This is a genomic window from Holdemania sp. 1001095H_141210_F2, assembly GCF_015558105.1.
GTDB lineage: Bacteria > Bacillota_I > Bacilli_A > Erysipelotrichales > Erysipelotrichaceae > Holdemania.
Genome location: NZ_JADNPO010000009.1, coordinates 1 through 56,850 on the forward strand (window position 1 = coordinate 1; position 56,850 = coordinate 56,850).

Annotated in this window: 56 protein-coding genes, 2 riboswitches and 1 other annotated feature (1 of these 59 only partly in view); of the genes, 10 read left to right on the forward strand and 46 right to left on the reverse strand. The window is 53.0% G+C overall.

Annotated features, from left to right (window positions below; genetic code table 11):
• Positions 1-137: 137 nt before the first annotated feature.
• The 7 genes from I2G61_RS07430 to I2G61_RS07460 form a co-directional block, all read right to left on the reverse strand.
• Positions 138-1,766, reverse strand: coding sequence for a DAK2 domain-containing protein (locus tag I2G61_RS07430; protein ID WP_072683309.1), 1,629 nt, complete (start codon positions 1,764-1,766; stop codon positions 138-140).
• Positions 1,767-1,778: 12 nt separating this feature from the next.
• Positions 1,779-2,138 carry an Asp23/Gls24 family envelope stress response protein gene (locus I2G61_RS07435; protein WP_072683310.1) on the reverse strand — a complete coding sequence of 120 codons (360 nt, stop codon included), beginning with the start codon at positions 2,136-2,138 and terminating at the stop codon, positions 1,779-1,781.
• A gap of 56 nt (positions 2,139-2,194) precedes the next feature.
• Positions 2,195-3,055 carry a cell division protein FtsQ/DivIB gene (locus I2G61_RS07440; protein WP_072683311.1) on the reverse strand — a complete coding sequence of 287 codons (861 nt, stop codon included), beginning with the start codon at positions 3,053-3,055 and terminating at the stop codon, positions 2,195-2,197.
• Positions 3,052-3,948 (reverse strand): UDP-N-acetylmuramate dehydrogenase, encoded by an 897-nt coding sequence (gene murB, locus I2G61_RS07445; protein ID WP_072683312.1) that lies wholly within the window; start codon positions 3,946-3,948, stop codon positions 3,052-3,054. The genes I2G61_RS07440 and murB overlap by 4 nt, the downstream gene beginning before the upstream one ends.
• A 15-nt stretch (positions 3,949-3,963) precedes the next feature.
• A complete protein-coding gene (gene murG / locus I2G61_RS07450; RefSeq protein ID WP_006060555.1) occupies positions 3,964-5,037 on the reverse strand; it encodes an undecaprenyldiphospho-muramoylpentapeptide beta-N-acetylglucosaminyltransferase in 1,074 nt (357 codons plus the stop codon).
• 83 nt (positions 5,038-5,120) lie between these two features.
• Entirely contained in the window at positions 5,121-6,200 is a 1,080-nt protein-coding gene (gene ftsW, locus I2G61_RS07455) for a putative lipid II flippase FtsW (RefSeq protein ID WP_006060554.1), read from the reverse strand.
• Between the two features lie 58 nt (positions 6,201-6,258).
• Positions 6,259-6,486: a hypothetical protein gene (locus tag I2G61_RS07460; RefSeq protein ID WP_006060553.1), complete on the reverse strand. Its 228-nt coding sequence runs from the start codon at positions 6,484-6,486 to the stop codon at positions 6,259-6,261.
• A 128-nt stretch (positions 6,487-6,614) separates the two neighbouring features.
• Here I2G61_RS07460 and I2G61_RS07465 point away from each other — a divergent pair, with 128 nt between their 5' ends.
• On the forward strand, positions 6,615-7,940 hold the full coding sequence (locus I2G61_RS07465; protein WP_072683313.1) for a patatin-like phospholipase family protein: 1,326 nt from the start codon (positions 6,615-6,617) through the stop codon (positions 7,938-7,940).
• Positions 7,941-8,121: 181 nt separating this feature from the next.
• Here I2G61_RS07465 and I2G61_RS07470 read toward each other — a convergent pair whose 3' ends face one another.
• The 8 genes from I2G61_RS07470 to I2G61_RS07505 all read right to left on the reverse strand — a co-directional run bounded on the left by I2G61_RS07470 (position 8,122) and on the right by I2G61_RS07505 (position 15,611).
• The gene (locus I2G61_RS07470; RefSeq protein ID WP_195548095.1) at positions 8,122-8,640 is read right to left on the reverse strand and encodes a GNAT family N-acetyltransferase; all 519 of its coding nucleotides are present in this window, start codon (positions 8,638-8,640) and stop codon (positions 8,122-8,124) included.
• Positions 8,641-8,767: 127 nt separating this feature from the next.
• Positions 8,768-9,277: an AAA family ATPase gene (locus tag I2G61_RS07475; RefSeq protein WP_072683315.1), complete on the reverse strand. Its 510-nt coding sequence runs from the start codon at positions 9,275-9,277 to the stop codon at positions 8,768-8,770.
• Positions 9,278-9,292: 15 nt separating this feature from the next.
• Positions 9,293-9,832 (reverse strand): histidine phosphatase family protein, encoded by a 540-nt coding sequence (locus I2G61_RS07480; RefSeq protein WP_072683316.1) that lies wholly within the window; start codon positions 9,830-9,832, stop codon positions 9,293-9,295.
• Positions 9,829-10,488, reverse strand: a complete 660-nt coding sequence (locus tag I2G61_RS07485) for an HAD family phosphatase (protein WP_072683317.1) — start codon at positions 10,486-10,488, stop codon at positions 9,829-9,831. Before I2G61_RS07485 ends, I2G61_RS07480 begins: the two co-directional genes overlap by 4 nt.
• A gap of 39 nt (positions 10,489-10,527) precedes the next feature.
• A complete protein-coding gene (locus tag I2G61_RS07490) occupies positions 10,528-11,154 on the reverse strand; it encodes a class I SAM-dependent methyltransferase (protein ID WP_072683318.1) in 627 nt (208 codons plus the stop codon).
• Between the two features lie 45 nt (positions 11,155-11,199).
• On the reverse strand, positions 11,200-12,699 hold the full coding sequence (glpK, locus tag I2G61_RS07495) for a glycerol kinase GlpK (RefSeq protein WP_072683319.1): 1,500 nt from the start codon (positions 12,697-12,699) through the stop codon (positions 11,200-11,202).
• A 142-nt stretch (positions 12,700-12,841) separates the two neighbouring features.
• Complete coding sequence (locus I2G61_RS07500) at positions 12,842-13,456, reverse strand: LexA family transcriptional regulator (RefSeq protein WP_006060538.1); 615 nt, start codon at positions 13,454-13,456, stop codon at positions 12,842-12,844.
• Between the two features lie 256 nt (positions 13,457-13,712).
• Complete coding sequence (locus I2G61_RS07505; RefSeq protein ID WP_195548096.1) at positions 13,713-15,611, reverse strand: FAD-binding protein; 1,899 nt, start codon at positions 15,609-15,611, stop codon at positions 13,713-13,715.
• Positions 15,612-15,866: 255 nt separating this feature from the next.
• On the opposite strand from I2G61_RS07505, the gene I2G61_RS07510 reads away from it, so the two are divergent.
• From I2G61_RS07510 to I2G61_RS07520, 3 genes are all read left to right on the forward strand, one after another.
• Positions 15,867-17,063: a CdaR family transcriptional regulator gene (locus I2G61_RS07510; protein ID WP_083538411.1), complete on the forward strand. Its 1,197-nt coding sequence runs from the start codon at positions 15,867-15,869 to the stop codon at positions 17,061-17,063.
• A gap of 178 nt (positions 17,064-17,241) precedes the next feature.
• Entirely contained in the window at positions 17,242-17,475 is a 234-nt protein-coding gene (locus I2G61_RS07515; protein WP_006060537.1) for a hypothetical protein, read from the forward strand.
• A 10-nt stretch (positions 17,476-17,485) separates the two neighbouring features.
• Positions 17,486-18,064 (forward strand): SOS response-associated peptidase family protein, encoded by a 579-nt coding sequence (locus I2G61_RS07520; protein ID WP_072683321.1) that lies wholly within the window; start codon positions 17,486-17,488, stop codon positions 18,062-18,064.
• Between the two features lie 313 nt (positions 18,065-18,377).
• Here the strand turns inward: I2G61_RS07520 and ruvB are convergent, their stop codons facing one another.
• The 11 genes from ruvB to I2G61_RS07575 all read right to left on the reverse strand — a co-directional run bounded on the left by ruvB (position 18,378) and on the right by I2G61_RS07575 (position 28,090).
• Entirely contained in the window at positions 18,378-19,388 is a 1,011-nt protein-coding gene (gene ruvB, locus I2G61_RS07525) for a Holliday junction branch migration DNA helicase RuvB (protein ID WP_072683322.1), read from the reverse strand.
• Between the two features lie 3 nt (positions 19,389-19,391).
• Positions 19,392-19,973 (reverse strand): Holliday junction branch migration protein RuvA, encoded by a 582-nt coding sequence (ruvA, locus tag I2G61_RS07530; protein ID WP_072683323.1) that lies wholly within the window; start codon positions 19,971-19,973, stop codon positions 19,392-19,394.
• 211 nt (positions 19,974-20,184) lie between these two features.
• A complete protein-coding gene (locus tag I2G61_RS07535; RefSeq protein ID WP_229100707.1) occupies positions 20,185-20,628 on the reverse strand; it encodes a GNAT family N-acetyltransferase in 444 nt (147 codons plus the stop codon).
• Between the two features lie 123 nt (positions 20,629-20,751).
• Positions 20,752-22,032 carry a GTPase ObgE gene (gene obgE / locus I2G61_RS07540; protein ID WP_072683324.1) on the reverse strand — a complete coding sequence of 427 codons (1,281 nt, stop codon included), beginning with the start codon at positions 22,030-22,032 and terminating at the stop codon, positions 20,752-20,754.
• An 80-nt stretch (positions 22,033-22,112) separates the two neighbouring features.
• Positions 22,113-22,397, reverse strand: a complete 285-nt coding sequence (rpmA, locus tag I2G61_RS07545; RefSeq protein ID WP_006060527.1) for a 50S ribosomal protein L27 — start codon at positions 22,395-22,397, stop codon at positions 22,113-22,115.
• A gap of 3 nt (positions 22,398-22,400) precedes the next feature.
• Positions 22,401-22,718: a ribosomal-processing cysteine protease Prp gene (locus tag I2G61_RS07550; RefSeq protein WP_072683325.1), complete on the reverse strand. Its 318-nt coding sequence runs from the start codon at positions 22,716-22,718 to the stop codon at positions 22,401-22,403.
• Positions 22,719-22,723: 5 nt separating this feature from the next.
• A complete protein-coding gene (rplU, locus tag I2G61_RS07555; protein ID WP_006060525.1) occupies positions 22,724-23,035 on the reverse strand; it encodes a 50S ribosomal protein L21 in 312 nt (103 codons plus the stop codon).
• Positions 23,036-23,065: 30 nt separating this feature from the next.
• Positions 23,066-23,140 (reverse strand) — a sequence feature (ribosomal protein L21 leader region).
• 291 nt (positions 23,141-23,431) lie between these two features.
• The gene (locus I2G61_RS07560) at positions 23,432-24,268 is read right to left on the reverse strand and encodes a pyridoxamine kinase (RefSeq protein WP_072683326.1); all 837 of its coding nucleotides are present in this window, start codon (positions 24,266-24,268) and stop codon (positions 23,432-23,434) included.
• 239 nt (positions 24,269-24,507) lie between these two features.
• Positions 24,508-25,692: a M20 family metallopeptidase gene (locus I2G61_RS07565; RefSeq protein ID WP_195548097.1), complete on the reverse strand. Its 1,185-nt coding sequence runs from the start codon at positions 25,690-25,692 to the stop codon at positions 24,508-24,510.
• A 16-nt stretch (positions 25,693-25,708) separates the two neighbouring features.
• Positions 25,709-27,103 (reverse strand): YfcC family protein, encoded by a 1,395-nt coding sequence (locus I2G61_RS07570; RefSeq protein ID WP_072683328.1) that lies wholly within the window; start codon positions 27,101-27,103, stop codon positions 25,709-25,711.
• Positions 27,104-27,184: 81 nt separating this feature from the next.
• Positions 27,185-27,363, reverse strand: a riboswitch (Lysine riboswitch).
• Positions 27,364-27,469: 106 nt separating this feature from the next.
• Complete coding sequence (locus tag I2G61_RS07575) at positions 27,470-28,090, reverse strand: TetR/AcrR family transcriptional regulator (protein ID WP_006060516.1); 621 nt, start codon at positions 28,088-28,090, stop codon at positions 27,470-27,472.
• A 183-nt stretch (positions 28,091-28,273) separates the two neighbouring features.
• Here I2G61_RS07575 and I2G61_RS07580 point away from each other — a divergent pair, with 183 nt between their 5' ends.
• Entirely contained in the window at positions 28,274-30,292 is a 2,019-nt protein-coding gene (locus I2G61_RS07580) for an FAD-dependent oxidoreductase (RefSeq protein ID WP_072683329.1), read from the forward strand.
• Positions 30,293-30,443: 151 nt separating this feature from the next.
• Here I2G61_RS07580 and I2G61_RS07585 read toward each other — a convergent pair whose 3' ends face one another.
• The 3 genes from I2G61_RS07585 to I2G61_RS07595 all read right to left on the reverse strand — a co-directional run bounded on the left by I2G61_RS07585 (position 30,444) and on the right by I2G61_RS07595 (position 33,914).
• Complete coding sequence (locus I2G61_RS07585; protein WP_072683330.1) at positions 30,444-31,676, reverse strand: M1 family aminopeptidase; 1,233 nt, start codon at positions 31,674-31,676, stop codon at positions 30,444-30,446.
• Between the two features lie 201 nt (positions 31,677-31,877).
• Positions 31,878-33,272, reverse strand: coding sequence for a glucuronate isomerase (uxaC, locus tag I2G61_RS07590; RefSeq protein ID WP_072683331.1), 1,395 nt, complete (start codon positions 33,270-33,272; stop codon positions 31,878-31,880).
• A 108-nt stretch (positions 33,273-33,380) separates the two neighbouring features.
• Complete coding sequence (locus tag I2G61_RS07595) at positions 33,381-33,914, reverse strand: O-acetyl-ADP-ribose deacetylase (RefSeq protein ID WP_195548098.1); 534 nt, start codon at positions 33,912-33,914, stop codon at positions 33,381-33,383.
• An 84-nt stretch (positions 33,915-33,998) separates the two neighbouring features.
• Here I2G61_RS07595 and I2G61_RS07600 point away from each other — a divergent pair, with 84 nt between their 5' ends.
• Both I2G61_RS07600 and I2G61_RS07605 read left to right on the forward strand, forming a co-directional pair.
• A complete protein-coding gene (locus I2G61_RS07600) occupies positions 33,999-34,886 on the forward strand; it encodes a DMT family transporter (protein WP_195548099.1) in 888 nt (295 codons plus the stop codon).
• 102 nt (positions 34,887-34,988) lie between these two features.
• On the forward strand, positions 34,989-35,987 hold the full coding sequence (locus I2G61_RS07605) for an isocitrate/isopropylmalate dehydrogenase family protein (RefSeq protein WP_072683334.1): 999 nt from the start codon (positions 34,989-34,991) through the stop codon (positions 35,985-35,987).
• A 107-nt stretch (positions 35,988-36,094) separates the two neighbouring features.
• Here I2G61_RS07605 and I2G61_RS07610 read toward each other — a convergent pair whose 3' ends face one another.
• The 4 genes from I2G61_RS07610 to rlmD all read right to left on the reverse strand — a co-directional run bounded on the left by I2G61_RS07610 (position 36,095) and on the right by rlmD (position 39,748).
• Complete coding sequence (locus I2G61_RS07610; protein WP_072683335.1) at positions 36,095-36,670, reverse strand: sugar O-acetyltransferase; 576 nt, start codon at positions 36,668-36,670, stop codon at positions 36,095-36,097.
• Positions 36,667-37,374: a 5'-methylthioadenosine/adenosylhomocysteine nucleosidase gene (locus tag I2G61_RS07615; protein WP_072683336.1), complete on the reverse strand. Its 708-nt coding sequence runs from the start codon at positions 37,372-37,374 to the stop codon at positions 36,667-36,669. Before I2G61_RS07615 ends, I2G61_RS07610 begins: the two co-directional genes overlap by 4 nt.
• A complete protein-coding gene (yaaA, locus tag I2G61_RS07620) occupies positions 37,334-38,128 on the reverse strand; it encodes a peroxide stress protein YaaA (protein ID WP_072683337.1) in 795 nt (264 codons plus the stop codon). Before yaaA ends, I2G61_RS07615 begins: the two co-directional genes overlap by 41 nt.
• A gap of 189 nt (positions 38,129-38,317) precedes the next feature.
• On the reverse strand, positions 38,318-39,748 hold the full coding sequence (rlmD, locus tag I2G61_RS07625) for a 23S rRNA (uracil(1939)-C(5))-methyltransferase RlmD (protein ID WP_229100708.1): 1,431 nt from the start codon (positions 39,746-39,748) through the stop codon (positions 38,318-38,320).
• 158 nt (positions 39,749-39,906) lie between these two features.
• Here rlmD and I2G61_RS07630 point away from each other — a divergent pair, with 158 nt between their 5' ends.
• Both I2G61_RS07630 and I2G61_RS07635 read left to right on the forward strand, forming a co-directional pair.
• The gene (locus I2G61_RS07630) at positions 39,907-40,794 is read left to right on the forward strand and encodes a fructose bisphosphate aldolase (protein WP_195548100.1); all 888 of its coding nucleotides are present in this window, start codon (positions 39,907-39,909) and stop codon (positions 40,792-40,794) included.
• 187 nt (positions 40,795-40,981) lie between these two features.
• Positions 40,982-41,785, forward strand: a complete 804-nt coding sequence (locus I2G61_RS07635; protein ID WP_195548101.1) for an SDR family NAD(P)-dependent oxidoreductase — start codon at positions 40,982-40,984, stop codon at positions 41,783-41,785.
• 96 nt (positions 41,786-41,881) lie between these two features.
• Here I2G61_RS07635 and nadE read toward each other — a convergent pair whose 3' ends face one another.
• From nadE to purE, 11 genes are all read right to left on the reverse strand, one after another.
• The gene (nadE, locus tag I2G61_RS07640; protein WP_072683340.1) at positions 41,882-43,759 is read right to left on the reverse strand and encodes an NAD(+) synthase; all 1,878 of its coding nucleotides are present in this window, start codon (positions 43,757-43,759) and stop codon (positions 41,882-41,884) included.
• 24 nt (positions 43,760-43,783) lie between these two features.
• The gene (gene pcp / locus I2G61_RS07645; protein ID WP_072683341.1) at positions 43,784-44,425 is read right to left on the reverse strand and encodes a pyroglutamyl-peptidase I; all 642 of its coding nucleotides are present in this window, start codon (positions 44,423-44,425) and stop codon (positions 43,784-43,786) included.
• Positions 44,426-44,504: 79 nt separating this feature from the next.
• Positions 44,505-45,659 carry a DUF979 domain-containing protein gene (locus I2G61_RS07650; RefSeq protein WP_072683342.1) on the reverse strand — a complete coding sequence of 385 codons (1,155 nt, stop codon included), beginning with the start codon at positions 45,657-45,659 and terminating at the stop codon, positions 44,505-44,507.
• Positions 45,659-46,333, reverse strand: coding sequence for a DUF969 domain-containing protein (locus I2G61_RS07655; RefSeq protein WP_072683343.1), 675 nt, complete (start codon positions 46,331-46,333; stop codon positions 45,659-45,661). Before I2G61_RS07655 ends, I2G61_RS07650 begins: the two co-directional genes overlap by 1 nt.
• 114 nt (positions 46,334-46,447) lie before the next feature.
• A complete protein-coding gene (locus I2G61_RS07660; RefSeq protein ID WP_072683344.1) occupies positions 46,448-46,774 on the reverse strand; it encodes a branched-chain amino acid transporter permease in 327 nt (108 codons plus the stop codon).
• Positions 46,771-47,463, reverse strand: coding sequence for an AzlC family ABC transporter permease (locus I2G61_RS07665; protein WP_072683345.1), 693 nt, complete (start codon positions 47,461-47,463; stop codon positions 46,771-46,773). The genes I2G61_RS07660 and I2G61_RS07665 overlap by 4 nt, the downstream gene beginning before the upstream one ends.
• Before the next feature lie 349 nt (positions 47,464-47,812).
• Positions 47,813-49,069 carry a phosphoribosylamine--glycine ligase gene (gene purD / locus I2G61_RS07670; RefSeq protein ID WP_072683346.1) on the reverse strand — a complete coding sequence of 419 codons (1,257 nt, stop codon included), beginning with the start codon at positions 49,067-49,069 and terminating at the stop codon, positions 47,813-47,815.
• Positions 49,070-49,076: 7 nt separating this feature from the next.
• Entirely contained in the window at positions 49,077-49,643 is a 567-nt protein-coding gene (gene purN / locus I2G61_RS07675; protein ID WP_072683347.1) for a phosphoribosylglycinamide formyltransferase, read from the reverse strand.
• The gene (gene purM, locus I2G61_RS07680; protein WP_195548102.1) at positions 49,640-50,665 is read right to left on the reverse strand and encodes a phosphoribosylformylglycinamidine cyclo-ligase; all 1,026 of its coding nucleotides are present in this window, start codon (positions 50,663-50,665) and stop codon (positions 49,640-49,642) included. Before purM ends, purN begins: the two co-directional genes overlap by 4 nt.
• Entirely contained in the window at positions 50,662-54,387 is a 3,726-nt protein-coding gene (locus I2G61_RS07685; protein WP_229100709.1) for a phosphoribosylformylglycinamidine synthase, read from the reverse strand. The genes purM and I2G61_RS07685 overlap by 4 nt, the downstream gene beginning before the upstream one ends.
• A 14-nt stretch (positions 54,388-54,401) precedes the next feature.
• Positions 54,402-54,899, reverse strand: coding sequence for a 5-(carboxyamino)imidazole ribonucleotide mutase (purE, locus tag I2G61_RS07690; protein ID WP_006060424.1), 498 nt, complete (start codon positions 54,897-54,899; stop codon positions 54,402-54,404).
• Between the two features lie 64 nt (positions 54,900-54,963).
• Positions 54,964-55,065, reverse strand: a riboswitch (purine riboswitch).
• 23 nt (positions 55,066-55,088) lie between these two features.
• Between purE and I2G61_RS07695 the strand changes: the two genes are divergently transcribed.
• The gene (locus I2G61_RS07695; RefSeq protein WP_139248538.1) at positions 55,089-55,292 is read left to right on the forward strand and encodes a hypothetical protein; all 204 of its coding nucleotides are present in this window, start codon (positions 55,089-55,091) and stop codon (positions 55,290-55,292) included.
• Between the two features lie 203 nt (positions 55,293-55,495).
• Here I2G61_RS07695 and I2G61_RS07700 read toward each other — a convergent pair whose 3' ends face one another.
• Entirely contained in the window at positions 55,496-55,993 is a 498-nt protein-coding gene (locus I2G61_RS07700; protein WP_072683350.1) for a hypothetical protein, read from the reverse strand.
• Between the two features lie 47 nt (positions 55,994-56,040).
• A protein-coding gene (asnA, locus tag I2G61_RS07705) for an aspartate--ammonia ligase (protein WP_072683351.1) crosses the window boundary here: on the reverse strand, positions 56,041-56,850 show its 3' portion. The gene runs 204 nt beyond the window's last position; only the last 810 of its 1,014 coding nucleotides appear in the window; its start codon lies off the right edge, out of view; it ends in the stop codon at positions 56,041-56,043.

Genomic DNA, 56,850 nt, shown 5'->3' on the forward strand with positions numbered 1-56,850 from the left:
CTGCGTCTTTCTTGTTTCGGTTTTTCTCTCACCAACACTATTTTTGAAAGAGCCAGATTTTCCGCATTCCGTCGATTTTCTGTTTCTGTCAAGTTCAAACTTCAGACTTGCAATATTTACAACGTTGTCCCTTTGACTTATTCGACACCAAAGATAAACGAGTAGACAGGCTGACCTCCGGCCTGGATATCCGTTTCCACGCCGAACTGATCTTCGATGTACCGGGCGATCTGGGACGTTTCTTCCTCGCTGGCGTCTTCACCCGCAAGCACCGTCACGATCTCCGAATCCCCGTCGATCAGGCTGTCCAGTAACCGCAGGCACGCATCCATTTTATTCGGCGTTGAAATCACGATCGACTTCTCGGCGATGCCCATGTAATCCCCGGCTACGATCTCCATGCCGTCGAAGGTTGTATCCTTGATCGCATAGGTGATCTGCCCCGTTTTGACATGCTGCAGCGCGGCTGTCATTTCCGCTTCGTTTTCTTCCGCGGAGACTTCCGGATTGAACATGATGCAGGCGGATAAGCCCTGTGGGATCGATTTTGTCTGCAGAACCCGGATATCCTGGTCTTCCATCACTGCCGCGGCCTGCTGCGCCGCCAGGATGATGTTGGAGTTATTCGGCAGGATGAAGATATGCTTCGCCTTGACCTTCTTGATCGCCGCGACAAAATCCTCAGTCGACGGATTCATCGTCTGCCCGCCGGAAATCACGACGTCGACGCGGTATTCCTCAAACAGCTTCTTCAAGCCGTCCCCGGCCGCAACCGCAATCAGAGCGTAATCTTTTTCTTCCACCGGGGCTTCCGCTTTTTCCGGCAGCGATTCGTTCATGATCGTGTTGTGCTGTTCCTGCATGTTTTCAATTTTCAGTTTGACGAATTCGCCATAGCGCTGCGCATAGTTCAGCGCGTCGCCCGGGGTCAGGGTATGCACGTGCACCTTGACCAGATCGTCATCCTGAACGACGACGATCGATTCGCCCAAGCGAGCCAGCGCCTTCTTCATCTTCTCTTCGGTGAATGTGACCTGTCCCTGCTCGCTTAAACGCAGAATAAATTCCGTGCAGTAGCCGAATTCTTCATTTTCCAGCTCCATCGCCGCTTTAGCGGTGGTGCTTTCCTTTTCTTCCATGACGAACGGATGACCATCCATCGCCGCTTTAAAGCCTTCTAAAATAACGACCAATCCGGTTCCGCCGCTGTCGACGACGCCGACTTCCTTTAATACCGGAAGCAGTTCCGGCGTATTGGCCAGTGAAATCCGCGATTCGTCGAGAATGCAGTTAAACACATCGTCGATCGTCGCTTCCGGATGTTCCTTCATGTATTGCTCGCCGGCCGCGCTGGCTTCGCGGACAACCGTTAAAATTGTCCCTTCCACCGGGCGCATAACCGCCTTGTAGGCAACCTTGCTGCCATTGACGAACGCCGCCGCCAAATCCGCCGGAGTCAGCTCGCTCTTGCCTTCAATCGACTGGTAAAAACCTCTGAAAATCTGCGACAGAATGACGCCGGAATTTCCCCGTGCTCCCATCAACAGCCCCTTCGACAAGGTCTTCGCCAACAAGCTGAGATCCTCAGTGCACGCCTGCATCGCTTCCTTCACGCCCGAGGTGAACGTCATCGACATGTTCGTGCCGGTGTCGCCGTCCGGGACTGGGAAAACATTCAGCGCGTCAATCGCGTCGTGGCGGTTGCTCAAATGAGCCGCTCCGCTGAGCAGCATCTCTTTAAAATCCGTTCCGTTAATTCTATTCATGATACCCTCCGATTAACCAATAACCCGGACACCCTGCACATAGACATTGACGGCCGCAAAATCCTGCTCCAGAGTTTTCTCAAGGACATACTTCACTTTCTTCTGTACTTCACTGACGACTTCGGACACTTTAACGCCGAAACCGATGACGATATATAGATCCAGTTCCATTCCCCTGTCGGTCTTTCTGACGACAACCCCGCGGGAATAGTTTTCTTTTTTCAATAATTCAGCCCAGCCATCCTTCACTAACTTCTGGGAAGCCATCCCGACGACGCCGTAGCATTCGCTGACGACACCTCCGGCCAACGTTGCGATCGCTTCCTGCGAGATGTTGATATTTCCGTAGCTGGTTACCCGTTCTATGGACATGAACGATTCCTCCTTCGCTTTATTTATTATATCAAACTATTTGTACTTTTCAAATTTTACTCGGTTTCTGCGCCGTTTGTGTCAGAATTTTCATCTGATTCTCCCTCTGCGGGCGCGTTGGGATCCGCTTCGCCCGGACACAGCTGGGTGTAGGCGGACTTGGACATTTCATCGACGTAGATGCACGAGTTCGGCTTGTTGAGATTGGAAACGATGCTGTTGTACTCGCTGAGCACGTCCATCGAATAGTAGCTGGAAAAAAACTGGTTGCCGTCATGCATGATCAGCCGGATCATGTTGGGATCGTAGGAAACCTCATATTGCTGGATCTCCGAAATCAACGAAATCATCGCTGCGGGCACATGGCGGAACGCCATCGCCAGATCGGCGCTCTGTTCCTCGCTTTGAAAGCCGACGATCAGCGGAATTCTTGCAATCAGGCCGGTCATCCGTTCATCCATCTTGACGACGGTTCCGTCCTTGAATAAAATTTCCGGTTCTTCGATGTAGCGGTAGCCGACCGGCTCCCGTTCTTCAATTTCAATCACGATCTGGTTGCCGCGCTCATGCCGCACTGAAGCCGAGACGATCAGCGGGTACTGCTGCAGGGCATTTTTCACCTGCGGTGCAAATACCGTCAGCCAGCGCGACTGAGCTGTGATTCCCGCCAGTTCCAGCACATCGGCACGGCTTAGACTGACGTTGCCTTTAACGCTGACGGTTTTGATTAACGAAGCGTCGCTTGAATAATACGCCAGTCCCATCACGATCAGCGCGCAGACTAACGACGCCTTGAACAGCCGGCGTTTCTGATGGCGGAAGTTTTTTTGTTCGGCCTGACGCCGCCGTTGTTCGATCAACAGATCTACCGAGTTTTTGTTTTCGTCCGGTTTGACCGGCGATGGTTTGCGGATCACCAGTTAAACTTCTCCACTTCCAGAATCAGTTCCTCACCATAATGACGGCGCACCTGTTCCTGAATTTCCTCGACCAGTTCAATAAAATCCCGGGCCTTTCCCTGTTGATCGTTGACGATGAAATTGACGTGCTTCTCGCTGACGGAAACCCCGCCGACACGGCGGCCGCGGTAGCCCAGCTCGTCGATCATCTGCCAAGCCTGGCGATCCTTGGGATTGCGGAACACGCTGCCGGCGCTCGGCTTATCCAACGGCTGCGATTCCATCCGCCGCTGACGCCGGCGGTCCATCAGATCGCGGATCTCCGTCTGATCCTGTTTTGTCAAATGAAACCGGACGGCCAGAATCACCCAGTCGGGATGACTTTGGAAAATCGAAGTCCGATAGCCAAAGCCGCACTCAGCCGGACTTAACCATTCGCAGCGTCCTTGCCGCAGCACGAACACCTCGCTGACGACCTCAGCCATGCAGCTCTTGTACGCGCCGGCATTCATAAATGTCGCGCCCCCGACCGTGCCGGGAATGCCGCTGGCAAATTCCAGTCCGGACAGCGAATGCTTCATCGCTTCATACGACAAAGCGATAATCGAACAGCCGGCCTCCGCCACTACCGTCTGGCCGTCGAAATAAAAGTCGCCGTGATAGCGGTCAAGCTTGAGTATCACGCCTTCGTAATCGTTGTCGGAGCATAACAGATTGCTCCCCTTGCCGAAGATTTTATACGGAATCCCCTGCTTGGCTAACAGCCGCAGCACCTGCGTCAGCGCCAGCATTGTCTTGGGATAGACGACCGCGCGGGCATTGCCGCCGATGCGCAGTGTCGTCAGCGTCGACATCGGAACATTTTCCGTCACATCGCCATAGCACCGCAGTCTTTCCAAGCTGTTTCTCATTGTTAAAATCACCTTTTATCCTTGTTGGATCCAGTTGTATATCTGTTCGCTGGCATCCGGATGTCCCAGCCGCTTCGCAGCCGTCCGCATGCTTTCCAAACGGATCGGATCAAAAACAACACTCTCTATTTTTGCGGTTATTTCCCCTTCTGTCAAGTCTTTTTCTTCGATCATGAGCGCCGCCCCCGCGCTCTGCAGCGCTTTCGCGTTGAGCACCTGATGGTTGTTGGGAACGTAAGGGCTGGGAATGATGATCGCCGGCAGCCCTAAAACCGTGATCTCCGCGGCCGTTGTCGCTCCCCCGCGCACCACCGCCAGATCGGCGTTGACCATGACCTTGACCCCGTCGATATACGGGACTACCTTGATATTGGCACATTCCAGATGCTGCGCGCGGACTTCCTCATAAGCCGCCCGGCCGGTAACATACAATACCTGATAAGATTGGCCGGCCATCTGCTTCAGCGCCTTGACCATGACGGCATTGACGCTTTCCGAGCCCAGCGAGCCCATCACAACAACGACTAACGGCCTGGCCGGATCCAGACCCAGCTGCCGCACCACGTTGGGATCGCGCTGCGCCCGGGCCGCCACACTGGCCCGCGGATTGCCGAGGATCCGGGTTTTCTGCGGCGGAAACTGGTCTAAGTTTTCAGGATAGCAGCCGACGATCTGATCGGCATATTTCGCCAGAAAGCGGTTCGCTTTGCCGGCATAGGAATTTTGTTCGTGAAGCATCGTCGGCACATGCGCGAAGTGCGCGGCCAGAATCACCGGCGCGCTGATATAGTTGCCAAAGCCGATCGCGTAATCCGGACGGAACTGCCGCACAATCTTCCGGCAGGCGAAATACGCCTGAGCCAGCTGCATGACGGCCTGAACCTTCGCCAGGGCGGAACCGTTCAGCCCTTTGGCCTTAATCGCTTCAAACGCATAGCCGGCCTTGGGAATCTCCGTCGACTCCATCCGTTCCGCCGTGCCGACAAACAGGATTTCCGTTTGCGGATCTTTTTCCTTCATGGCGTCGGCCAGCGCCAGCGCCGGATAGATATGACCGCCGGTGCCGCCGGTCGCAATTAATACGCGCATTGCGTTTCACTCCTTTTTCATTTGCTTTTTTGCCTGCCTTATTATAGCATACATCGTCCGCCGCGCCCACCCGCATCTTGCCTTTAGGCCTTGGCGATACTCATTAAGATGCCCAGCGAGGCCATGATCATCACTAACGAGCTGCCGCCGTAGGACATCAAGGGCAGCGTAATCCCGGTGACCGGAAACAAACCGACGACGACGCCGAGATTGATCATGACCTGAATCGCGAACAAACTGACGATGCCGACCGCGACATAGCACAGAAACGGATCGTGAGCGTTCTTGGCGATCCGGACACCCTCCAGGATGATCAGCAGATAAATAATAATGATCAGCGAAGCGCCGATCCAGCCCAACTCCTCCGCTGTGATCGCGAAGATGAAATCGGTCTGCGGTTCCGGCAGATAAAAGTGCTTCTGCATCGACCGGTTCAGTCCGGCTCCCAGCAAGCCGCCCGGGGCGATCGCAAACAGCGACTGGATAATCTGGAAGCCGCTGCCTAACGGATCCTGCCACGGATCAAGAAAGGAAACGATCCGCGCCATCCGGTACGGGGCTGCCAGAATCAAGCCGGTCAAGCCTGCCGCGCCCAGCAGTCCCAGACGGATAAAATACTTAAACGGCGCGTCCGCCGCCAGCACGATCACAACGATGCTGCAGACCATGACCAATCCGCTGCCGAAATCCGGCTGCAGAAGAATCAATCCGAAACCCAGCATGGTTAAAAACAGCGGCACTAACAAATCCCGGCGCAGACTTTTAATCCGGTCTTTGGAAGCCAGATAATCCGACACCGAGAGAATCAGCGCCAGCTTGAAAAACTCCGAGGGCTGGATCAAAAAGCTGCCGACGCCGAACCAGCTGCGCGAGCCGTTGCGCTGCACGCCCAGTCCCGGAATCAGCACCAGCGCCAGCGCGATATAACAGCCGATCAGAATCGGCTTCTGTTTTTCCCGCAGCTTTTGAATATTCAGCCGGCTGGTCAAATTCATCGCGACTAAGCCCAGCCCGGCAAACAGCGCCTGACGCTGGACAAAATACCAGGGGTTGTGATATTTGAACTCCGCCCAGTACACCGAGCTGGAGGCGATCATGATCAACCCGGCGGCCACCAGCGTCAGCACTTCGATCAAAAGCAGCCTGTTTTTTCGATGGAACATAAAAAAGTCTCACCTCCCATACAGCGTATGCGCAGAGAAAGTGAAACTTGATGTCAAATCAGGAAGCGGGCGTCAGCCGGCGGGAAATCCGGTTGCCGAAAATCCAGGTCAGCTGCGGATTGGGAAACAGGAGGAACAGACCCAGGACGACCCATTCGACCCCAATCCAGCCTGAGGGCAGGCACAGTTCCAGCACCGGCGGCACGATCTGGCATTCCGCCCAGAACAGGCCGATATAAATCGCCATGCAGCTGACAAAATAAATCGCATGATGAATCAGCTTCATCGTCCTTCACCTCTTTCTTTTCATTTTCCGTTTTCGTTTCCGCCAAAAACGTTTTCAGCGTATCGAAACCTGCGCCGTTATTATATAATACATAAAGATAGAAAACAATCGAACGGGAGGAACAGATCATGAAAACGGCATGGGTATTGTGCGGCGGCGGTTCGCGGGGCGCCTATGAAATCGGAGTGTGGCAGGCGTTAAGCGCGGCCGGCCTGGCCCCGGACATCGTGACGGGAACTTCGATCGGCGCGTTAAACGGCGCGTTGATCGTCCAGCAGGATTATGCGGCGGCGCTGGATCTGTGGGCGAATCTCAGGATTGAAGACGTGATGCAGGATGGTTTTGATTTAGAGCTCAGCGCGATCATGGAAAACAAACAGAAAATCGCCCCTTTCCTAAAAAAATACATCAACACCAAAGGGGCGGACAACACGCCGTTAAAAGAAATGATCGCCCGGCTGGTCGACGAAGAGAAGCTGCGCCGCTCGCCGATTGATTTCGGACTGGTCACCGTGCGTTATCCTTCGCTTCAGGCGGTGGAGCTGACGAAAGCGCAGATTCCCGAAGGCCGGATCAAGGATTATCTGATCGCGACTGCTTCGTGTTTTCCGGCCTTTCCGGTTTACGAGTTCGACGGGCAGCAGTATATCGACGGCGGATATCAGGACAACCTGCCGATCGCACTGGCGCTGAGGATGGGTGCGGACCGGGTGATCGCCGTGAATCTGCATTATCAAAGTCCGATCCATCCGACGCTGGAAAAGCTGCCGCAGGTCGCCGTGATTTCCCCTTCCCGCGAGCTGGGTTCGTTCCTTTCGTTTGATCCGGAGCTTTTAAAGCGCAACCGCGAGCTGGGGCTGCTGGACGCGAAGAAATTTCTCGGTCAGCTGATCGGAGAGCGTTTCGTCTTTTCTCCGCTGAACGCTTCGCTGCGTGCTCTGGCAGAGCGGATGCTGCGCGAGCTGACCTTATTCCAATGTCAGCTGGACGATTCCGATCATCCGTTCATCGACACGCTGTGGCCGCAGAACGTGCTGCTGGACAGAGTGCTGAAAATCAAGGGCGACACCGCAGAAACGGTGTTGGTGCGGATGATGGAAAACGGCGCGGAATTCATGAAAAAAGATCCCCAGGTCATTCTCGATCCGCAGGCTTTCCTGATCGAGCTGGCCGGCTATTTCAACGCCGGATCGCCAGCCTTGGAAACCGAACGCTCGCTGTATCAGAGCCTGCTGCAGCAGACCACGAAACAATCGTTATTGACGCTGATCGGCAAAGCGGACCGGATTACGCTGTGCCGCAGTTTGTGCGATCAGATGCTTCATCAACAGACCGCACTGCTTCAGCAGCTGCACTGGCTTGCCCCGATGATGCCGCAGGAAGTGCTCATCAGCTGGTTCGCGGCGTTTCTCGTGCGGGAATTCAGACTCGATCCTATCTGCCAAGAGGCCTGACATCCAACATAGCTCTGGCCGGCGTTAAATCTTAACCGTTCGGAAAGCGAATTGCTTATTCTTACAGAACGGAAACTTTCCGTTTCATCGCGATATCACAATCTATTGAAAAAGTCTGACAGCCGGAATGATTCCGGATTCTGCCAGACTTCTTTTTTATCTTACCAAGCTTGTTTTTTCGTCAGCCGTTGCGCTCCGGCAGCGGGATCCGGGTATAAAATTCCACCTCGTCCTCATGATCGATCCGCGCCTGATTTTTAAGCTGAACCCGCAGCGAAGCCGGATTGTCTTTATGGCAGGACAGATAGACCTCCTCCTCCCGGATCAGCTTCGCGGCTTCCTTGACCGCCAGCGCCAAGCCGCGCGTCGCATAGCCTTGCCCCCGATAAGCAGGATGGATGCCATAGCCAACATGGCCCGCACCCTGCGCCAAGGCCTCGGTGAGGTAATGCCGGATCCGGAACAAACCGACCATCTGGTCGTCATCCCACAGAAAGAACCAGGTTTCCGGCACGTGATTTTCCTTCAGCATTTTTCCTTCGGCGTGTGCCAGAATCCGCGGCAGCTCCTGCGTTAAAAACTGATCTTTCGGACAGCCGCGGTAAGGATTCATAAAGCCGTTTTCGTCCGGAGCGAAGGCTTGCAGAAAGGCGTACGCTTGTTCGCCGTCCGCCGCCGTGAAGCGTTTTAATTGAAGCATTTTGATCACCTCGTCAAAACGTGCCGCCGTTTCTGACGGCCCGCATTTTCACTTTCTTTTTTGTTCATCGTTATTCTTCTCTTTTGCACTCGTAATCCGGGTATTCTATTTGCGCTTCGCTCTCTTTTCACGATTTGGAAACGCGCTCAACCTGTCCCAGCCAGTCCTCTGCCTGACGGTGCGAGCGCAACCGGATGATGGTCAGATCAGGAAATTCACGCTGCAGCGCGCTCAGATCCTCGCGTTTGAATTTTAAGATGTACCCCACAAACTCCCAATCCAGCTTCTCCGCGCAGCCCGGCGTCATATCAGGCCGGGATTGGCCGCGGTAGCGCCGCAGCCGTTTAAAATAGCCCAGCAAACTGCGCCATTTGGGCAGATCGTAAACGACCAGGGTATCCGCGAAGCCTAACCTTAACGGCAGCGTGCGGGCAAAGTTCCCGTCCATGATCCAGCGGCTTTGCTTGAGTGCTTCCGCCAACAGCTCGTCAAATTCCGCAGCTGTGCGCTGAACCCAGTTTTCCTTCCAGAACAGCTGATCCAGATGCACTGCCGGAATGCCTGTTTGCGACGCGAGGCGCGCTGCCAGCGTACTCTTGCCGCTGCCGGGACAACCGATAATACAAATCCGTTCCATTGTTTCCCCCCTGTCCTAATCCCGGCATGCCGGCGACCACTCCGCCTCAAAGATCCCGCCGTTGGAGATTGTTTTTTCCGCGCCAAAGGCTTGCATCAACAACCCGTGACAGACGACGATCAGGCAGTCATAGCCGGCATACCGCGCTAACGCCCGTTCCGCGCGCGTGCGCATCTGTTCCCACGTCTCCCAGGCCTGTTTTCTTTCCGGACCGGCGACGCCGTTCATCGCGTCAAATTCCGCCCGGGCCCGCTCAACCGTTTCCACGTCGGTATGCGAATACGTGAGATCCGGCAGCCACTCGTGCAGCCCCACTTCTACACGCAGTTCCAGATCCAGCCGGTGCGAGAGGACCGCCGCCGTCTGCAATGCCCGCGTAAACGGCGAAGCGACGATCAGCTGGCCTTGCTTCAGCCGCGGATCCCGCGCCGTCTGTTCCGCCTGCGAACGTCCCAGCGCGTCCAACGGCGCCAGGTCGTTGCCAAAGCCCGGATAACCCAGCGCTTTCGGTTCGGTATAATCCGGATGACCGTGCCTGACAAAAAAGATTTTCATAAGGTTTGCCCGCCGATCAAAAATCCTTTATCCGTGATGACAATCTGTTCCAGCTGATCGACCCGCATGTCCGCCTTCGACAAGTCCTGACCAAAGTACGGATCATCCAGTCCGATCACCGTCATGCCTGCCCGTTTCCCCGCCGTCACGCCGTTCAACGAATCCTCGATCACGACACATTCCGCCGGTATGCAGCCCAGCTGCTTCGCGCATTGCAGAAAGATCGCCGGATCCGGCTTGCTGACGGGCAGATCGCAGCCGCTGACGACTAAATCAAACTGTCCCTCAAGTTTACAATCGCATAAAACCGTCTGGATATTGTCCATCGGCGAGCTTGAAGCCAGCGCGGTCAAAATCCCGCAGCGGCGGCATTGATCGATCAGCGTCTGGACGTAGGGACGGTAAATTTTTTCATAATTGACGCGCACGTCCTTGCAGAACGCGCGGTATTTGTGGAACGTGGCGGCGATATCCAGCTCCGGATTCCAGCGGGCGATCATGCCCCAGTTCACATCGTCCGTGCAGCCCAGGCACTGGCGCAGCGCGATTCGGTCCGTCTTAATGCCGTTGTCCGCAAACCATTGCTGATCTGCCTGCTCATACACTTTTTCACTGTCGATAATGACGCCGTCCATATCGAAGATTAATGCTTTCATTGCTTATCCCCCTGTTTTCTTTTATTTTACCCGCCGGCTTCAGTCAGCGCCAAAGCTCATCAGCGCCGCGCAGAACGAACAGCGCTGCCACTGCAGCTGTTGTGCGAAGACGGGTTTTAGCTGTTCCCGGGTCAGATAGATTTCGTCTGCGTCCCATCGCTTTCCCGCCTGATCGCGGCATGCGTACAGCGCCGCGGCGTTGTCAAACGCGACGTCGCCGATCAGCACCCTTCCGCCGGGCTTGAGATGGCCGAGCATTTCCTGAATCCAGGCGATTTGTCCGGCCACGCTGAGATGATGCAGCGCATACGTGGACACGATAAAATCAAACTGTTTTTCCGCCAGCACTGCCGGCCAGCCGTCATTAAAATCATGCACGAACAATTCTGCCTGCGGCAGTTGGCGCCGGACAGTTTCAACCATTGCCAAAGCAAAATCAAAACCGGTGATCTGAGCGCCCCGCTCAGCCAGCCGCCGGGTCAGAACACCGGTGCCAAAGCCCGCGTCCAGCACCTCCGGCTGCGGCTTTGCGGCAACGATCATTTCAATCGCCTGCAGCACGGCATCGTAGCCGGCAAATGGATACTGGCTGTCAGCCTGAGTTTGAGCGACGGTTTGATCATACTGTGCCGCCCATCGATTAAAGCCTTCTTTATCTAATACCATGAATGAGTCCAATTCTCCTGTTCTTTGTTTATTTCCGGATTCCCTTTAAGCCTCAGGATGATATTGGCAGCAGCATGCCACGGCCTGCTGCCAGCGGCGGTAATCTTCGTCCGCCTGGCCCTGTTCTATCTGCGGCTCAAACCGGCGGTCGAGCTGCAGCCCGGCCAGCGCCTCCTGCCGGTCTTTCCAGAAACCGACGGCCAGTCCGGCTAACAGAGCCGCGCCCAGCGCTGTCGTTTCATTGATTTTCCCCCGTTCCACCGGTGTCTGAAGCAGATCGCTCTGAAACTGCATCAGATAATTATTGCGCACGGCGCCGCCGTCAACCTTCAATGTTTTTAAGCGGATGCCGGAATCCTTCTGCATCGCTTCCAATACGTCGCGGGTCTGGAATGCCAGCGATTCCAGCGTTGCCCGCGCTAAATGAGCCTGCGTTGTGCCGCGGGTCAGGCCAAAGATCGCCCCGCGGGCTTTATCATCCCAATACGGCGCGCCCAATCCGACAAATGCCGGAACGACGATCACGCCTTCACTGCTGGATACCGAGGTCGCCAGCGCTTCGCTCTCCGGTGCGGTGCGGATCATTTTCAAGCCGTCCCGCAGCCATTGGATTGCGCTGCCGGCGACGAAAATACTGCCTTCCAGCGCGTAATTCACCTTGCCGTCCACCCCCCAGGCCAACGTCGTCACCAAGCCATGACGGGAAACGACCGGCTTCTCACCGGTGTTCATCAACAGGAAGCATCCGGTGCCGTAGGTGTTTTTTGCCATACCTTCCTCAAAGCAGCCCTGGCCGAACAAGGCCGCCTGCTGATCGCCTGCGACCCCGGCAATCGGGACTTCCCGGTTGAAAAAATGCACCGGCGCCGTCGTCGCGACAATCTGACTGGACGGCTGAACCTGCGGAAGCATGCTTGCGGGGATATCCAGCTTTGCCAGGATCTCCGCATCCCACTTCAAATCGAAGATATTATACATCATCGTCCGCGAAGCGTTGGAGTAATCCGTGCTGTGACAGCGTCCTTCACTGAGCTTCCACACCAGCCACGTATCGATCGTCCCCATCAACAGCTCGCCGTTTTCTGCCCGCTTCCGCGCGCCCGGGACATGATCAAGAATCCATTTGACTTTCGTCGCTGAGAAATACGGATCGATGACCAGTCCGGTCTTCCCGCGAATCCAGTCTTCCAGCCCTTCTTTCTTCAGCTGGTCGCAGAGCTTGTCCGTCTGCCGCGACTGCCACACGATCGCGTGATAGATCGGCAGACCGGTCGTTTTATCCCAGACGACTGTCGTTTCGCGCTGGTTGGTAATCCCGATCCCCGTTACCTGCACGGGGTCGATGCCGCTGGCCATCACAACTTCCGCCATCACGGCCAGCACGCTCAGCCAGATCTCCGTTGCGTCATGCTCAACCCAGCCGGGCTTGGGGAAATACTGTGTAAATTCCTTCTGTGCCTGTGCGCGGATCTGACATTGCTGATCAAATAAAATCGCCCGGGTGCTGGTCGTTCCCTGGTCGATCGCCATAATATATTTTTCCATGCTTCCACCTTCATTTCTTGTATAAGTTTACCTTGAAACCGCTGTCATTGCAACAAAACCCAAACGAAAAGACCGTTCAGTTTTCAATACAAACCCGTTCACGGTCTTTCCTTTTTCTTTCAGATTATCCCCGCTTTTGATGTTAATAGCGGATCTTGTTGTGAACCAGCCGGCCCAGTATCTGCACGCGGCGGTCCATGACGTCTTTTAACGGCACGACGATCGGTTCGTAAGCGTCGTTCTCCGGCTGCAGGATCATATCGCCGTCTTTATAGAACACACGTTTAAGCGTTACTTCGTCGTTTTCCAGCAAGACGACGGCGATCTGCCCGTTATCCACGGAATTCTGACGATGGATATACACGCGGTCGCCTTCCTCAATCCGGGCGTTTTTCATCGAATCCCCGACGACATCGAGATAAAAATATTCGCCGCCCCGGGCTTCATCCGGGCTGACCCATTCATAATCCTCAACAATCTGTTCTGCCAGATGATCATAGCCCGCCTTGACGCTGCCCAGCACCGGTACCCGCACGCCCGACATTTCATCGCGTGTCAGATCCTGGTTGATCAGCCGTTCGATCGTCAGGTTAAAAAAGTCCGCCAGCTGCTGCAGGATGCTCATTTTCGGCATTGAGGTGCCGTCTTCCCATTTCTGAATCGTCGTAAATGATTTATAGCCGAATTTCTCCGCCAGGTCATTCTGTGTAATATGATACTTCTTTCTGAGATATCTCAGGTTTTCCTTAAAATACATCGGAATCACCACCCTGGCTTCATTGTAACGGAATCTTCCCGTTTTTTCAACGACTAATCGGAACTTTTTTCAAGTATTCCAGGTATATCCTTTAAATTTGTTCATGTTATCTGAAAATTATTCATGATCATTTAAGCAATGACCAACCCTGTCCCAGTAAAATCATCATTGAAACTTTCCAGAAAAAAGAAAGCGTGGTTCCATACTTTGTTTCGCCTAAGAACTTACGCTTTCCTGAATGATTATTCTAATTGATTTATTGAAGTTGGTTTAACGCGTTTTTAACGGCCTCTTTCAGCGCGTTACTGGTCACTGTTGCCTTGCTGACATGATCGATAGCGTCGATTTCCTCTGCTGACGCACAGCCAATAAACTGATCTGGTAATGTGGCGAACGCCGGATCGCTAATCCCTTGCGTTTCATTATTCTCCAGAATTCTGATTCTGGCGACCGCTCCGTTTTCAATTTTCACTGCAACGACAACATCGCCGCCCATCCCTGCGCCAACACCCAGCACTTCGTTTTCCTCCAGTTCATATTCACTCGTTTTTTCATCCGTTGTACCCTGGGTGTACGTGAGTTTTGATTCAACTGCCGGAGCCAGCGTATAACTTGGTAAAGCTTCTTTCACAGTTGCTGCATTTTCGCCTGCAATCCTTCCAAACACCAGACACTCCGACAAATTGGTCGCCCCTTGATAATTTTTTGCCGTCAAACCACCGAATTCACCTGCTGAATATAAATGAGGGATGGCATTACCGGCCGGATCCAGTACCTCGGCCCGGGCATTTCTACGCGCTCCTCCCTGCGTATTCAAAATTCGCGGGACAAGCCGCAGCGCATACCACGTCTTTCCTGCCAGTTCCCGCATCGTTTGGGGATCGCGTTCAAATTCAAGATCCTCACCTGCACTGGCAAAGCGGTTAAATTTTTTGATAGTCCGCGATAAGACTGCAGCTTCCATCTTTAATGCCGCCGCCAGTTCCAGAACGGATTCCGCAGCGATGATCTGCCCTTGAACGAAAGCTGGCCAGCTGAGGGTTTCATATTGATTCTGATCAAAAATTAACCAGGCGTTCTGCGGATGTCCTGGCATAACGTACTCACCGCCGCGCCGGATATGTCCATGTCTGGCTTCCGCTGTTTCATTAAAATAACGTCGACCATCTAAGCCTGTGATCAAAAAACTTCCGGCTGAAAATCCGGTAAGATCGATTCCTCGTTCACCCGCACCATAATCCGGTCCCAAACCGCCTAGGGTGTTGCTGCCTTCGAAACAGTTCATATGCCATAAATCCGCTCCGGCCTCCAAGCAAAGATGAATCCCATCCCCCTGATTATAAGTCGATCCAATGACATTATAGTGAGCATAGCCGATATAATCCTGAACGATTTTTGAATTATTCTCAAACCCGCCGCAGGCTAGAACAACACCGTTCGCCGCCCGAATATTCACCATTTTCCCATCCCGCTCAAATGTGACGCCGATGATCGTTTTCGTCTGAGGTTCCTGGATTAAATGAGCCGCCCGGGAATTGAACCAGATATCAATTTTATCTTTTTCTTCGACCACTTTTTGCCGCAGCAGTTTCCACAAAGCGGAATCTTTTGCACCGGCGTGAACGGTAAACGCGTTGATCGCCTCGCCGCCTTCCAATTCCGGGAATTCCGGAATTGCCCAAGCCACTGCCGGCACGCCTTTCCAATACATTACGTCCGCGCCGTAATCGGACGCCATCCGGTCACCCAGTGTCACCATATTCTCAGTATACACTTTAATGACCTCCTCGTCGTATTCCAATCCCCCGGCTAATTCATGGTAATATGTCTGTAACTTTTCCGGATTATCGCCGCAAACAATAAACTGTTGGGCATAACGGGTATTGCCGCCTTCATGACCTTTGGGCGCCGCATCGGCAATCAGGACGTTAGCACCACTGGCGGCCGCATAGTGCGCTGCCGTAGCGCCGGCTCCGCCAAAGCCGACAACGACCACATCATATTGTCCATCCCAGGCAATGGTTTCCGCGTAAGTATAGTCTCCAGCTGCAGAACTGGTTGACGTCTGGCATCCACCCAGCAGAGACATCCCGGCAAGCCCGAGCGCCCCGGCCGCTGCGTCTTTCAAAAAATCTCTTCGTGACAGTTTGTTCATTTTCTCCTCTTTGCATGATCTTTGATTCATGCTATCCTTTCTATGCTTACAGCATTTAATCTCTGCTGTTTTCGCAATTGTGATATAATTCATTTACATATTTATTATAGAAAAGAAGAAACGGTATGCCTATGTTGCGGCCACTAAACATTCGCTTCCATCTTTAATGCAAAATCACAAAATTGATGTGTCCTTGTGCGGTGTCACATTGAATCCTTATCGTAATTATCCGTTTAACTAAAAGGAGAAATAATTATGTCTTATCTATCCGTAAAAGCTGAGTCGATTCTCTTCCCGATGCTCTATGACAATACTGATTTACAAGTTCTTGTCGATACCGCATCGGAACTTCTAAATGCTCCCGTCAGGTTTTCCCCTGACAATCGAATTGAACTAGCAATCTGCTCCAAGAATTATCCAGAAGGTGAAATGATCCGGATTAAAAAGATGCTTTCCAAAGACAGCCATGGGTTTAATACGTTTATGGGGGTTCTCAGCAAACGCAAAGAAAATCTGATTCCATTTTATTCTCCGGCTACGGAAGATGATTATGCCCGAGTTTTTTCTAACGTTTATATTGGTGAACGCTATTTTGGCAATATTACAATTCCAGGAACAAACCAGGAATTAGAAAATATGGATATGGAGTTAGTTCAAACGATTGCCAGAATTATTGCAATTTCCTGTTCCATTGATGGTGTTTGGGGATACAATCTCAACGAACAAAATTTATTTAAAATGATTTTATGCGGGAAAATCAAAACTTTGATGGAATTATCGGTAATGGTTTCCGACAGCGAGAAATACCACGGTAAACAATATCGTCTGCTTGCCGCCAAAGGAAGAAAATCTGAAGAAAACGCTTTGATTACATCTGCTTTACTGCGAATTTTTCCTGACTCTCTAACCGCTGAAGAACAAGGAATCATTTATACGCTTGTTGACCTCACAGAAAAGGAAATCAGAACTTACCAGATCGAGAATCTAAAAGAATCAGCGAAGGTTCTGCAGGCTGACATTTTAATCGGCTGCCGTTTTTGCAACATCTTGAACTCCAACATACAGCGGAGCTATTTATGCTCTCATCCGATCTTTAAGAAACAACCTCGAGGCACTTTGTTCTATTTTGACGATCACCGGGAATATGCGTTATTTCTGCGCAGCAATCTTGAAACTGATGGTTACCTTGATTACTGTAATCCGGCGTTAATTGAAATGATTCGCTGGGATCAGCAGCAGAATTCTGAATATTATAAAACGTTAAAGCAATATATCAAAAATAATTTTGAAATTGGAAAAACAGCAGAAGCCTTAGCTACACATAAAAATACCATTCTTTACAGATTGAAAAAAATCGAAGAAAAATGGAATTTATCCTGCCGCGATGCTAATCAGCTATTTTCCATCCAACTGACGATGCGTTTGCTGAAATATTTTGAACAAGATGATTAACTATTATTCTTAATTCCTTGAGCTTGGGGCAATCCATGCAATTAAGATTCATGGCGTACTCAGCTTTAAATTCTTTTCAAATCCTGCATACCCAAAATTATCCTTTCCTTTTTCTAATATAAGCTTGAAATTGAATTATTTTCAAGTAAAATATAAGACAGAGAGGAGCGAGGATTTCATGGAAAAGCAGTATGTTCGGGTGAACGGCAACTGGGAAGACGACGGCAGTTTCATTCCCTTGTTTATTCTTTGGGAAAACGGGTTAAAATATAAGATAGAGAAAATTGTTCAGCGTTGTCCTGCGGCTTCCTTAAAAAGCGGCGGCGCGGGTCTGCGCTATACCTGCCTGTTTTCCCACGGGCAGCGGCGGTATCTGTACTTTTGTGAAAACCGCTGGTTTATCGAGAAATGAGGGTGAAACGATGTGCGGACGTTATTTATTCTTTGATCAGAACAACGCGCGGATCCGCTCGCTGCTGGCTTTGCTTGAGCGGCAGCTGGGCGACGAACCGCTATCGGAATTGAGTCTGGGCGAGGTTTTTCCATCGCAGCGGACGCCGGTTTGCCTGTTGTCTGAGCAGGGAGATGAACTGGTTCCGGCCGCCATGCGCTGGGGATTTACCCATCCGACGCAGAAACGGCTGGTGATCAACGCCCGCTCGGAAACCGCACCGCGCTCGCGGATGTTCGGCGAAAGCCTGCGTCAGCGCCGCTGCGTCATCTGCGCCAGCGGTTATTATGAATGGGAGAAGCCCAGCCGGAAAAAGATGTTGTTCACCCTTCCGGATCAGGCGATGCTGTGCATGGCCGGTTTCTACCGTCTGGAAGCGGATGGTCCGCACTTCGTCATTATGACCCGTCCGGCGCTGCCGGAACTCTCCGCCATCCACGACCGGATGCCGGTGGTGCTGAACGAGGAAGGCGCGCTGCGCTATTGTCAGGGCGAAGATCGGCTGCACTGTGCTTCCCGCCTGCAGGTCAGACCGGCGGATCGGATTTAACGGGGAGCAGCGCACTGTAAAATCATTGAAATTCATCTGGATCTTTGCAGACGGCAAACGCCGGAAGCGGGGATCCTTTTTTATTGGTCTCCTCGTCTGCTTTTTTGTATTCTCAACAAGACGAAAGAATTCAATTTCCGCAAACGCAGTCAGATTCTGCCTTGCGAAGATAGAGATCCCCGTTCGAAATCAATGAAAACAGAATAAGATTGAAGATCGGATCCAAACCGAAGCAGAATCCCATCAACAACAAAAGGACGCGGTCATTGCGTCCTTTTGTTCAACGAATCTTCTTTTCCCTTTGATTTTCTGCTTACAGATCGAACAGCTGATCGTGATAAGCAATCTTCAGATGCTCATAAGCCTTCGGCGTCGCGACCCGGCCGCGCGGCGTCCGGTTGATAAAGCCGATCTGAATCAGATATGGCTCATACACGTCTTCCAGCGTCATCGGTTCCTCAGAGATACTGGAAGCCAGCGCTTCCAAGCCGACCGGACCGCCGCGGAAACGTTCGATAATCCCCCGCAGATAGCGGATATCGACGTCGTCCAGGCCGAGCGAATCGACCCGCAGCCGATCCAACGCTGTCTGCGCGACGTCCAGACTGATCACGCCGTCGTTGAGCACTTGCGCAAAATCCCGCACACGGCGCAGCAGACGATTCGCAATTCGCGGCGTACCGCGGGAGCGCTTGGCGATTTCCCTGACCGCTTCCGGGGCCGCGGCCACATTGAGCACCCGCGACGTCCGCGAAACGATCTGCGAAAGCTGATCCTCGTCATAATATTCCAGCTTATTGACGATGCCGAAGCGATCGCGCAGCGGCGCTGTCAGATCGCCCGCCCGCGTCGTCGCGCCGACCAGCGTAAACGGCGGCAGATCCAGGCGGATCGAACGCACGCCGGAATCCTTGCCGACAACGATATCAATGCAGAAATCCTCCATTGCCGGATACAGCACTTCCTCGACCATCTTCGGCAGCCGGTGGATTTCATCGATAAACAACACGTCGCCCGGCTCCAGCGTCGACAAGATCGCCGCCAGATCGCCGCTGCGTTCAATGCTCGGGCCGCTGGCTGTGCGCACCTTGCCGCCCATTTCATTGGCCAGAATGTAGGCCAGCGTCGTCTTGCCCAATCCCGGAGGTCCGTACAACAGGACATGATCGAGCGTTTCATTGCGCTGCAGCGCCGCCTGGATAAAAACCTTCAGGTTTTCTTTCAGCTGGGTCTGACCGATATAATCCGTCAGCCGCTGCGGCCGCAGCGATGATTCGTCATCCCCCGCTTCCGGCAGTGCAGAAAGCAGCCGTTCCTCGTCCATCCCTTATCCCCCTCTTTTCCGCTGCAGCAGATGCTGCAGACCTAATTTCACATATTCGTCTGTCGTCTTATCCGGATGCTCGCGCATCATTTTCGATAACCCGCTCAATTCGCTTTGCTTGTAGCCCAATGCTTTGAGCGCTTCCAGCGCGTCTTCGATTGCCTGACTGGACTTGCCTTCAGCGGTTTCTTCGCGAACCAGCTTGCCCTTCAGATCCAAAATGATCTGCGATGCGGTTTTCGCACCGATGCCCGGCATCTTTTTTAACGCCGCAACATCGCCCTGCTCAATCATCTGCACCATCTGCTGATACGTCGCCGCCGCCAGCATATTCATCGCCGTCTTCGGGCCCAGACCCTTGACGGAAATCAGCTTGACGAACAGATCCTGTTCCTCCATCGACAAAAAGCCGAACAGACTGAACTCATCTTCGCGCACGTGCTGGTAGGTAAAGACTCGCACTTCCTGATTCAGCCGGACCGCTTCCGGACGGGAAAAGAACACTTTATATCCGATACCTTGGTTTTCGATTATGATCCAATCCAAACCCACGGCAAAAACCGTTCCTTTAATCATTGCTATCATGTTATCACCTGCCGTTTATTTTACCATAAAACAAGCGCAAACGAAACAGCCAATCAGGAAACTGACGAAGGCTTGCCTCAGGCTTAACCAACACTTGTCTGTTTCCCGGCGTTTCCGCTCCTCCGTTTGACGTCTTGAAAGAAAATACCAATGAAGAAGTAAAAAACGAGGAAATAAAAAATTTCGCGTCCGGCTTAGAGGCAGGATCCGTTTACAGCCAGCGCACAAAGGCGGTTTTATCCTGATCATTAAATCCCGCTTCACGGTAAAAACGCAGCGTACTTTCCCGCTTGGAGCCCGTTGTCAGCAGCACTTTGTAACAATGATTCTCGCAGGTGATCCGCACCGCTTCCTCCAAGACCCTCCGGCCTAAGCCCTGACACCGATACCGCGGATCCGTCACCACATTTTCGATGATCCCGCAGGGCCGCTGATCATGCGTCAGATTGCGGATGATCGTCAGTGTGCAGGTTGAGATTCCATGGCCTTGACTCTCAGCCACGATTATCGCTGTCTGCGGATCGTTCAGCAGCGTTTGCCACAGCCGCATGAGTTTGGCATCCAACTCTGGAATAGGGTTATCGCCCAAAAACGTATAAAGCTGAAGTAAATCCGGTAAATCCTGTCGCTGAGCCAACCGCATGGTCATCATCATTTCATTCTCCTTCACACTCAAAAACTGATCGTTTATTTAAGTCTTTTTTCAAGCCAGAAATCCCATTTCCCTCTGGTCCACTCCATGGCCAACGAAAAAGAGGCGCAAACGGCCTCTGATTGCTTATTCGACAAATTCAAATTGGAAATCGTTGATGAAGACGAGATCGCCGTCCTCCGCGCCCTTCTGCCGCAGCGCCTCATCGACGCCCAGCTTGCGCAGCGACTGGCCGAACCGATACACCTGCGATTCAACCTCAAAATCAGTCATCTTGAACAGTTTCTCGACCTTCGGACCTTCCAGCCGCCACTGGTGATTGCCCAGATTGGTAACGGTGAAATCCGGCGCCTTCGGTACAAACTTATACAATACGCCTTCCTCAACTTCAGTTTCACCTGTCATCGGGAATTCCGGCGTCGTTTCCAACAGATCCGCGACTTTGTAAAGAACCTCGTCCAGCCCTTCCGCGATCAGCGTGATCACCGGATATACCGGAATGTCCGGATAAGTTTCCTTAAAACGCTTCAGATTCTCTTCCGCGCCCTCCAGATCCATCTTGTTCGCCAGCACGACCTGCGGCCGTTCCATTAAGCGCAGTTCGTATTGTTCCAGCTCCTTGTTGATGATTCTGTAATCTTCAATCGGATCGCGGCCGTCGTTGGCGCCCATGTCCACGACGTGCACAATAACCCGGCAGCGCTCGATGTGACGCAGAAACTGATGTCCCAGTCCCTTGCCTTCGCTGGCGCCTTCGATCAGACCCGGTAAATCCGCCATGACAAACGAACGGCTATCCGGGACCTGAACCATGCCCAGATTCGGCGTGATCGTCGTGAACGGATAATCCGCGATTTCCGGGCGAGCCTTGGAGACAACGGATAATAACGTTGACTTGCCGACCGAGGGAAAGCCGACCAGCCCGACGTCCGCCAGCAATTTCAGTTCAACCTGAATTTCCTTGGCTTCGCCGTCTTCACCCTGCTCACAATATTCCGGCGCAGAGTTGCGGGCGGAAGCAAAATGCCAGTTGCCGCGGCCGCCCTTGCCGCCTTTGGCAATGACTGCGCGCTGGCCGGGTTTCGTTAAATCGGCGATCAGTCCGCCGGTCGCCAGATCCTTGACTAACGTACCCAGCGGGACCTTGACCAAGACGTCGTCGCCATCCGCGCCGTGCATTTTCTTCGGCTTGCCGACACCGCCGTTGCCCGCGGTCAGCTGCTTGGAATAGCGCAGATCCAGTAGGGTTGACTTGTTGCTGTCAGCTTCAAAAATAATATCGCCGCCGTCGCCGCCGTCCCCTCCTGCCGGTCCTCCCAGGGGTACATATTTTTCACGCCGGAACGCAACCAATCCGTTGCCGCCATTACCGGCCTTGAGTTTCATTTTAACACGATCAATAAACATGGAAAACGCCTCCTTTCCTCTTAGAATAACCTCGATCGTACTTCTTCAAACAAAAATCCCCAACCGGGGATTTTGTTAACTTACGCTGCTGGATAGACAGAAACTCTCTTCTTGTCCTTGCCTACGCGCTCGAATTTTACAGTTCCGTCGACTTTTGCGAATAAGGTATCATCGCCGCCGCGTCCGACATTCACACCCGGATGAATCTTTGTGCCGCGCTGACGGTATAAGATTGAACCGGCTGTCGCAAACTGTCCGTCCGCCTTCTTGGCTCCCAGTCTTTTGGAATGAGAATCACGGCCGTTCTTTGTAGAACCGACACCCTTTTTGGAAGCGAACAACTGAATGTTCAATACTAACTTCATGGCTTACACCTCCTGTTTTTTGAGTTTTATAAATTCTGGATAACTCTCTGCAATGGTCTGCAGCTGAATCCAGGCTGTTCGGAGAATCAGCTGGGCGGTCGGATCGTCCGGATTCAGAATCCGGATTTTCAGATATCCCTCCCGGGTTTCCGTTTGAAACGTTCCGGGCGCTAATTCATCCAAAGCATTATTGGTTCCGATCGTAATGCAGCTGACGCCGGCGCAGACAAGATCTTGTCCCATTTCAGCGTAGCCCGCATGACCCTCCGCCAGTAAGGTTTCCGCCTTTCCCTGACGTTCAGTCAGCTTGATCCGAATCATGAGACTTAAGCTTCGATGGCTTCAACGGTCAGCTTTGTATACGGCTGTCTGTGGCCCTGTTTGCGGTGAGAAGAACCGTCCTTGGCTTTGTACTTGAAGATCGTGACCTTCTTTTCCTTGCCCTGCTTCTCAACTTTGCAGGTGACCTTAGCACCCTTGACATACGGCGTACCGATTTTTGTTGTTCTGTTGGCATAGAGCACAACGGTGTTGAAGACGACTTCTTCACCCGGCTGAACGTCCAGCTTTTCTACATAGATCGACTGGCCGACTTCAACGCGCAGCTGCTTTCCGCCTGTTTCAATTACTGCGTACATGACTTGCACCTCCGTTCATATTCTCATGTATTTCTGAAAGAGACTCGCCAGCGCAGGGGACGATTTCCCGTCTTAAAACCCTGTTATGAGCGGTTGCAGCCATCAGAGGGGCATACAACGTGATAATAATAGCACAACAGCTATTTCCAGTCAATGTAATTTTACCAATCTGTCCGCTTGTTTTCAATCATTTTTCTTCTGTTTTATAGTTTTTATCCCACCAGGAATTATCAGAACAGGTGATTATTTCTTAACTGGATTGTCGTTGATCACGCTGGATATCATCGTCAATATCCTCTATGATGCAGGAATCTCTTATGGTATGCAGGACGTCAAAATACTGAGAAGGATTCCCATAGATGCAAAAGCTTTAAATTTTGTTCGCCTCTTCTATTTTTATAAACCGAGACGGCGGATCAGCTGCGGCAGCACGCGTTCAAAATTCACGCCGTATTTCTTTTCAGCGTCGTGTTCCATCGTTTCGCGGATACAAGCGACGGTGTAGTCGGCCGCAATCTCCAGCGCTTCCTGCAAGCTTTTTCCCAGTGCCAGAGCGCCGACAGTCGTGCTTGAGAAAATATCCCCGGTTCCATGGTAGCTGACAGGGATCCGGTCATGCACATAGCGGATTTTCTTCCCGCTTACAAGATCCCGGCCGGCGACGCCGGTCTTGCCGGGTTCCAAAGCCACACCGGTCAAAACGACCGCACGTTTTGTTCCCAAAGCGGCCAGCTTATCCAGCAGCGTTTCGATGTACTGCTCGTCATAGTGTTCGCGGTATTCCATCCCCGTCAGAAAGCATGCTTCCGTCAGATTCGGCACGATGATATCCGCCTTGGCGCACAGCCTGGCCATCTGGGCGGCAAAGTCCAGGTCAAACAGTGGATAAAGCTTGCCGTTATCCGCCATGACCGGATCCACAAAGATAAAATTATCCTCAGATTTGAATTGATCAAAGAAATCGGAAATCAGCTGAACTTGCCGTTTCGATCCTAAATATCCCGTATAGATCGCCGCAAAATCAATCTGTTCCTGCTGCCAATGCCGTGCGATCGGCGCGATTTCGTCGGTCAGGTCATGAAATGTATAGTTCTGAAACATTGTATGGGTCGACAACACCGCCGTCGGGATGATCGCTGTTTCCACACCCATCGCCGAAATGATCGGCAGCGCCACGGTCAGCGAACATTTACCGACGCAGGAAATATCCTGAATGGTTACGATTCTCTGCATTGTTCAATTCCTCCTTCAAGTCCGATGACTTCAATCCGATTATAAACATCTCTCACGGCAAACACAAGCCCCGCCCGCACTTGGGGAAAGGCTTCGCTTGCTTTTTCAGACAGAATGCCAAAGTTTTCAGCCTTTCAAAGAGTCTGTTAAAAAAGCCGCTTCCCGCGGCTCTTGGTTTTATTTCGTCGTTTGTTTTGGAAATTTCTGAATCCCGCTGATTGCTGAGCGTTGGGAACGCTTTACAGTCCGCCTTTTAACAGCTCCGGGTTCAGAAAAACCTGCAGCGCGCTGAAGGCCATCGCTTTAATCGCTGTGTGCAGCGAATGATCGGCGGCATGACCATGAACATAGTCCAGAAAATCTTCGTTGTGCGCATACACCGGCGGACAAGCGTCGGTTTCAATTTCGCAATACACCGTCGGACAAACATGCGAGACATTGCCGATATCGGTCGAGCCGGAGGCTTCGTTGGACTGCGGCACAAAATGAGTCACGCCCAGCGCTTCCAGATTTTCCTTCAACAGCTTCCGTAACGGCTCGCTGTAAACCAGATCGTCATACGAGTTCTCAAAGTTATGATAAGCTAACGACGCACCCGTCATCAGCGCCGCGCCCTTGGCGCAGTTGATGATCCGCTGTGTTAATTCTTCCAGATAAGCGCGGGATTTCGCCCGGATATAGAACTGACAGGACGCGCTTTCCGGCACGATGTTGGCCGCCGCTCCGCCGTTGGTTACAATCCCATGCACCCTTGCGTCGCTCTGCATGTGCTGGCGCAGGGCGTTGATCCCGGCAAACGTGAGCTGGACGGCATCCAAAGCATTGATGCCTAAATGCGGATACGCCGCAGCGTGCGCCGCTTTCCCGGTGAAGTCAAACTGCAGGGAATCCATCGCCAGCGACACGACATGAATGTTGTTTTCCGCGCCTAAATGCATCTGAAATGCCGCGTCAATATCGTCAAAGCAGCCCGCGTCAACCAGGTCGCACTTGCCGCCCAGCGTTTCTTCCGCCGGCGTTCCGATCAAAACGATTGTACCGCTGAATTCTTCGCTGATCTGCGCCAGCAAGGCGGCTGCGCCCAGTGTTGAAGCTGCGATCCAGTTATGACCGCAGGCATGGGCGTTCTGGTTATGCTCCGGACCATAGCCCGGCAGCGCGTCATATTCCGCCAGGAAAGCAATTTTCGGACCATCGCCGCAGTTCAGCTCAGCGCGAAACGCCGTTGCCAGACCGCCGTAAGGCTGCGTGACCGTGAAACCATAGCCGCGCATTTTTTCACACAAATACTGCGACGACCAGACCTCATCACACCCCAGTTCCGGATGGGCGTAGATTTCATCGCGGACTTGTTCAAACTGTTCAGCCATTTCCGCTTCCCGCGCAAACAGCGCCTCGCGCAGCATCGCCAAGTTCTTTTCCATCGTGATTTCCTCCCGTCTAGTATCCGATCAGCACGGCAATCGTTAAGAGCACAATTTCCGCGATGAACAATAAACCGAACAACGGCGTCACAAACTTATACCACTTGTTGACCGGCAGGCCCATAATTCCGCACATCATAAAGACGGAGGTCGGCCAGAAAATATTGGAAAACCCGTCGCCGAACTGGAAAGCCAGAACCGCGATTTGCCGGCTCAAGCCGACCATTTCAGAAACCGGCGCTAAAATCGGCATCGTGACGACCGCCTGTCCGCCACCGGACGGAATGAAGAAGTTAATGATATTCTGCACAAACAACATGCCCATCGCGCTCGCAATGCCTTGAAACTGCGCCAAACCGGTCGACAGCCAGTACACAATCGTGTCGATGATGTGTGCGTTGTCCATGATGACTGGAATCGCCCGGCTCAGCCCGACGATCAGCGCGCCGAACATCATATCCTTCGCCGCTTCGATGAAATACTGCGCGATCTGGCTCGGCGTAAACCGGGACACCAGACCGATCACAAGCATCATGATGATGAACAGCGCCGCGATTTCATTGATATACCAGCCCAGCTTGATCGTGCCGATCAAAAGCATGACGACGGTGAAAATGAAACACAGCCCGGAAATTTTCTGCGTCAGCGTAAAATCACGCTTCATCAGTTCTTCCTTAGTACCGACTTCGCGGAAATTCAGGTTTTCACCGGCCAGAATTGATTTTTCCGGATGCTTTCTGACCTTCTCCGCATAGCGCCAGACATAAATGATCGAGATGCCCATGAAAATAACAAAGCAGAAGACCCGGTAACCCAGGCCAGAAAACAGCGGAACCTGAGATACTTCCTGCGCGATGCCGATCGTGAACGGATTGATCGTCGCCGCCGCAAAGCCGACCGCGACCGCGATATAGACGATCGAACCGCCGACGATGGCGTCAAAGCCCAGCGCAATCGCAATTGAAATGAAGATCGGAAGCAGGCCGTAGGTTTCCTCAAACAGACCGATGGTTGAGCCGAGGATCCCGAAGGCGATCATGCAGATCGGAATCAACAGGTGTACGCGGTTGCCGATCTTTCGCAAAACGGCGCCGACGACCGCATCGAACGTTCCGTTTTTCAATAACATATAAACAAAGGCGTAAGCAAAGACGATGAAGAAAATAATCTGAGCACCGTCAATGAAGCCTAACTGAATCGAAGTGAAAATTTCAAACAGACTGCAGCCGGTTTTCGGCAGGTAATGGAACGAATCGGCGACGACGACCATCTTGCCGCTGGCTTCGTCCAGGACACGGGTGAATTCCCCGGCCGGCACAATGTTCGCCAACAGCGCGGTCAGCAGGACCATGCCGAAGATAATGACATAGGTATGGGGCATTTTGAATGATGTGGCAGTTTTCTTGCGCATACAATTTCCTCCTTAACAAAAAAAATCTTTACATCCTAAAACATGTAAAGATCAATGGAAATCATCATTCATCCCTATATGCCTTAAGATAGTGCTCCTTTGTAAAATGGCATCTTTACAAAGACAGTGACCTACCTGTTCGATAGGTCCCCAGCCGCTTTTATGACAAAGCGACTTCGGCGGATCATCCTTTCCGGCTGACTTCTCAGGCTTTCGGCCTCCATCAGCGTACTCTTAATCTCCGCGCCTCTAGCTGTGCTTTCACACAAGCATGTTTAGATTACCATATTCAATTTTACATTTCAACCGGAAAACACAAGAAAAAAGGAAATTCTGACAGAATTTCCCAAGGACTTGAAAAACAGATCAAACGGCGGACGACAGCGGATCTTTGGTATCGTAATCCTCCAATTTTAATAAGGAATAAAGTATTGCACGGAACGGTTTGGCATCATAGGTGAAGCGCTGCAGCCGATCGGCATAACGCATCGCATAGCTGTTGAGCAGACAATGAACGACGTTCGCCCGGGTCCGGGCTTCGCTTTCACTTAAGTCGGGATCATGGCGCTGGATGTATTCCTGAAGCTGACGCCGGTAACGCATCGACCACTCCGCGATCGCCGGAAAATTATCGACCCGGTGGGAGCTGATCAAGGAAGCCTGCGTCGAATAGAGCGCCGCCGTGACCGGATCATCCGCGAACAGTTCGTTTTCCTGCATCAGAATATCCAGAAACGATTTCAGATCCCCGGCCGCTTCCGCCTTCTTCAACGTTTCACGGATATTCTTTGCCGCATATTCGTCCCAAATCTCGACAAAAATCTCCTCCTTGCATGGAAAATGCCGGTAAAAGGAACCGACCGCTAACCCGGCGCGTTCCGTGATTTCCTGAATGCTCGTCTGTTCATAGCCTTTTTCAAGGAACAACGCCAGCGCCTGTTTCTTAAGCAGATCATGCGTTGTCGTAAAGCGTGCGGATCGCGGCATACTATCCCTCTTTTCTGTGCTTAACTATAGCCCAGCCCACCGGTGGTGTCAAGATTGCGTCAGAAGAGAGCGCTTTGTTTAAAGTTTTTGTGAATCTAATTCACTTTCATATTGATAAAATTTGCACATACCCGTATAATAGAAGCAACAATGTGAATCACATTCACAAGAAAGGAGAATTTTATGTCTGATTTATTTCCAATCCTCACCTCGCCGGGCAAAATTGGCACACTGGAACTGAAAAACCGCATCGTCCTGCCGCCAATGGGGACCGATGCCGGACGAGATGGCTTCGTCACGGATGCGATCGTCAACCGCTACGCCGAAAACGCCAAAGGCGGCACCGGCCTGATCATCACCGAGGTCACCTGCGTCGATCCGCCGCTGGGCATCAACACCGCCCAATACATCGCACTGAGCGACGACAAGTACATTCCGGGCTTTCGCCGGATCACCGACGTCATTCATCAATATGGTTCCAAGTGTGCGATCCAGCTCAGCCATGCCGGACGCGGCGCCAATCTGGATGTACTGCACAAGCTGAACCAGCCGGCTGTTGCCCCTTCCGCAGTCGCGATGCCGTATAGTTTTCTGACCGGGCTGACCGGAGAAACGCCGCGGGCTTTTGAGCACGATGAAATCGTTGCACTGGAGGATAAATTTGCGGATGCCGCCTACCGTGCCAAGCAGGCCGGCTACGACGCCGTAGAGGTGCATGGGGCCGGGTATTATCTGGTCGCTCAGTTCTTCTCCGCCACCGCGAATCTGCGGACTGACGAATATGGCGGCAGCGCGGAGAACCGGGCGCGTTTCGCCTGCAACATCATCCGCAAGATCAAAGCTCGCTGCGGAGCTGACTTCCCGGTTCTGATCAAGATGAACGTCATCGACGGCGGCCTCAACGGCGGTGTCAGCGTCATGGACGGCTTGTTGAATTGTTATCTTGTGCAGCAGGCCGGCGCGGATGCGATCGAGGTCATCGCCTGCAACTGGAGCGATGTGGCGACGTTGAAGGATATTCCAGCCGGTGGTCAGCCGAAAGGCATGACCTTCCCGTTAGCGGGTATGATCCGCAAAGCGATGATCGCGGAAAACGAAGACCGGCCGAATCTGGAAGGCCGCGGCCGGCCGGCGATCACGATTCCGCTGATTTCCGGCGGCCGAACCTATGATCCGGAATTGGCGGAAGGCGCGCTGGCCCAGGGAGTCTGCGATTTCATCCACATGGGACGCGGCTTATTGACAGAACCGAACCGGCCGAACATGATCCTCAACGGCACATGGAAATATGCCCGGCCGTGCATCGGCTGCCAGAAGTGCATGGACAACCAGCTGCACCATGACGGAGAACTGATTTGCAGCGGCAACGCCGTATTCGGCCACGATGATAACGACGCGTCGCTGCCGGAACCGGAAACGATTAAAAACGTGATGGTGGTCGGCGGTGGGCCGGCTGGCATCGAAGCCGCTCGAGTGGCAGCGATCCGCGGACATCATGTCACCGTTTACGAAGCGGCAGACCGGTTAGGCGGTCAGCTGATCCCGGCCATCGTTCCGCCTTATAAGCAGAATCTTGCCGATTATATTCCTTATATGGAAGGCCAGGCCGAATACCGCGGCTTCACGGTCGAACTCAATCATCCGATCACCCGCGAGGAAGTCGAGCGTCTGAAACCGGACGTCGTCATCGTCGCGACCGGCGTTCTGCCGGCAGTTCTGCCGATTCCGGGCTTTGACAAACCGCTGGTCATGAACGCCAAAGAAGCGCTGCTGGGCAAGTCGACAGGCAAAAACATTGTGATCATCGGCGGCGGCACGGTCGGCTGCGAAACGGCGGAATGGATGCTGGACGCGGGCAAATCCGTCACGATCGTGGAAATGAGCGACCGGCTGATGGGCAAGATGGTGGAAACGACGCGGTTTGTCCTCAAAGCACATCTGCGCGAGCTGAACTGCCGCGAATTATTGAATACCCGCTGCGTGGAAATTCAGGATCAGGCCGTCGTCGTCGAATCGGCCGAAGGACAACAGACAATTCCGGCAGACAATGTCATCATCGCAGTCGGCGACCGGCCGAACAACGCATTAGCAAACCAGATTCAGGATCTGTGCCCTGAGGTCATCACGATCGGCGACGCCCAGGGGATCGGCAGTGTCCTGGAAGCCGTGCGGACCGGTTATGTCGCGGGGAAATCAATCTAACTTTCTCCAATCAGGATGTTCTAAAGCTCTTGGGGAAAGCATGGACGAAATTGTCTTCTGCCCCAGATTCTGACATAGACAACAAAGAGGAGTGTATGCTCCTCTTTTAGTATCCTAATCAACTTTTCTTTCTTACTTTGATATTTCCGTTCTATTCCGCGGATGCCTGACTTACGGCTTCAATCCATTTCTTTAAGATTGGATCCTCCCCGTGCAGTCCAAAATCAGCCTGATCCAGAAATTTCTCAATCGCCGCGGCCAGTTCCGGGGAAAGTTCCCGGCGGATTGCTTCCAGCAGAGCTGCCGTGGACTTAACCGTCAGGTTCGCTAACAAGGAAAGGATTTGATCGACGACCGTCATTCCATGATCAAACGCCAGTTTTAAAAACAAAGCCGTTCCTTTTTGATGGATGCTTTTTGCATCGTTCTTCCCTTCCGGCGTGCGGATCGGCCGCAGCGGTGCACAAGTGGAAACGAGCATGTTCAATTTTTGCTTAAGCAGCCATGTCGGGCCGTGTTTCATCAAGTAACGCAGGCAAGCCCATTCCGCCCCTGTTTCATTCAGCCAGTCCTCCCAGGAAGAAACGTCGGCGCCGGTAAACCAGAGATGACCCAGTTCATGCGCCATCAAGCCAATCATCCGATCGGCATGTTCCTGGATTTGAGAACAATCTTCCGGCAGAATCCGCGTGTAAAACGTCCACTCCCCACGCTGGAAAGCGCCGGCATTTTGATAGTCGGGAATATCCAAAGATATCATTTTTCGCTGCGGCAGCTTCCGCGCGCCATAGGCTGTCTGATATTCCATCAGAATTTGTTCAACTTCCTCGACCATGCGGGAAATGATTTCCGTTTCATCCGGATTGAAATAGATAAACTGCACTGCGGCATTTTCCTGCGTCAGTTTGCTTTCCGGCTTATAGATCACGACATTGCCGGAATCCCCGGCCAGCCCTGAAGAAAACCAGGCCTTCTGAGCTTCATCCCATTGTCCCTCCAGCATGACCTGTCCTGGCCGGCCTCGATATGTCAGTAGAAACGGAATGAGGGACAAGGTCTTCGGCTGCGGATAGTAAACGGAATAAACGTTAAGGGCCAATAAATCGGAGCGGTTGACATTCCCCCATCCAACCGGCTGTCCTTGATATTCGATCACGATTTCCCCTGCCTGAACGATCTGCGGCGTAATCTTGCGGGCAGCCGAGCGGAATAGCATCGGTTCTGAGGGACCTGCTTCGAAGGCAATTTCTTGATCCTGGCTCACGATGCGATGGAGAGTCAGCTGATCGGAAAGCCAGAAGCTTTCATCCTTTTCCAAATACAGCTGACAGCGAAACAACAGGTCCGAGGCTTGTTCAAATAGTTGCAGGTGAATGATTTTCATCGCTGAGTCCCTCCTTGTTTATCGGTTATCTATAATTTAACATATACTATATAGTTTTACAATATAGTTGCTATGAAATAATAAAATCAACGTTGATTTACAGGATCGCGCTTTTCCTGATAAAAAAAGCCGGAAACCCCAGCTCCCGACTTTAAAGTTAAAACCGTTGAAAACGCTTATTCTTCATCCTATATTTGAAATTTAGAACTCAAAATACCGAACGGCGTTGTCGTAACAAATATCTCTGACCATTTTCTCCAGCTGCGTCCAATCCTGCGGCGCTTCCCCATTTTCAACCCAGGTTCCTAACTTATTGCAGAGAATCCGTCGGAAATATTCATGACGTGGAAACGACAGGAAGCTGCGCGAATCCGTCAGCATCCCGACAAACCGGGATAACAAGCCGACCTCCGCCAGCGTATCCAGCTGCTTTTCCATTCCGCGCTTCTGGTCGCAGAACCACCAAGCCGAACCGAGCTGGATCTTGCCAGGAAGGCTTCCATCCTGAAAATTCCCGGCGGCGGTGGCCAACACTTCATAATCCTTGGAGTTCAGACTGTACAGAATCAGCTTCGGTACGCCTGCGTTTTGTTCCATCGCGTCCAACAGCGAATTCAGCTGACCCGCGATCATCGGATCATCCGTGCTGTCATATCCGGTATCCGCCCCCAGTTTGGCAAACATTCGTGAATTGTTATTGCGCAGCGCGCCGATATGCAGCTGCATCGCCCATCCCCGCTTCACATATTCACTGGCTAAAAAAACAAGCACTGCGCCGCGGTATTGACGCAGCTGTGAGATCGTAAGGGGCTGGCCGGCTTTCTTCTGGTCCAGCAGTTTTTGAATCTGAGCCTCATCCGCCGGCGCATAAAAATCTCCGTTTAACGCATGATCGCTCAATTTACAACCCTGTTCGGCAAAATGATCCATACGTTTTTTCAACGCAGCCTTCAGCCCTTCCCAGCTGCCGCAGTCTTCGCCTGTCAGCTCAGCTAACTTTCCAAGATACTCCAGATAACCCTCTTTCTCAATGTTTAAAACAGGATCCGGACGGAAGGCCGGCAGCACCCGGATTTCAAAGTCAGCCTTCAACAATTTATGCCAGCGCAGATCATCCAGCGGATCATCCGTTGTACACAGCGTCTTAACATTCATTTTCCGAAGCAGGTTCCGCACCGAATATTCCGGCGTGTTCAGCATCGCGTTGGTTTGTTCCCAAATCTGATCGGCATTCTCCGGACAGATAATCGTATCCATGCCGAAATATCGTTTTAATTCCAGATGTGTCCAATGATACAGCGGGTTGCCGATCAAATCCGGCATCACCGCGCACCAGGCATCAAATTTTTCCCGGCCGCTAGCCTTGCCTGTGATCTTATCCTCGCCGATGCCGTCAGCCCGCATCGCCCGCCATTTATAATGGTCGCGGCCCAGCCAGACTTCCGCAATATCCGGATAACAGCGGTCTTCGTAAATAACCTGCGGTTCCAGATGATTGTGATAGTCCAGGATTGGCATCGTCTCCGCCGCCTGATGATATAATTGTTTCGCCGTATCATTTTGAAGCAGAAAATCTTCGTCCATAAATTTTTTCATCTTCTCGCCCTTCCCTCTTTTCATCAGTATACCGCGTTTTGCGAATCCGCGGATTCTGAAATTCTTAGTTTTCCCATTTTTAAATCTCTTTTTTTATGAGTCTTCCGTCTAATCGCCTTTATTATCCAGTTGTCTTTTATACAGCTGCGCATCTTCGCTTTCATAGCAGCAGAAAATGACGTCGATCTCCTTTTCAGCCTGCAGCTCGCTTAACGTATCCCGCACCGTGTCCACAGCGATTGAACAGGCCAGCGCTTTAGGGAAATGATAGATGCCTGTGCTGATGCACGGAAAAACAATCGTCAACGAGGACAGTCTGTATTCCTTTTGCAGCTGACGAGCCAGGCGCAGCGACTGCCGGTAACAGCTTGCCAACAAATCCACTTCCTGATGTCGTCCTCCGCTCCACACTGGACCGACAGTATGGATAATCCAGCGGCATGACAGATCATAAGCTTTTGTCACTTTCGCCTGACCGGTTTCACAGCCATGCAGAGTCCGGCATTCCGCCATCAGCTGCGGACCCGCTTTCCGGTGGATTGCCCCATCGACGCCTCCGCCGCCCAACAATGAGCGGTTCGCAGCATTGACGATGATCTCGGCCGGCACTGAAGTGATATCACCCTGAATAAAAGTAATCATATTCTTGCCCTCTTTTCATTGACAGCGATCTGCTTCTTTTCTATTCTATAACTAAGAAGAAGTGGAAAGCAAGGTGAATCCGGTATGAAACGAAGTCAGATCCAGCTGATCAGCGCGATGTTGATTTTCGGCAGTCTGGGATTGTTTGTCCACCAGCTCACTCTGTCCTCAGCGCTTATCGCTTTTTTCCGGGCCGTGATCGGCGGTTGTTTTTTATTCCTGTATCAATGCCTTCGCCGCAAACCACCGCGCCTTCCGCAAAGCCGCAAATCCCGGATCGCCTTGTTGATGTCCGGCATTTTATTAGGCTCCAACTGGGTCTTCCTGTTTGAAGCTTACCGGCTGACGACGGTCTCGATCGCCACTTTATGTTATTATCTGGCGCCGATTCTCGTCGCTTTGTTTGTGCTGTTTCGTTCCCTCCGTTTCTCCGGAAAAGCCGCGCTGCTTTTAGTTCTGGGACTGACGGGTCTTTGTCTGTTGATCAATCCCGGTTCCGCTCTGGGAATCCATTCAGGACTGGGCATCGGGCTTGGCCTCATCGCCGCGCTCATGTATGCTGGGATTATTTTGATCAACCCCTATTTCAAAGAGGTCGACGGCCTGGACAGCTCCTGCCTTCAGCTTTTGATCGCGGCCGCGGTTTTATTCGGTTATCTTTTAGTTCAGCCGGCGTTGTGGAACGGTCTTGAACTATCGCTTTCGCAATGGGGACTTCTATTATTGCTGGGCATCGTGCACACCGGATTGGCTTACGCCTTGTACTTCAGCGCGCTGCCGCGTTTAGACAGCACCACGGCCGCATTTTCCAGTTATCTGGATCCCGTCAGTGCGATTTTCTTTTCTGTTATCTTCCTTCACGAACAGCTTAACGCCATTCAGCTTGTTGGCGCGGTCTTGATTCTGGGAACCTCCTGGCGCTTAAGCCGGCTGGAGAAAGAAGCGGGACTGCCTGAAAAGACTTCTTCATAAAGAAAGATTTTTCAAAGATAATGTTTTGTTTTTTCAATTTGTTCTTTTCATTTTTTCTTTCCTGCGGTACACTTAAAAGCAAATAGAAAGAAGGCATCAGCCATGACCCAAACAATTACTTTGATCGAAGGCGACGGGATCGGCCCGGAAATCACCGCTCAGGTTGTCCGCGTCTTACAAGCGCTCCAGCTCCCCCTGACCTTTGACCGCCAAACGCTCGGACAGACCGCGCTGGAACAAACCGGCAGTCTGATTCCGGAAGCCACGCTGCAGTCGATCCGCAAAAATCACATTGCGCTTAAAGCGCCATGCACGACGCCGGTTGGTCAGGGCTTCCGCAGCGTCAACGTCCAGCTGCGCCTGGCGTTTGACCTGTACGCGAACATCCGGCCAGCCCGTTCACTGGAAGGTGTGAAAACCCGGTATGAGAATGTCGATCTGATTATCTTCCGGGAAAATACCGAAGATCTGTATATCGGCGAGGAACGGAAGATCGACGAGGATACGATAGAAGCGATCAAGCGGATCACCCGTCCCGCTTCACAGCGAATCATCCAGGCGGCATTTGAATACGCGGCAGCTCATCAGCGGAAGAAAGTTACATGCGTGCATAAAGCGAACATCTTAAAACAAAGCGACGGCCTGTTTCTGCGGATCTTCCGGGAGATCGCCGCGCAGTATCCGCAGATCGAAGCCACTGATCTGATTGTCGACAACGCGTGTATGCAGATGGTCATGCATCCGGAGCAATTTGACGTCATGGTCATGCCGAATTTATACGGTGATATCCTTTCTGATCTGTCCAGCGGTTTGATCGGCGGACTGGGGCTGCTTCCCGGTGTGAATCGGAATGAGGAAATCGCAATCTTTGAAGCCGTGCATGGCTCTGCCCCGGATATCGCGGGAAAGAACCTGGCGAATCCAACTGCCCTGCTTCAATCCGCCTGCATGATGCTGGACTATTTAGGTTATGGAGACGCGGCTCAGCGGATTCACAAGGCGTTGGTTTCCGTTTTGTGCGACACTCCGGTCCGCACGCGCGATTTAGGCGGAACCGCGACGACCACCGCGTTTACCGACGCTTTGATCGCTCGGCTTTAAGCTGTCCGAGAAATTCTGATCTCAGCTTGCTTTCATTACAGTCAATTAAAAAGAGAAATTCCGCTTTCGGCTTCCAACGCCAAACTGGAATTTCTCTTTTTTTCTGGTTAAAACTCATCCGGTTTCTGATCAAGATCGATCCGCCGCTGCACCCGGCACGGATTTCCATAGGCGATGACATTCGCCGGCATGGACTTCGTGACGACGCTGCCGGCTCCGATCACCGTATTATCCCCGATGGTCACCCCCGGACAAACGATCGCCCCGCCGCCAATCCAGACATTTCGGCCGATTGTGATCGGTTTTCCGAATTCCACATCTTGTTCGCGCAGCTTGGGATCCAGCGAATGACAGGCCGTCAGCAGCTGAACGTTCGGACCGATCAGCGTTTTATCGCCGATTATGATCGGACAGACGTCCAACAGTACGCAGCCATAGTTCAACATCACATCGTTTCCCAATGTAATATTAAAACCGTAATCGCAATAGAACGGCGGCTTTACCCAGAAGTTGCCCTCAGTCCGCAGCAGCTTCCGCAACAGGCGGCTGCGCAGATTCACTTCATGAAAGGTTTTCTTGTTATAGCGATGACAGAGCCGGGAAGCCCGGTCACGAAGCAGAATCAGCTGCGGATCCAGCGGATTATAGTTCATGCCGGCAATCATTTTTTCTTTTTCATTCATTCCGGTCTATTTTCTCCCAGCTCGCCCATCATTCTTTCCAGCAGAGTCAGCGCCTGAAGCGCGGCCCAGGAAGAATTCTGATGATATGCTTTTGAACCGCTTTGATGCGGCGTGTCGGAAATTGCGCGCAATGCTAAAAACGGAATCTGGTTGACATAACAAACATGGGCTGCCGCGGCGCTCTCCATATCGACGCAATCCGGATTGAATTTTTCAATTATTGATGAGCGTCCCGCCTGATCAATGAACTGATCTCCGCTGACGCTCCGGCCTGTCCGGATTTTTCCTTCTCCGTTTCCCTGACCGGCAGCGCGTTCTGCCAGATGAACCAAGTCCGGATCGCTGAGAAACCACAGGTCTTTCATATAGGGGTGATAATGAATCAAAACACCCGAATGATCAACATCGTGATAGGTGCATCGCTCGATAATGATCACGTCCCCGATCCTTAAGTTCGGATCCAACGCCCCCGCCGTTCCGATCATGATCACAACGGATACCTGCTTATCGATCAGCAGCTGAGTTGCTAAAGCTGCATTCACTTTACCGACGCCGCAGCGTACCGCAGTGATGGATTGTCCCTGCCATGTCCCCTCGATGAGTTTCAGCATCGCGGCTGCTTCTGTTTTCTCGATTCGCATCTGCGCGATCAACGGTTGAATTTCATCGTCGGCCTCCGCGATAATTCCGATTTTTTGTTTCATAGGTTTCTCCTTTGTCACGGGTAAACACAAAATTATGATCATTCGAAAGTTTGGCTTGATAACGATAACCACGCCGATTGAACGTTTTCAGCTGTTCTGGATTGTCCGCTCGGATTTCCGCTAAATAGCGGATCATTTCACCCCGTGCGATCTTTACATAAACACCCTTCTCCCGCAGCCCCATCCCGGTTTCTTCATAGAACCAGCATTTAATATACCGGACAGGCGAAGCCGCATATCGGCTGACGCTGCGGGCATGCTGAGCGCTGGCTAAGTCGATTAAAACAGAATCTGACTGAGCCAGGTGCTGATATAAACGATCGCCCCAAAATTCATAAAGACTGCGAAACGCGGGTGTTCTTAATGGAGAATCCATTTCCAGGCGATGCGGATGGATACCATCCAGCGGCCGCAGCAGACCGTAAAATCCGGAGAGAATCCGGACGTGGCGTTCCACGTAGTCCAGCTGCTCATCCGTAAATACATGCGGCGCCATCGTCTGGTACTGAATACCGTCATAGCTCAGAATCGCGGGTGTCCCTTCCTTATTCAGATCCAGGATTTGATACTGCTTTCTTGCTTCTTCGGCAATCTGCGGACTGCATTTCAATAGTCTGCGCAGTTGTTCCTGATTGAGCGCTTTGAGGGTTGGCAGCAATTTCCGACTGTCTTCAAGAAAGAAAGGCTGATGTCTGGGCGATATAAAAACTTCGTCTGTTTTAATGCGCTTTGCCGGCGCGATGATACACAACATCGTTTAGCCTCCTTTTTCTTTGTTCACACTTCCAGCGCAACTTTTTGGGATATCGCTTCTCTATTTTTAGTTTTTTTCCTAGATTCTCTGTTTCGATGATATATTTCAGAGATAGAAAACAGGTAAACATAGGGCCAGAAATTCAAAAGTATTCTTCTACTTTTCTTAGCCTTAATTCTGAAAGTTTAATTATTTGCACTCTGCACAAACAGGCGGAATCTCCGCCGACGGCCGCCGCTGGCTTAACGGCGCCGAGGTTTTACTGCTCGGCCGGGTTTTGACTAACAAACAAATTGTCTCCACGTGTGATGTCATCGGAAAGAGATCGACCGGTACGATCGAACGCACCTGATACCCCTCATGCGTCAGATGCCGTAAATCCCGTGCCTGCGTCGACGGATTACACGAGATATACACGATCCGATCCGGATTTAACCGGCATAACGACTTCAGGAAACGCTCATCCGCACCGGCGCGCGGCGGATCCATAAACACAACATCGTAAGCCTGCCCTTCCCGGGCTGCCTGTTCCATAAACAAACCGGCATCCGCTTCCACAAACCAGGCGTTGCGAAGATGGTTCATGCGCGCGTTTTCAATCGCGTTTTTGACCGATACCGGATTGACTTCCACGCCGACGACCTCCTTCGCCGCCTTCGCCGCGACCAGGCTGATCGCCCCGATTCCGCAATACGCGTCCAGCACCCGTTCCTTGCCGGTCAGATTGGCCAGCTCCATCGCTTTTCCATAGAGGACCTCGGTCTGAACTGAGTTAATCTGATAAAACGACTTCGCGGCGATCGAAAACTTCAGTCCGCAAAGCTCGTCCTGGATCTTGCCGGGTCCCACGAGCACCCGCTCCTGCGATCCCAGAACGACGCTGGTATTGCGGGAATTCACGTTCATGACGATGGTCGTAATTTCCGGATGCCGCTGGCGCAGCCGCTGAATCAGCTGCTTGCGGGCCGGGAAGATCGGCGAAGCGCAGACCAGACATACCAGCACCTCGCGGCTCACATGCCCGACGCGAATCAAACAATGCCGGACCAACCCTGTACGCTGATCCTCATCATACGGTTCGATCCTCAATTCCGTCATCAGCTCGCATACCGTGGCGAGAATTTTCTCTGCGATCGGATCCTGGATCCAGCATGACGAATACGGTACCAGCTGATGGCTGTCCTCCTCGTAAATCCCGGCGATGACTTTTCCTTTTTTACTGAGTGAAAACGTCGCGATCACCTTGTTGCGATAAGTCCACGGTTCCGCCATGCCCAAAACATCATGCACCCGGCCATACCGTCCTAAAAGCTGCTGGACCTTTTCCTTCTTCCAATCCAGCTGGGCAGGATAATCGACATGCTGAAGCTGGCATCCGCCGCAGCGATCAAACACCCGGCAGCGCGGCTTCACCCGCAGCGGACTGTCCGTCAGCCGAACCGCGGATACGACTCGAATGCCCCTTCCCCGTGTATATTCCAACTCAACTTCCTCGCCCTGAAGCAGATTCTCGATCAAAACCTTTTCATCCTTTATTTTAACAAGCCCTTTGCCGGAAGCATCAAGCTGAATGCACTTTGTCCGAACTGAAGAGATCGGATCCTTTTTCTTTTCTTTCATTTCTATCACCGGTACCATCATATCATAAAATAACCGCGGACGGCAGTGCTTTGTTTCTGACCGCCGCACTGCGGGCATGGTATTTTCACAAAGAAAGTGCTATCATGAACTTAGAGATGAACTGATTCATCCCGGGCAAGAGAAAAGGAGGGTTTCGCATGAATCAAGAACAACTGAACCGAATGCATTCCGCCAAAGGCTTTATCGCCGCTCTGGACCAAAGTGGAGGAAGTACGCCGAAAGCTCTTCGGCTGTATGGAATCGAGGAAGATCAGTACAACGGCGAGGAAGCGATGTTCGATCTGATCCATCAGATGCGCTCACGAATCATCACCAGTCCGGCTTTCACCAGCGAGCATATCCTGGCAGCCATCCTGTTTGAAATGACGATGGACCGTCAGATTGAAGGCCAGTACACCGCCGACTATCTGTGGGAAAAGAAAGGCATTCTTCCGATTCTCAAGGTTGACAAAGGCCTGGCCCCGTTAGAGAACGACGTTCAGCTGATGAAGCCGATCGGCAATCTGAAGGAATTGCTGGAGAGAGCAGGTCAGCGGCATATCTTCGGCACAAAGATGCGCTCCGTGATCAAAGGTGCAAATCCGGACGGCATCCGCGCGATTGTCGATCAACAATTTGAAATCGGTCTTGAAATCGCAAAAGCCGGCTTCGTTCCGATTTTGGAGCCGGAAGTCGACATCACCCTGCCGGACAAGGAAAAATGCGAAATCCTGCTGAAAGCGGAAATTGAACGTCATCTGAAAACGTTGAAGGACAATGTTCGTTTGATGTTTAAGCTTTCGATTCCGACAGTTGATGGTTTCTACAGTGATCTGATGAACGATCCGCATGTCGTCCGTGTCGTCGCGTTATCCGGCGGCTACTCCCGCAAGGAAGCCAACGAAAAACTGGCGCGCAATCCAGGCTTAATCGCCAGCTTCTCCCGCGCGTTGACCGAAGGGCTTAAGGCGCAGCAGACTGACGATGAATTCAACGCGCTGCTGCAGGAATCGATCCAGACTATTTACGACGCATCCATCCAATAAGCAAACGAAGTTTAACCCGTACAAACAGGACGAACTTGGGATATTCTCTGATTTCGCCCTGTTTTTTCAATTCTTCCCGCCGCTTTTTGCCTCTGTTTGTTTTCTTTTCTAACGACAGGCCGGTCATTTCGATATTTTTTTCCAGTCTTCGCGTTTATAATTAAACCATTACATCAAGGAGAAAACTATGCGATTAAAAGACAAAGTAGTATTGGTTACCGCTTCGACGCGGGGCATCGGCTTAGCGACGGTACAGGCATGCGCGAAGGAAGGCGCAATCGTTTACATGGCGGTGCGGAATTTAGAACGGGCCAGCCAGCGGGCTGAGGAATTGAATGCGATGGGTTACCGCGTCCGCACCGTTTATAACGACGCGACCGATTTAGAATCCTACCGCACGATGATCGAAGAAGTCGTCAAGCTGGAGGGCCGGATCGACGTGCTGGTCAACAATTTCGGCACCTCCGATCCCAAGACAGATTTAGACATTGAACACACGCGCTGGGAGGATTTCCAGGCCACGGTCGATATCAATCTGGCCAGCGTTTTCGTCAGCAGCCAGGCGGTCATTCCGCACATGAAGAAACAAGGCGGCGGCAGTATCGTCAACATCAGCTCCATCGGCGGACTGACGCCGGATATCGCGCGGATTGGTTATGCCGTCAGCAAGGATGCGATCATCTATTTATCAAAAAATATCGCCGTGCAGACCGCCCGCAGCAACATCCGCGTCAACGTCGTCTGCCCGGGCCAGACCGCAACCGATGCGGTGATGAACAACATGTCTAAAGAATTCCAGGACTTCTTCCTGCGGCATACGCCGATCCAGCGCATGGGCAAACCGGAAGAAATCGCAGCAGCCGTGGTTTATTTCGCCAGCGACGATGCGGCCTACACGACCGGTCAGGTCATGGCGGTGCATGGCGGATTCGGCTTGCCGACACCGGTCTATGCCGACATGATCGACTTGAGCGCCGATCGGAAACACTGATCCGAACACACAATAACAGAAAAACGCTGAAGCCGTACAGGAGTATTCCTGTTCGCCTCAGCGTTTTCTTTTCAATTCGAGTATGCGCCTAATTCATTAACACGGCTTTGGCATGGCCAGAATCTGTTCACGCAGCTGACGGTAGCGTTTCGTTGCTTCCGGGCGCATCTGCGCCTCGCGCACATCGTTACCAAACGCGCCGCGGCTGATCAAAATTAGCGGCGGGAACTGGATTCGTTTGAACACCGCGCCCTGCATTGTGCGCAGCACCCATTCCAGATCCTGAATAAAAGCTTCCGGCTCGTCCAGCCCATAGTATCGCAGCCACTGTCCGATCTCGCTGGTCTGCAGCCGCCCCTGCAAATAGTCGTCCATGATTTCCTCAACCCGGCCGCCCGGATACTCCGTCAGCTGGTTAATCAACCAATCATGATAAAACCACTTCATCGGATCGCGCTGATCATCTTTCAGCTCAGCTGACGGCGGGAATTCCCAGATCAGGCGGTCGCCGTCCATTTCCGGAAGCAGGTTGGCCGGAATGATCTCGCGGCCAAACGCCGCGTTAATCTGCTTCGCCAGGTCAAACAGCTGGACCTTCGTACAGTCGGCAATCGGCGACAGCGCGCCGATCGCGTCGCCATACAGCGTGCAGTACCCCAGCGCCGCTTCCACCTTATTGCCATTGTTGACGATCACGCCGCCTTCCATCGAAGCAAAGCTTGACAACAAATGACCGCGCAGCCGGGCCTGAATATTTTCCAGCGCCAGCCCTTCCGCCTGCGGATAGCCATAATCCTGCAGCGTATCGACCGTCGCGTCGACGATCTTTTCAATGCTACCCTCGCGGATCAAAATCCCCAGGCGTTCCGCCAGCGCCTTCGCGTTGTTTTTCGTCGTCAGGCTGTTATACCGGCTGGCCATGTTGTAGCCGACAACCCGCTGAGCGCCCAGCGCGTAAACCAGAAGCGCCGAAGTGATGCTGCTGTCAAGCCCGCCGGACAAACCGACGATCCATTTCATCTTCGGTGAAAACATCTGCTTGTCAAACTCCCGGATCGCGCTGACCAACGCGCGCATCAGCTTGGTTTCCGGCTGGCGCGTAAGAACTCCGCGCTCATGCAGATCGACGATCCGGCACTCCGGCTCAAACTGATCGTTCAGCGAAAGCTGGCGTTCGCCCTGTTCATCATAAATCGTGCTGTCGCCGTCAAACACCATTACATTTTTGCCATTGTTCTGCATCCCGCAGGCATTGACATAAACCAGCGGCACAAAGGCTCCCTGCGCCAAAGCGGCATGCTGGCGCACCCGTTTATCCCGCGAGCGTTCTTTATTCAGCGTCCAGGGGGAACAGGACAGATTCACGATCAGATCGACGTCCTGCTTTAAATAAGCATCCGTCACATCCAGCGCGTAATCCTCGCTCCACAGATCCTCGCAAATCTCAACGCCGATCCGCCAGGTCTGACCGTCTTTCTCAAACAGAAACGGCCGCAGCCCTTCCTCAACCGGCGTTTGATTCCGCATTGCGATTTCCATTCCGGACAGGAAATAACGGGAATCGTCGAACACCCGGTAATCTGGATTGAGATGCTTGATATACATCCCATCCAGACTGCTGTTTTCCCGTTTCACCCACTGACCGTCAGCGCAGAAGTAAGCGGCATTGTAGCGCACCGGGCGTCCGTCGCGCCCACGCTGGGCCTGACCGATCGGCCGGGTTCCCAGATTGCCATAGAGGATCCCGATCCCCTGCGACAACGCCAGAAGCTCGTCGTTCAGACTTTCCAGATACGCGCACCAATCCTGATCCAGCCATTTGTCCTGCAGACAGTAGCCGCTCAGCGCCATCTCCGGAAAGACGATCAAATCTGCCTTCTCCGCTTTCGCCTGTGCGATCATTTCACGCATGGCCGCCAGATTTTCCGTCGGCTGGCCCTGCTTAACGTTGATTTGTCCTAACGCGATTTTCATGTTTCTGCCCCCGCTGCTTCTTTTTTAACAGATCGTTCCGCCGGTGATCTTCACATCTTCCTGATGCTCGATCATCGCTTCGATCGCCACGGTCAGACCCTTCACAATCGTATCCAGCTCCATCGACGGCATGCCTTTTTTCGTCGCCGCCTGCGATGGCAGATACGGAATGTGAATGAAACCGGAGCGTTTGCCCGGAAATTCCGTCTCGATCAGATAACGCACGCCATAGGTCACATGGTTGCAGACAAACGTCCCGGCGCTGTTGGATACGGAAGCCGGAATCCCAGCTTCCTGCATCGCCTTGACCATCGCCTTGATCGGCAGCGTAACAAAATACGCGTCCGGGCCCTCCGGATAAATCGGTTCGTCCACCGGCTGATTGCCCGCGTTATCCGCGATCCGGCAGTCGTCGACATTAATACCGACTCGCTCCACTGTGATATCCGGCCGGCCGCCGGCCTGACCGATCGAAAGAATCATATCCGGGTCTTCCTTCCGGATTGCTTCCCGGATCACGGCCAGCGATTGATGAACAACCGTTGGGATTTCCAGCTTGACGATCTGCGCACCGCCGATAACCTCCGGCAGCCGTTTTACCGACTCAATGGCCGGATTGATTTTCTCACCGCCAAACGGATCAAAACCTGTCACTAATATTTTCATCACAACGTCCTCCTTTTTATTTATCCGCGGACCAGGGGAATCCGCTTGCGCCCTTTCCCCTGATCTTAATTTATTAAGCTTAGAAAGCCAATACGAGCATCAGCACGACGTGAACGACGATCATGATCAGCGCCATCGGCAGCTGCGCCTTGATCACCGTGTATTTGTTTTTCGTTTCGAGTACCGCCGCCGGCACAATATTGAAGTTCGCCGCCATCGGTGTCATCAGGGTGCCGCAGAAACCGGCCGTCATTCCCAGTGCGCCGACGATTGCCGGATCTCCACCCTGCAGGATCACAAACGGAACACCAATCCCCACGGTGATGACGGAGAACGCCGCAAACGCGTTGCCCATAACCATCGTAAACAGAACCATCCCGGCGACATAAACGATCACGCCCAATACCACGCTGCCCTGCGGCACGACGTTCGCCATAATGCTGGAAATCACCGCTCCGACGCCAGCCTCCGTAAAGACGGATCCCAATGCCCCTAACAGCTGCGGCAGCAGGCTCGCCGCGCCGACCGTCATCAATAACCGCGCCGTATCGTCACGCGTTTCCGCAAACTTCGGCCGGGTGATCGCCACGCCGATCAAGTACGCCAGGATCGAAGCCAGACCGATTGCCAGCGCTGACGGGAAAGTCACGCCGCCCTCGGCCACTTTAAACTTCAGCTGCGCTAAAATCACCGTGATCACCGCTAAGATACCACCCGCGATGGCCCATTGTACCGCTTGCCGCTGGGCGCGTTTCTTTTCCTCAGGCGTCAGCTTTCTCGCCTGGATTCCTTTCGCAGCCGCCAAGATCACAAACACAGCCGCGGGAATCAAGCCCAATAACAATGGAAAAGTAATCACCGGCGTCTTATCTGAAAATTTCAGCATTGACAAAGCCAGGGCGACAACGCCGATCGTGATCGCCGGCAGGAAAATCTTATTACCCAGCTTGTCCGCCTGCGCCTTGCGGAACGACGCCTCCGACGGCACAAACTTGCCCATCTGCACCTGCTTGGTCGCCGTCAGGCAGCCCAGCACCAGAAGCAGCGCACCGGTCAGCGCATACGGAATATACGGGCCTAAAATAAAGATCAATCCGAGAATCGTCCAGAACACAAACGTGCCGATCCGGCATTTTTCATTCTGAAGACCGCGCCAGGCCGCGTTGAAGCTGACCAGACCGCACAGGCAGAACACAATCTCGCTGCCCCAGTTTAACAGTGTTTTTAAATCCATTACGCCTGCGCCTCCTTTTTCAGCTTGCGGTCCGCTAACAGAACCTGAATGATCGTAAAGATCGTCACAATGATGCCGACCGGAATCGACGCCTGCGCGATTGAGCCGAGCGTGACCTCATAACCGGCCGCCGCCAGCGTCCCCTGGATCAACAGCACGCCGCTGTTGCCTAAAAAGATATTCTGACCGAAGAAGTTGCCGTAGTTTTCAACCGCGGCCGCCAAGCCTTTAATCCGCTCGCTCTGTTTTTCGTTCAGCGGTTTTTTAATCGACGTTTCCCCAGCCGCCTCGCTCATCGGCAGGATCAGCGGACGCACAAACTGCACGTGGCCGCCCAGCCGGATCGACATCGCCGAAGCCAGAATCCGCACGACCATATAGATGGATAAGACCTTGCCTGCCGTCGCATTTTTGATCTTGCCGATCAATTCCGCCGCGCGCTCTTTCATGCCGTAGCGCTCAATCAGCGCGATCGCTGGAAAGCTGATCAAAAAGATCGACATCAGGCGGTTATCGACAAACGCCTTGCCCATAATCTCCAGAATCTGAATAAAGTTCAGGCCGGACACCAGACCGGTGACCAGACCGGAAATCAGGACGACCGCAATGACGTCCCATTTTAAGGCAAATCCGACTACGATGATCAGAATGCCGATAAGTTTCAAATATTCCATAACTGAGTTCCTTTCCCTTTTTGAGTATTCCCATTATACCAGATTTTCACCAGGGCTTGAATGGAAAATTTTCAAGCCCTGTTCCCTCGATTTCCGCGTCCCTCTTTTTACAGACTACCGGAAAATCTGCTGGACAAGAACCATATAGAACAGCGTGCCGCAGCCGATGCTGAGCAGACTGTTGCGCTTCCAGCCATGAATAACGCCGGTCACCGCCAGCGCCAAAAGCTCCGGCAGGCCGTGATTGGATCCCAGCCAGTCCGTAGAGCGCAGACCGTACACCACCAGCATCGCCATCATCGCTAACGGCAGCACCTGCCCCAGGTATGCGATGGTCTTCGGGATCGGCTGCCCGGGTCGAAACGCCGCAAACGGCAGCCAGCGCGTAAGAAACGTCACCCCCGCCATCAACAGAATCGCTAAAAACATTGACGAATTCATGCCTTCAGCCCCCTTCTTTCCAAAACCGGGCGCAGGCCGAGCAGACCTGCGGCAATCATCACCAGCGCCGGCAGAATCATCCCGTCCGCGCCGAACAGGACCAGCGCCGCGACTGCGCTGATCAAACCCACCAGCGTCGGAATCGGAGTGACCGCTGATTTCAGCTGATCCAGACAGGTGACAAAAAACAGCGCCGTCATCGCAAAATCAATCCCGGTCGTATCAAAGGGAATGACGGCCCCGGCAGCCGCGCCGATCAGCGTGCCGAGAATCCACCACAGCTGATCCAGAAGCGTAATCCAGAAATACAGCCGCTGCGGCTCCGCTTTGTTCTCCAGCTTCTTCTGACATAACAAACCATACGTTTCATCCGTCAGTCCGAAGATCAGATACAAGCGGCGCACTCCCTGTTCGCCGAACTCCCGCAGAAACGAAAAACCGTAAAACAGATGCCGCAGATTCACCGCCAGCGTCATCAGGATGACCTGCAGCGGACTGGCCGCCTGCGCGAGCAGCTGAATTCCGACAAACTGCATCGAACCGGCATACACCAGTACGCTCATCATCAGCGCCCAGCCCCAGCCGATCTGATGTTGCTGAGCGAGCAGCCCGAACGCGATGCCGACGACCAGATAGCCGGGAAACACCGCCAGCGAAGATGTCAGCGCCTCTTTTTTTGTTTGATCCATACCTTGCTTCCCCCTTATCAAACTCTTGCATTCCGTCGTCTCCCTCTCCTTATCCAGATTCCTGTCGGGGGATACGATAGAGAAAAGCGGAAGTTCCGCATTGTCCTTCCGCTTCCTGATTCATTGTTAGCTTCTATTCCCGCCCGGGCTTTCACCGCGCAGCCTTTTATGAGCGACCTGATTGACTGTCCTTAACGATTAGAACATCAGGATGGTATTCAGGATCATCATCAGACAGATGAAGCTGACCAGGCCGATCACCAAGATTTTCTGAAATGTTTTCTTGGGTTTCGTCATGACACCCTCCTATCCGTATCGCTAGTTTACCGCAAAGAGCGGGCTCTGTCAACTAATCCGCCAGTCCCCGCGCGCCAATATCATGACGATAAAACAGCGCGTCGCAGTCGATTTTCGCGATCTCGGCATACGCCGCGGCCTGCGCTTCCTTCAGCGTCGGCCTCTGGGCGGCGACAAACAAGACGCGGCCCCCGGCGGTAACCAGCTGACCGTCCTTTTCCGCTGTTCCCATGTGGAACACCGTTGTGTTTACCGTTTCCAGATTCCGGATCAGCGCGCCTTTGGTCGAGCTTTCCGGATAGCCCTGGCTGGCCAGAACGACGCCCAGGACTGGTTCCGATGACCAATGCAGCGGCATTTCCTGATGCTTCAGCACCTGCGTGCAGATTTCATACAGGTCGTCCTGCAGCGCGATCATCAGCACTTCCGTTTCCGGATCGCCGAAGCGCACATTGTATTCGATCGTCTTCACCCCGCGCGCGGTTGCCATGCAGCCGGCGTAGAGAATTCCGGTGAACGGACAGCCTTCCGCCACCATCGCCGCAGCCATCGGCCGGACGATCTTGTCGATCGCTTCCCTCACGACTTCCCGGGATAAATGCGACACCGGCGTGTAAGCGCCCATGCCGCCGGTATTGAGGCCTTCGTCATGGTCGAAAGCCCGCTTGTGATCCTGCGCGATCTCCATCGGGATCACGGTCGTCCCGTTGACAAACGCCAACTGCGAGAACTCCTCGCCTTCTAAGTATTCCTCAATGACCACCGAAGATCCGGCCTGATCGAACAGACCCTCGCACATCATTTCTTTCAGCGCGGCCTGGGCCTGTTCCTGCGTCTGGGCGATGATGACGCCCTTGCCCGCAGCCAGGCCGTCCGCCTTTAAAACAACCGGAACCGGCTGCTTCTCTAAATACGTTTTCGCTTCTTCATAATCGGAAAAGCTGGCATACGCCGCGGTCGGGATGTTGTATTTATGCATCATTGCTTTGGAAAACACCTTACTGCCTTCCAGCCGGGCCGCCGCCTTGCTTGGCCCAAACACAGCCAGCCCCGCGGCCGCAAACGCGTCCTGAATTCCTTCGCAGAGCGGAACTTCCGGGCCGACGAACGTCAGGTCGATCGCCTTTTCTTTAACAAACGCGATCAGCTTGTCAAATTCCAGCACACCAATGGCTACGCATTCGGCTACCGCCGCCATGCCGGGATTTCCCGGCGCCGCATAGACTTTTTCCACCTGCGGGCTCTGCGCGAATTTCCAGGCCAGCGCATGTTCGCGCCCGCCGCCGCCAATCACCAATACTTTTGCCATAGCTTCTTTATTCCTCCACCAGCGTTTTTAACGTTTCCGGATACAGGACATGCTCGATCGCATGCACCTGCGCTTCAATTTCTTCCTTGCTCCACTGCGGCTGCACCGCGAAGGCACGCTGAGCGATGATCCGTCCCCCGTCCATCGACGCGTCGACATAATGGATCGTCACGCCCATCACCTTAACGCCGTATTCAATCGCCTGCCCGATCGCGTCCTTGCCTTTAAACGCCGGCAAGAGCGAGGGATGGATATTCACAATCCGCTGATCATACGCTTCCAGCATCACCGGCGACAACAGCCGCATATACCCGGCCAGCGCGATCCACTCCACGCCGTGAGCCTGACAGCGGGCGATGATCTCACGTTCGTAATCCGGCTTGGACGGATAGTCCTTCGGATTAAACGCGAACACGTCAATGCCGCGATTCTGCGCTTTTTCAATGACCGGCGCATTTGGCTTATCGACGACGACCAACGTGATTTCCGCGTTCAGCTGACCGGCTTCGATCGCGTCGGCGATCGCTTCAAAGTTCGTGCCGGTGCCGGAAGCGAAGACGGCGATGCGCTTCATTCAATGTCAATCCCTTCTTGATCGGTCACCACACCGATGACCGTGGCCTTTTCACCCTGAGCTTTTAAGATTTCCAACGCCGCGTCCGCATCTGCCAGATCGACGACCAGAATCATGCCGATCCCCATGTTGAAGACGTTGTACATTTCTTTTTCTTCCATGCCGGAAAGCTGCTGCAGAACATGGAAGATCGGCAGCACTTCCCACGTGCCGCGATGAATCTCAATGCCTAAGCCCGGGTTCAGGCAGCGCGGCATGTTCTCGTAAAATCCGCCGCCGGTGATGTGCGCGACGCCGTGGACATCGACCTGCTTCAGCACCTCCAGCACCGGACGGACGTAAATCCGTGTCGGCGTCAGCAGCGTATTTCCCAGGGAGTCCTGCAATTCGTCAAACTTCGTGTTCAAATCAAGGTGGTTATCTTTCAGAACAATCTTGCGGACTAACGAGAAGCCGTTGGAGTGCACGCCGCTGGAAGCCAGACCGATCACCACATCGCCCGCTTTGGTTTTCTCTCCGGTGATCATTTTGGATTTTTCCACCGCACCGACCGTAAAGCCCGCGATATCGTAATCCTCTTCATCATACATATCCGGCATCTCCGCCGTTTCCCCGCCGACTAACGCGCAGTTGGCCAGCACGCAGCCCTCGGCTACACCCTTGACGATCTGCTCGATTTTCTCCGGATGGTTTTTACCCACCGCGATGTAATCGAGGAAGAATAACGGTTCGGCGCCCTGCGCGATGATGTCGTTGACGCACATTGCGACGACGTCCTGTCCGACCGTGTCGTGTTTATCCATCATAAAGGCCAGCTTCAGCTTGGTGCCGACGCCGTCGGTACCGCTGACCAGCACCGGTTCCTTCATGTTCAGCGCGCTTAAATCAAACATGCCGCCGAAGCTGCCGATGCCGCCCATCATGCCGAAGCGGCGGGTTTTCTCAATGTGTTTCTTAATCAGCCGTACTGATTCATACCCTGCTTCCAGGGATACCCCGGCCTTTTCGTACTGTGTGCTCATGCTTTTCCTCCCTTGCCCCGGATGTAATTTACCCCGTTGGCGAAAATATTCTGTTTCTTTTCTCCGTCAATATTTTTAAAGACATCCGTGAAGTAACGCTCGGAATGACCCATTTTTCCCAAAACCTTGCCATCCGGGGAAACCAGACCCTCGATCGCCCAGTCGGAACCATTGAGGTTGGCTGTCGGATCCATCGTCGGCGTGCCGGTTTCATCGCAATACTGGAACGCGACCTGACCGTTGGCAAACAGCTGCTCGATCATCGCCTCATCCGCGACCAGCCGGCCCTCGCCGTGGCTCACCGGTATCGAATAGACTTCGCCGCATTCCAGGCCCTGCAGCCATGGGGAGCAGGTGCTGGCGACGCGGGTTCTGACGACGCTGGAGATATGCCGGTTGATGTGGTTGCGGGTCAGCGTCGGACTGGTTTCGTCCAGCGTGCGGATTTCGCCATACGGCAGCAGTCCGGATTTGATCAGCGCCTGGAAGCCGTTGCAGATGCCTAAGATCAGACCATCACGGTCCAGCAGGCGGGTTACCGCCGCTTTGATCTTCTCATTCTGCAGGATGTTGACGATAAACTTCGCCGAACCGTCAGGCTCGTCGCCGGCGGAGAAGCCGCCCGGAATCGCCAGGATGTGACTGTTGTCCAGCAGCGCGGCCATCTGATCGATGGAATCGAAGATCGCCTGTTCGTTCTGATTGCGGAACACAAAGATCGTAACCTTCGCGCCTTCTTCCTCAAACGCCCGGCGGGTGTCGTATTCGCAGTTGCTGCCCGGAAAAACCGGAATCAGGACGCGGACCTCCGCGCTGGATTGGCGGCAGAGGTAATCCTGCTTACGCTTTTGATCGCGGATCGGCAGCGTCTGCGCTTCGCCCTTGCTGTAAACCGGATAGAGCGAACCGAGCGTCCCCATCCAGGCGGCCAGCACTTCGTCCTGGCTCAGCTTCAATTCATTGATGAGGTATTGCGGCTCGGCCTTCACTTCACCGATCACCGCCGCGCGCTCATCCGCAAACTGCGGCGTAACTTCCGCGACGATCAATCCCGGCTGCAGCTGCAGAAGCTCCTGACCGCCCTCGATGGCAAAGCCCAGGCGGTTGCCGAAGCTCATCTTAAACAAGGCTGCCAGCGCGCCGCCTTCTTCCCCGACATAGGCGGAAACGATCGTGCCCTGACGGATCCCTTCGCTGACCGCCTTAAACATCGTCTTATAACTGGACAGCTCCGGCAGTCCTTCCTCGCTGATTTGTGGTTTGAAGACAACCAGGCGGTTGCCCGGGGTTTTCAGCTGCGGGGTAATGATATTGTTTGTCTTCGCATCGCTGCAGGCAAAGGAAATCAACGTCGGCACGACGTGCTTGTCGTTAAACGTGCCGGACATGCTGTCCTTGCCGCCGATCGCGGCCTTCTGGAAATAGTCCTGCACCTGCATTGCGCCCAGCAGCGCTTCAGTCACCTTACCCCAGCGCTGCGGATCCTGATTCAGCCGTTCAAAATATTCCTGGAACGAGAAATGGATCCGTTCCCAATCGCCGCCGCAGGCCACCGTTTTGGCCATGGATTCCAGCACGCTGTCCATCGCTCCGACATAGGTCGAGTATTCCATGATTCGCGGATTAAAGCCGTAGGTCAGCACGCTGCAGGTCGTCGTCTTGCCGTCCAGAACCGGCAGCTTCTGAACAGACGCCTGAGCCGGCGTCAGCTGCGTCTTGCCGCCGTAAGGCATTAAGACCGTCGTCGAGCCGATCGACGCGTCAAACATTTCGCCCAAGCCCTTCTGGCAGCAGACGTTCGGTTCCGCCATTGTCGCCAGGATTGCCTCTTTGGTTAACGGCTTATCACAGCCAAATGGATTGGCGCCTTCCAGCGTGGCAATCTCCACGTCGGCTTCCTGACGCACGCCGCTGGTGTCGATAAACCGGCGTGCCAGATCGACGACCGTCTGATCGTTCATCTTCATGACTAAACGGGCGGTATCGGTGACTTCCGCCACACGGTAAGCTTCGAGATTTTCTTCCGCGGCCAGCTGAATGAACTTCGCTTCATCCGCCGCCCGGACGACAACGGCCATCCGTTCCTGACTTTCGCTGATCGCAATTTCCGTTGCGTTTAAGCCGGCATATTTCGTGCGGACCTGATCGAGATGGATTTCCAATCCGTCAGCCAGTTCGCCGATCGCAACACAGACGCCGCCGGCGCCGAAGTCGTTGCATTTCTTGATCAGACGGGTGCATTGCGGATTGCGGAACAGCCGCTGGATCTTGCGTTCTTCCGGAGCGTTGCCCTTCTGGACTTCGCTGGCGCAGACTTCTAAGGATTTTAAATTGTGTTCCTTCGAGGACCCGGTCGCCCCGCCGATGCCGTCGCGGCCGGTCTTGCCGCCCAACAGAATGACGACGTCGCCTGCTTCCGGAGACTGGCGCACAACGTTTTCCGCCTTCGCCGCCCCGACGACCGCGCCGACTTCCATGTGCTTGGCGACATAGCTCGGATGGATGATTTCACGGACATGCGTCGTCGGCAGACCGATCTGGTTGCCGTATGAAGAATTGCCGTGCGTCGCTTTCTTGGAGATCACTTTCTGCGGCAGCTTGCCCGGAATCGTGTCTTCCAGTTTCTCTAAAATATTGCCGCAGCCGCTGACGCGCATCGCCTGATAGACGTAGCTGCGTCCGCTTAATGGATCGCGGATTGCCCCGCCGATGCAGGTGGAAGCACCGCCGAATGGTTCGATCTCAGTCGGGTGGTTATGTGTTTCATTCTTGAACATCAGCAGCCATTTTTCAGTCTGACCGTCGTGATCGACGTCGATAAAAACGCTGCAGGCATTGATTTCCTCGCTGACCTCAACCTCCGGCGATTTTCCCTGACGGCGCAGGTCGCGCGCGTTGATCGTCGCCATGTCCATTAACGTCTGCGGCTTCTCATCCCGATTGCACCCATGCCGCAGCTGCAGATAGCGGTCATAGGCCTGCTGAATCTGCTCGCCAAAGCGGTCGGTCGTGATCGTCACGTTCTTCAAGCAGGTTTCAAACGTCGTATGCCGGCAATGATCGGACCAATAGGTATCGAGCACGCGGATTTCTGTTTCCGTCGGATTTCGCTTTTCTTCTTCGAGGAAATAGCGCTGAACCAACGCCAGATCAGCTTCGCTCATCGCTAAGCCGTGTTCTTTCACAAACGCCTGAATCTGTGCGGCGTCCATCTCAATGAAATGCGGGAATTGTTCCAACGGCTTGACGTCGACATTCTGATCGACCGCCAGGCGGGACAGATCCTTGACACGGGATTCGATCGGATTGATGACGTAGGCTTCGATTTTCTTCAGCATTTCGCCGTCGACCTCCCCTTCCAGCATCATCAGCTTTCCGGTCGTAATCCGGCAGGCGGAAGCGGGATTGAGCAGCTTGATGCACTGCATCGCGCTGTCGGCGCGCTGATCATATTGACCCGGCAGAGTTTCCCAGACGACGACCGTCTTGCCCTGACAATCCAGTGTTTCGTAAAGCGTGTCGGTCATGACCTCGGTAAAGACGGTTTTCTTAGCCTTTTCATAATCTTCGCTGTCAATATCGAAGATATCGTAAATGTTGAACAGCCGCAGACCTTCGGCGCTCAGCTGCAGATTTTCCTTTAATTCGTTATACAGATCCTGGGCCTCCGTGCGGAAGCGGTCTTTCTTTTCTACAAAGATGCGCTTGTTTATCAAACTCATGGTATTCTCCATTTCTAGAATTTCATATTTTCTAAGACGTTTTTCTTCATGTCCGCTTTGTGCGCTTCGATCTTCTTGTGCATTTCCGGATCAAACGCCCCCAGCATCGTCGCCGCCAGCACAGCCGCGTTTTTGCATCCGGCCTTGCCGATCGCAACAGTCGCTACTGGAACCCCGGCCGGCATCTGAACGATGGAAAGCAGGCTGTCCAGACCATCGAGCGTACTGGTCTTCATCGGGATGCCGATTACCGGCAGTGTTGAGCAGCCGGCGATCACACCCGCCAGGTGCGCCGCGCCTCCGGCAGCCGCGATGATCACCTTTAATCCGCGGTCATATGCCGTTTTTGCATATTCGATCGTTTCATCCGGTGTGCGGTGCGCACTCAGCACGATCTTTTCATACGGAATACCGAAGGATTCCAGTGTTTCACAGGTGAATGAAACGTTTCCCTCATAATCGCTCATTGAACCCATGACGATCCCAACTACTGCTTTTTCTTCCATTTTCATACTCCTCCTTGAATTTAGAAATAGAAAAAGACATCAGAGAACCTCCAATGTCTACAAAACAAAAACAAAAAAGTCTTCGTTTTGTAGTCTTGCCGTTTACGGCAGCAAGGTAGAAACTTGTGAGCCTTATTCCCACGATTATACAAAATCACCAAGACGTCAAAAAGAAAACACAGGTGCAAAACACCCATGCTTAATTTTGATTTTTATGAAAAGTATCCTCCATGGAAATGCTCATCGTTGTCATTGCTCACCAGTCACCTTTCACGCGGATATAATACCATAAACACGCAGGCAAAAAAAGGCTTTTTCTTCGGTTTTGTTGAGATTTTACCTAAAATTGAGGCAAGCTTCGGGGCGCTGCTGCCTCAGCGTCGGCAAAGCTGGCGTTGATCTTTCCCTTTTCCAGCGTCATCGAAAGAAACGTACTGTGGTTGGAGGCTACCGCGATGCTGCCGGCGGAGACGGCTTTGTCTGCCGCAGGGTAAGCTGTCTTATAATATTTCGCTGTCTTATAATATAAGGATGAAAATATCGAAGCCGGAAAGCTCAGACGACAGAGCCGCAATACCCACAGAAAAAAAGAAGCAAGAGCCTTAACGCTCCAGCTTCATCCGGCGGTATTTTTTGCCGATCGCCGCTTTTAAACGATTGGCGACCTCGTCCTTCTGTTCTTTCTTAAAGTCAAACGTCAGCTGTGTCAACGAGGTTTTGCCCTTCTTGTCCACTTCCTTGACCGTCATCACAACCTTGCATTTATTCTTGACTTCCTTCACATCATATTCAGTAATCGCGTCAAACGGCACCGCGCTGCCCATATACATGAAGCCGTCGCTGCCTAAGCCGTCGCTGATCAGCGCGAACATGATGATGACCACCGCCATTAAGACCGAGCGCAGCACCGTCATCGGACTGAAGTCCAGCGCCAGAAACGGCAGAAAGCAAAGTGAAGCGGCGATCAGGATCATAATCCGCGACGCCGTCCAGAAGCAGCAGTAAATCTGAATCGCTTTCTTCTGCCGCAGCAGAATCCGGATCAGCCAGACGCACGCACCGGCAAAAAACAGGAGTAAAATAAGATTAAAAATTTCCATAGGGTTCCTTCCTTGTGTTGTAATTGAATTGAATGGCCGCGGCTTTATTAAAGCAGCTCGATTCCGTTATCGTGGCACAGCTTGCGCATGATCGGCGGCCACAGCGAAGCCTGGACTTCGCCGATGTGCGCCTTATGCAAAAGAAGCATACAGATCCGGCTCTGACCGATGCCGCCGCCCATCGTTAACGGCAGATCCCCCGCCAATAACGCGCGGTGAAACGGCAGCACCGAGCGTTCGGGACAGCCGGCCTTGTTCAACTGATCGATCATGCTGGCCTCATCGACACGGATGCCCATGGATGAGATTTCCATCGCCCTATTCAAAACGGCGTCCCAGATCAGCAAGTCGCCGTTGAGCTGCCAGTCGTCATAGTCCGGCGCCCGCCCGTCATGCGGCTGACCATTGCTCAGCAGTCCGCCGATCTGTTCAATAAAGACCGTGCCGTATTCTTTCGTGACCGCGTCTTCCCGCTGCTTCGCCGTCAACGACGGATAGCGGTCCAACAGTTCCTGCGCGGTAATAAACTTGACTTTTTCTTCAATGATCGGCGTGATCTGCGGCACATTGGCGCACAGCACCTCGTCGGTTTCCTTTAAGCTGCGCACGATCAGGCGGACGGTTTCTTCCAGCTGCTCCAGCGTCCGCTGAGGCCGCAGGATGATTTTTTCCCAATCCCACTGATCGACGTAAATCGAATGCAGATTGTCCAGATCTTCGTCGCGGCGAATCGCGTTCATATCGGTATATAAGCCCTCGCCGGGACCAAAGTCATATTGTTTTAACGCCAGCCGTTTCCATTTCGCCAGCGAATGAACGATTTCCGCTTCCGTCTGCGTTTCCTTGACGTCAAAGTG

Bases quoted from the DNA above. Each gene is read 5' to 3' on its own strand.
- murG (WP_006060555.1), bottom strand. From the start codon at position 5,037: ATGCGCGTATTAATTGCGACCGGCGGCACCGGCGGTCATATCTATCCG.
- I2G61_RS07430 (WP_072683309.1), bottom strand. From the start codon at position 1,766: ATGAATAGAATTAACGGAACGGATTTTAAAGAGATGCTGCTCAGCGGA.
- I2G61_RS07700 (WP_072683350.1), bottom strand. From the start codon at position 55,993: ATGGAAATTTTTAATCTTATTTTACTCCTGTTTTTTGCCGGTGCGTGC.
- rplU (WP_006060525.1), bottom strand. From the start codon at position 23,035: ATGTACGCAGTAATTGAAACAGGCGGAAAGCAGCTGCGCGTTGAAGTC.
- murB (WP_072683312.1), bottom strand. From the start codon at position 3,948: ATGAGAAACAGCTTGGAAAGACTGCGGTGCTATGGCGATGTGACGGAA.
- I2G61_RS07470 (WP_195548095.1), bottom strand. From the start codon at position 8,640: ATGCTTCAATTAAAACGCTTCACGGCGGCGGACGGCGAACAAGCGTAC.
- I2G61_RS07565 (WP_195548097.1), bottom strand. From the start codon at position 25,692: ATGGAAAAGAACTTGGCGATGCTGCGCGAGGCGCTGTTTGCGCGGGAA.
- ftsW (WP_006060554.1), bottom strand. From the start codon at position 6,200: ATGTTCCATCGAAAAAACAGGCTGCTTTTGATCGAAGTGCTGACGCTG.
- I2G61_RS07685 (WP_229100709.1), bottom strand. From the start codon at position 54,387: ATGAGTTTGATAAACAAGCGCATCTTTGTAGAAAAGAAAGACCGCTTC.
- purD (WP_072683346.1), bottom strand. From the start codon at position 49,069: ATGGCAAAAGTATTGGTGATTGGCGGCGGCGGGCGCGAACATGCGCTG.
- I2G61_RS07600 (WP_195548099.1), top strand. From the start codon at position 33,999: ATGAAACGAAGTCAGATCCAGCTGATCAGCGCGATGTTGATTTTCGGC.
- purE (WP_006060424.1), bottom strand. From the start codon at position 54,899: ATGAAAATGGAAGAAAAAGCAGTAGTTGGGATCGTCATGGGTTCAATG.
- I2G61_RS07515 (WP_006060537.1), top strand. From the start codon at position 17,242: ATGGAAAAGCAGTATGTTCGGGTGAACGGCAACTGGGAAGACGACGGC.
- I2G61_RS07595 (WP_195548098.1), bottom strand. From the start codon at position 33,914: ATGATTACTTTTATTCAGGGTGATATCACTTCAGTGCCGGCCGAGATC.
- I2G61_RS07635 (WP_195548101.1), top strand. From the start codon at position 40,982: ATGCGATTAAAAGACAAAGTAGTATTGGTTACCGCTTCGACGCGGGGC.
- I2G61_RS07550 (WP_072683325.1), bottom strand. From the start codon at position 22,718: ATGATTCGGATCAAGCTGACTGAACGTCAGGGAAAGGCGGAAACCTTA.
- I2G61_RS07660 (WP_072683344.1), bottom strand. From the start codon at position 46,774: ATGAATTCGTCAATGTTTTTAGCGATTCTGTTGATGGCGGGGGTGACG.
- I2G61_RS07580 (WP_072683329.1), top strand. From the start codon at position 28,274: ATGTCTGATTTATTTCCAATCCTCACCTCGCCGGGCAAAATTGGCACA.
- I2G61_RS07605 (WP_072683334.1), top strand. From the start codon at position 34,989: ATGACCCAAACAATTACTTTGATCGAAGGCGACGGGATCGGCCCGGAA.
- I2G61_RS07650 (WP_072683342.1), bottom strand. From the start codon at position 45,659: ATGGATTTAAAAACACTGTTAAACTGGGGCAGCGAGATTGTGTTCTGC.
- I2G61_RS07695 (WP_139248538.1), top strand. From the start codon at position 55,089: ATGCTTAATTTTGATTTTTATGAAAAGTATCCTCCATGGAAATGCTCA.
- I2G61_RS07480 (WP_072683316.1), bottom strand. From the start codon at position 9,832: ATGAAAATCTTTTTTGTCAGGCACGGTCATCCGGATTATACCGAACCG.
- I2G61_RS07535 (WP_229100707.1), bottom strand. From the start codon at position 20,628: ATGATGATGACCATGCGGTTGGCTCAGCGACAGGATTTACCGGATTTA.
- I2G61_RS07585 (WP_072683330.1), bottom strand. From the start codon at position 31,676: ATGAAAATCATTCACCTGCAACTATTTGAACAAGCCTCGGACCTGTTG.
- obgE (WP_072683324.1), bottom strand. From the start codon at position 22,032: ATGTTTATTGATCGTGTTAAAATGAAACTCAAGGCCGGTAATGGCGGC.
- rlmD (WP_229100708.1), bottom strand. From the start codon at position 39,748: ATGAAAGAAAAGAAAAAGGATCCGATCTCTTCAGTTCGGACAAAGTGC.
- I2G61_RS07490 (WP_072683318.1), bottom strand. From the start codon at position 11,154: ATGGTATTAGATAAAGAAGGCTTTAATCGATGGGCGGCACAGTATGAT.
- I2G61_RS07500 (WP_006060538.1), bottom strand. From the start codon at position 13,456: ATGTATTTTAAGGAAAACCTGAGATATCTCAGAAAGAAGTATCATATT.
- I2G61_RS07505 (WP_195548096.1), bottom strand. From the start codon at position 15,611: ATGAACAAACTGTCACGAAGAGATTTTTTGAAAGACGCAGCGGCCGGG.
- I2G61_RS07475 (WP_072683315.1), bottom strand. From the start codon at position 9,277: ATGGAACGGATTTGTATTATCGGTTGTCCCGGCAGCGGCAAGAGTACG.
- I2G61_RS07655 (WP_072683343.1), bottom strand. From the start codon at position 46,333: ATGGAATATTTGAAACTTATCGGCATTCTGATCATCGTAGTCGGATTT.
- purM (WP_195548102.1), bottom strand. From the start codon at position 50,665: ATGAGCACACAGTACGAAAAGGCCGGGGTATCCCTGGAAGCAGGGTAT.
- I2G61_RS07615 (WP_072683336.1), bottom strand. From the start codon at position 37,374: ATGAAACAAAAAATCGGAATTATCGCGGAGGCCGACGATGAAATTCAA.
- rpmA (WP_006060527.1), bottom strand. From the start codon at position 22,397: ATGAAGTTAGTATTGAACATTCAGTTGTTCGCTTCCAAAAAGGGTGTC.
- pcp (WP_072683341.1), bottom strand. From the start codon at position 44,425: ATGAAAATATTAGTGACAGGTTTTGATCCGTTTGGCGGTGAGAAAATC.
- I2G61_RS07630 (WP_195548100.1), top strand. From the start codon at position 39,907: ATGAATCAAGAACAACTGAACCGAATGCATTCCGCCAAAGGCTTTATC.
- I2G61_RS07665 (WP_072683345.1), bottom strand. From the start codon at position 47,463: ATGGATCAAACAAAAAAAGAGGCGCTGACATCTTCGCTGGCGGTGTTT.
- purN (WP_072683347.1), bottom strand. From the start codon at position 49,643: ATGAAGCGCATCGCCGTCTTCGCTTCCGGCACCGGCACGAACTTTGAA.
- I2G61_RS07570 (WP_072683328.1), bottom strand. From the start codon at position 27,103: ATGCGCAAGAAAACTGCCACATCATTCAAAATGCCCCATACCTATGTC.
- ruvB (WP_072683322.1), bottom strand. From the start codon at position 19,388: ATGGACGAGGAACGGCTGCTTTCTGCACTGCCGGAAGCGGGGGATGAC.
- I2G61_RS07435 (WP_072683310.1), bottom strand. From the start codon at position 2,138: ATGTCCATAGAACGGGTAACCAGCTACGGAAATATCAACATCTCGCAG.
- uxaC (WP_072683331.1), bottom strand. From the start codon at position 33,272: ATGAAAAAATTTATGGACGAAGATTTTCTGCTTCAAAATGATACGGCG.
- I2G61_RS07610 (WP_072683335.1), bottom strand. From the start codon at position 36,670: ATGAATGAAAAAGAAAAAATGATTGCCGGCATGAACTATAATCCGCTG.
- I2G61_RS07575 (WP_006060516.1), bottom strand. From the start codon at position 28,090: ATGCCGCGATCCGCACGCTTTACGACAACGCATGATCTGCTTAAGAAA.
- I2G61_RS07520 (WP_072683321.1), top strand. From the start codon at position 17,486: ATGTGCGGACGTTATTTATTCTTTGATCAGAACAACGCGCGGATCCGC.
- I2G61_RS07485 (WP_072683317.1), bottom strand. From the start codon at position 10,488: ATGAAAGCATTAATCTTCGATATGGACGGCGTCATTATCGACAGTGAA.
- I2G61_RS07465 (WP_072683313.1), top strand. From the start codon at position 6,615: ATGAAAACGGCATGGGTATTGTGCGGCGGCGGTTCGCGGGGCGCCTAT.
- yaaA (WP_072683337.1), bottom strand. From the start codon at position 38,128: ATGTTGTGTATCATCGCGCCGGCAAAGCGCATTAAAACAGACGAAGTT.
- ruvA (WP_072683323.1), bottom strand. From the start codon at position 19,973: ATGATAGCAATGATTAAAGGAACGGTTTTTGCCGTGGGTTTGGATTGG.
- nadE (WP_072683340.1), bottom strand. From the start codon at position 43,759: ATGAAAATCGCGTTAGGACAAATCAACGTTAAGCAGGGCCAGCCGACG.
- I2G61_RS07460 (WP_006060553.1), bottom strand. From the start codon at position 6,486: ATGAAGCTGATTCATCATGCGATTTATTTTGTCAGCTGCATGGCGATT.
- glpK (WP_072683319.1), bottom strand. From the start codon at position 12,699: ATGGAAAAATATATTATGGCGATCGACCAGGGAACGACCAGCACCCGG.
- I2G61_RS07560 (WP_072683326.1), bottom strand. From the start codon at position 24,268: ATGCAGAGAATCGTAACCATTCAGGATATTTCCTGCGTCGGTAAATGT.
- I2G61_RS07510 (WP_083538411.1), top strand. From the start codon at position 15,867: ATGTCTTATCTATCCGTAAAAGCTGAGTCGATTCTCTTCCCGATGCTC.